We start from the raw sequence: 56746 nt of genomic DNA, 5'->3' as shown, positions 1-56746 counted from the left end.
GCTCGGCCTGGGCCTCCAGCCGTTCGGTCACATCGCGGATGGCGGCGGAGACGAGCAGGCCGTCCTCGGTCTCCAGCGCCGACAGGGAGATCTCGGCCGGGAACTCGCTGCCGTCACGGCGCCGGGCGGCCAGCTGCATCTGGGCGCCCATCGGGCGGGGCCGCGGATCGGCGAAGTACCGGGTGCGATGCGCCGGATGGACGCCCCGCGCCGCCTCCGGGACGAGGATCTCCACCGACTCGCCGAGCAGCTCCTCACGGCTGTAGCCGAACAGCCGCTCGGCCTGGGCGTTGACCAGCGTGATCCGCCCGCTCGGGAGCACCCCGACGATCGCGTCCGGCGCCGAGTCGAGCAGACCGCGGAACTTGGCCTCGGCCCGCTTGCGATCGGTGACGTCACGCACGGCGGCGGTGATGAGCACACCGCCGACGGTCTGGATCGCCGCCAGCGAGATCTCGGCCGGGAACTCGCTGCCGTCGCTGCGCCGCCCGGCCAGCTCCATTCCCAGACCCATCGGCCGTGGCCGCGGCTCGTGCAGATAGCCCGCGCGGTGCCTCGGGTGCAGCGCACGGGCCGACTCGGGGATCAGGATCTCGACCGGCTGACCGAGCAGCTCCTCCCGCGTGTAGCCGAACAACCGCTCGGCCTGGGCGTTGACCAGCGCGATCAGCCCGTCCGCATGCACACCCACGATCGCGTCGGGCGCCGCGTCCAGCAGGCCACTGGCGAAGCCATCTCTACCGTCTTCCAGCTCAACCACCCCACAGGGTGAACATCGTGCTACAGAAGGACAGATGGTAACGCCGATCCGGCCAAGGATCAGCGCTACGAGACAACTCGCCGCCGCATCGTCGTCGCCAGACCCTGGTCGGTCAGGACCGCCTCGGCCGCCCGCCGCCCGGAGAACAGCGCCCCCTGGATGGACGGCGTGTCCCGATGATCACCGCAGACGTACACCCCGGACGGGGTGCGCACCGGCCGGCGCAGCACGTGCGGGCTGGTCAGCGTGGGCAGCGCCCGGGCCACCGGGTAGCGGGCGAGCAGCGTCCAGCCGGCCGTGTCGGTGCCGTACAGGCTGCTCAGATGCCGGCGCACAGCCGCCTCGTCGGCGTCCGCCCCGCCCACCGCGTCGGCGGGCGGGCCCGGCACGGACGCGTCGCCGTCGTCGGGAACACCGAGTACGGACGCGGCGATCAGCGCCGCACCGCTCGGCGCGTAGGACGGCGCCACCTCGCTGAGCACCACCGTGTTGATCACCGGGCCGGACCGGCCCGGGCGCACCGGTCGACGCGGGTCGGTGGACCCCTCGACGACAAGGACCCCGCGCCGCAGCGGGGAGGCGTCCGCCCGGAAGTAGTAGGTGGTCACCCCGTGCCAGCTGGGCTCGGCGATGCCGGGGACCAGCCGGGCCGCCGTCGTCCCGTCGGTGGCGACGATGACCGCCCGTGCGACCAGCGACTCGCCGTCGCGGGAACGCACCCCGGTGCGGGTCACGATGTCGGCCGGGCAGTTCAGGCGCACCGTGCCCGGCTGCAACCGGGCCGCGAGCTGCTGGGGTAGCGCGCCCATGCCCCCCTCCGGTAGCACCGGCGGGCGGGCGGCGAAGCTGCGCCACACGAGATGGAAGAACCGCGCCGAGGTGGCCAGGTCGTCCTCGAGGAAGATGCCGCGCAGCAGCGGTGCGAGCACACCGTCGACAGCCTGCGCGGACAGCCCGCGGGCCCGCAGGTCGGCCCGGGTGGACCGGTCGGGGCCGGCGACCAGGTCAGCGGGGCGGGTGAACCGGTCCCGCGCGGTCAGGGCGGCCAGCCGGGCGAGGTCCGCGGCCCGCAGCGCCCGTCCTGGCACCAGACCGGCCAGCGCCGACACGCCACCGCTGGGATCTCCCAGCGACACCGACCGGACCCCGTCGCGCACCAGCAGCCCCCGCACGAACGGACGGGCCCGCAGCGCCGGCAGGTCGATCTGCCGGGCGACCTCCGGGTAGGCCGGCAGCAGCACCTGGAACCCGCGGTCGAGCAGGAACCCGTCCACCTGGTCGGTGCGCACCCGGCCGCCCACGTCGTCGGCGGCCTCCCAGACCGCCACGGACAGCCCCTGCGCGGCCAGCAGGGTCGCGGCGGACAGACCCGCAAGCCCGGCTCCCACGACCGCCACGTCGACCGTCTGCATCGCCACCACCCCACGCTCGCCGCACCCGTGCCGTCACCGCTGTTCGTACCGCAGCGGGCGCCTGGATGGGATCAGGTGACACCGACGGGCGGCCACGTGGTGGAGCGGCGGGGTGGCTCAGCGGTGGCGTTCGGGGCGCAGGATGACAGTCGTGTCCGGAAAGCGGCGGGTGTAGCGGACGGCGGCACGCCGCGGGGAGCCGGCGGACCACTCCAGCGTCCACTCGACGCCGACGAGGTCGAGCAGCGAACGCAGCCGGCCCTCGAAGTCGTCGTGGGCCTCCTGCTCGGCGATCCGCGCCGCGCACATGACCGTCTCCACCCCGAAGGCGCAGTACACGCCGGCCGTCCAGCGAGCCCACCGGGCCCAGCGCTCCATCGTCGCGATCATCACGAGGCGGGCGCCGAGGCGAGCGGCGAGATCGGCGGCGACCAGCACATCGGCCAGGTCCGCCACGTCGCCGGCCCGCAGGCTGACCACCACATGGCGATCAGTGCGCGCCGGAGGCCGTGCCGTCGTGTGCTCCACCCGTTCCACGTTTCCTCCTGCGTTGCCTTTCCCGGTACCCGCACGCCTGCCGGTGTGCACGGGATTATCTCGCCTGGGGCCCTGCCGTGTCGGAAGTACGACGCATGGTCCGTACCCCCTCCACCTTCAGATCATCGCTCGGGACTCGATGCGACCGGGATCGGACCGCGGACCATCTGCGCCCCACTCCCGGTTCCGCTCTCCTACCGACCGCTCCTATCAGCCTCTGTTACCGGCTCGCCCCGCCGGGCCCGTCCCGCTCGGCAAGCCGTTTGCACCCGCAACCATTCACCGTTCCTGCCGATTGTGGCGGCCAGGATGGGAAAGGGGAAGGGTTCGCCACATATTGACACTCAGGGGTGCCGCCCCGACCAGGTGACAACACCGGAGCCATCACCAGGACGCCCCGAGCGCCCTCCTCCTGTTTCCCGTTCTTCCTGGTCGGACACCCCCTCGCACCGTCACCACCGGATGTGCCGGCGACCGCCCGGACGTGCCGGCCCGTCCACCTGGCCATGATCGCCATATCATCACGAAAACTCCTGTGCCACTGGGGAAGTAGCACGATCTTCCGGCTGGCGCCGCGTGCGGCCAGCCGCACCCACGACCGTGCCGGTGGCCACGCGGACACCTTTGCCCGTGACGGTGCGGACGACCGCGCCGACCGTCCCGTGCGAACTGCCGGCGCACCCGCCGCACGCCTTGTCCGCGGTCTTGTCGGCGGTCTTGTCGGCGGTCTTGTCGGCAAATCTGACGCTGACGTCGCCGTCGGACCCCAGGTCGCATCGGTGCTGGTTCCGATACGGCTGGTACGAGAAGTCCCGTACCAGCAGTCAATGCAGCGTCCGGACAGGCCCCACGAAACCTTCCGTGTGCGGCAGATCTGACGCCGATCCGCGCCCGTTCCGCCGCACACGCCCACCACGACAATGCCGGCCGCACCGCGCGCAGGGAGACTCGAACATATTGCTCGCTAAGTAATGCGAGCGGCTGATCCCGGATCGGGGTCGATCCGGGTCAGTTCTCCAGCGGCGCCAGTTCGGCCACGAAGGAATCCAGGAAGGCGGGCCATCCACCCGGTTCGATGGCCGGATGAACAACGAACTTGGTGACGCCCACGGCGATGTACTCGGCGATCGCCGCCCGCGCCGCCGCCCAGCCCACCGGCAGCAGCCGGGCCGGGTCGGCCCGCGGGTCACGGCGGCGCACCGCCGCCAGCGTCTCGGCATCCGGCGGGGTGAAGGCCAGCCGCAGGCTCAGCCCATAGTGATCATCATCGATGTGCCGCCCAGCGTCCGCCGCGCTCGCCCGGATCTCGGCGATACCGGCGGCCGCCCGCTCGGGACTGACCAGGCTCGCCAACCACCCGTCCCCGAGCCGGCCGATCCTACGCAGCGCGGCCGGAGCCGCACCGCCAAGCCAGAGGTCCAGTGGCCGCGCGGGCCGCTCTCCGAGACCGATCTCGTCAAGGTCGAAGAACTCGCCGTGGAAGGTCACCCGCGGCTCGCTCAGCAACAGCCGCACCACGGTCAGCGCCTCGTCGAAGACCGCCGCCCGCCGACCCGCCGGCACCGGGTAGGCCGAACGGTCCGCGTCCCGCCCCGGAGCGAGGCCGAACACGGGCAGCACCCGACGCGGCGCCAGGCTCGCGAGCGAGGCGAGTTCCTTGGCGACCAGCACCGGGTTGCGCCCCGGCAGGATGGTCACCCCCGTGCCCACCTTGAGCCGGCTGGTCCGCCCGAGGGCGAACCCCAGCCCGGCGAACGGGGCGACGGCCGGCTGGGAGAGCTGCTCGGAGAGCCACAACGAGTCGATCTCGAGCTTCTCGAGCCGATCCACGAGCGCGACGAACTCGCCGGGGGCCACCCCGCCGAACCCACCGAACCCGATCCCGATGCGGACCTTCATGAGCCCTCCGTCCCGGACTGGATGCATCCGCCCGGATCCGGGATCCGGCCTCCAGGTGCACCCCTCCATAGTGCGGGACGAACGTGCGAGATGCGTCACTTCCCCCGGGCGGCGCTGGGCGGGGGCCCGAAAATCAGCTAACCGCGAACGTCGGGGACTCGGCGGCGGCGAGGTCGGCGCGCAGGTCCGCGACGATCTGGCCGAGCAGCGGCTCGCGCAGGGCGAGCCGGTGGTCGCCGGGGATGCGTCGGATCGTGCCCGGTCCGGTCAGGACCCCGCGCCACCCCTCGATCTCGTCATGATCGTCCGCCAGCCAGACGGCGGTGGGGCCGGCGTACGTGCGCGGGCGGTAGGTCATCGTCAGAACCCGCCCCTGGTTGTGGAAGGCCTCGTAGCGGTGGGCGCCGCGGAAGCGGACCAGCCCGGCCAGCGGCAGTTCGACGAGCTGGCGCAGCCGATCGGCCACGACCCGCGGGCCAAGCCCCGGCCCCTCCCCCGCCGCGAGCGTCCCGCGCCCCTGGTGATCCGGGACCGCCTCGGGCCGATCGGGATGACATCCCTCCAGCTGGCTGGTCGGGATGATCGCGCCGGACCGGGTGAGTCGGGCGGTGCCCGGCAGGTAGGTGTCGATCAGCGCCAGCAGCGCCACCTCATGCCCGGCCGCCCGCAGCAACCGGGCGGTCTCGAGCGCGATCAGACCGCCGAACGAATGCCCGACCAGCAGGTACGGCCCGTTCGGCTGGAGCAGCCGGATATCCGCCACATGCCGGCGCGCCGCCGCGGGCACCGACCAGTCGGGCAGGCCGCGGCGCTCCAGGCCATGCGCCTGCAGCGCGTGGACGCGTCGCTGCCCGGCGAAGTGCCGCGCCAACGGCAGCAGCGCGATCGCCGGAGCCCCCGCCTCCGGAAAGCAGAACAGCGGCGTCCCGCTCGCCGGCCCGGTCAGCGACACCACCCGCGGATGGCGTTCGGCGTCGCCGTGCCGCTCGGCCAGCAGATCCGCGAGCCCCGCCGGTGTCGACACCGCACGGACATCGCGCTCGGGCACCACCAGGCCGAGCTCGTCGCGCAGAATCCCCACCAGCGCGCCCGCCGGGTCCGCGGCGTTGCCCGCATGACCGAGCGCCCGCGCCCACAGCAGCCGCGCGGCGACCTCATAGGGGTCGTCCCCCACCGGCGCCCCTCCCGCTGGATCGATCTGGTGCGCCGACGCCGCCGCACCTTCGACGGCCTCGACGCCAGCCCCCCTGGCCGCGGCCTCGTCGCCCGCGGGCGCCGGTGCGGGCACGGAAACGGAGAGCTGGTCAGCCGCAGACGATCCCAGCACCACAATCACCTCTTATAGCTATGTGAAGGTCATATTGAACACCACGACCTCGCTAGCCCCCACGTCCCCCTCACCACCCTTGACAAGCCGACGCCAACAACACCCGATCATGCCGCCCGGCCGCCGCCCCCACCCGAATTACCCCTCTGACCAGTGGTTTCACCGAACCGAGTCCGTCCGGCTCGGTATTGGCGAAGCCCATCCCCCGGTCAACTACAGACATGGACGAACAGGCGCGAACCGGCCATTGACGGAACGCCGTCCGACGCCGACCGTGGACGGATGGGTGACGTGGGCAAGCCCGAACGGATAGTCGAGGACGAGCCACTGAGCTTTCCCGACGCCGAACCGTTGACCATCCCGGCCACACCAGCCACACCGATCACCGCACCCGAGGCGGAGCCGGTGCCCGGGTGAGCCTGCTCGGCTGGCGGCAGTGGGCCGTCGACCGTGACGGTCAGCTACGACCCGCCTGGACGCCCTGGTCGCCGTTTCCGCCCGGCATGCTCCTGTGGCGCCCCGACGCCATCACCGAGGCCCGCTGCCTGCGTACCACCACCCACCCGGAGGAGCCCTCCCGCGCTGACGCTCCCGCCGTCGCGCACGAGCGCATCCCCGACGAGCACTGTCTGTGCGGCCTGTACGCCTGGCGCACCCCGGAGCTGCTCGCCGCCGCCCGCCGCCCCACCTGGACGTCGCTACCCTGCGTGGTCGGAGTCGTCCGTCTCGGCGGCCGTATCATCATCGGCGAACGCGGCTACCGTGCCGAGCGCGGCTATCCCGTGGCCCTTTTCGACAGGCACGGCGTCGTCTCCCCCGACTACGCGGTGGCGCGCTACCGCACCTTCGCCGCCCTCACCGCGGAATGGTTCGACGAGCCCACCACCACGACCTCCGGGCCACCTCAGTCCGAGCCACCTCAGTCCGAGCCACCTCAGTCCGAGCCACCTCAGTCCGAGCCCTCCGACGGCGGTGGCCCCGGGCGCTGAGCCCACCCGTCGCTCGACCGATGTTCACCGAGACACGCGATGCGGCCTCACGGAGGTCGGACGGCGGATCGACCCATCCACCGCGCCGAAATATCACCTGAAGTAGATAGATAAGAACTTTGGGTACATCGGCGGGGTGCGTGGAACACGGCCTCGCCCGGTGCGCCTCCGCCGGGACGGCGAGGCCTCGTGGAGCGGGGGCGGCCCGGGTACGACCCAGGTGGCACCTTCCGGCCGGATAGTCACGCTCCGTCTTCCAGATCATGCTGCGCATCCGACTGGCCGGAAAGTGTGCCGATCGGGCCATGGCTGGAACTATCGTCTGAAATGTCCTGCACGGCGGCTGTTCCATCGCCCCACTGCCACGCCGTGATCGTGGGACGTGCGAGGGGGGTCTCGTGACCAGCTCCGGTATCAACCTGCCCAGTGTCGATCCACCCGGTGACACTCCGTCCGATACCAGGTCGTCCTCCGGCGCTGATCACGGTGGCACGAGAGCGGCCGCGGATGGTGACCGGCGACAGCACCGATGGGGGATCAGGCGGGTGCCGGCCTGGCTGGCGGTGGGAGTCGGGTACCTGGTCCTGGCGGGGTGGATCCTCCGGGCGGGCTGGCTGCATCCCGGTGCGGTGACCTACGGGGGAAACGACGGCTATCTGTACACGTGGTTTCTGCGGTGGACGCCGTACGCCGTCGCGCACGGGCTTGATCCCTTCGTCACCCACCAGATCAACGCGCCGGACGGGGCGAACGTGCTGTGGAGCACCCCGGTGGTGCTGCTCGCGCTGATCGCGACACCCATCACCATGATCGGTGGACCGGTGTTCGCCCTGACGGTGCTGTTGACGCTCGCGCCGGTGGTCAGCGCGCTCGCGCTGTACGGGCTGCTGCGTCGGTTCGTCCGGGTGGGGCCGGCGACGCTCGGTGGGCTGTTCTACGGGTTCGGGCCGTACCTGATCGGCAGTTCGTACGGGCATCTGCATCTGGCGTTCATGCCGTTTCCGCCCCTGCTCGCCCTGTTGCTGATCGACCTTCTGGTGCCAGACCCACACTTCCAGCGGCAGGGACAGCGGCAGGGACAGCGGCAGCGGTCGCCGGGACGGACCGGCGTGCTGCTCGGGCTCGCGGTCGCCGCGCAGGCGCTGATCGGCGAGGAGGTGCTCGCATCGTCGGCGCTGGCGGCGACGGTCGGGGTGGTGGCGTTGGGTGCGTGGCATCGGGGGCTGGTGCGGGCGCGGATCGGGCCGGCGGTGCGGGGGCTCGCGGTGGCGGGCGTGACGGCGGGGGCGCTGCTCGCCTGGCCGCTGTCGGTGCAGTTCTTCGGCGCCGGCCGCGTGCACGGGTCGATCCAGCCCTCCGGCATCGCGGTGAGTGACCTGTGGACGTTCGTCACCCCGACGCCGATGCAGGAGTTCGGCCCGGACGCGGCCGTGCGGCACAGTCTGCGTTTCACCGGCAACGCCGTGGAGGTCGGTGGCTATCTGGGCGTTCCGCTGGTGCTGCTGGCGATCGGTGCGGCGGTGGTGGCGCGGCGGCATCCGCTGGTGCGGGTACTCGTCCCGGTCGGGATCGTGATGGCGGTGCTGTCACTGGGCGATCATCTGCATGTGAGTGGTCACGCGACCGGGATCAGGCTGCCCTGGCTGCTCGGCGAGCGGGTGCCGGTGCTGCGCAACGCCCTGCCGTCCCGGTTCGCCGGGTATGTGATGTTGTGCGCGGCGGCGGTCACCGCGGTCGGCCTCGACCAGTTGCCGGGGGGCTCTCGGACACCGGATCGGCATCCGTTGTCGCTGCGGGTGATGTCCCCACGGCCGGGGTTCCTGCGGGGGACGTCCCCGCGGGGCGTGCTGGCGTGGACGGGCGCGGGCGTCCTCACCGTGGCCGCGCTGGTGGCGCTCGTGCCGGCGCAGCTGCTGACCACGTCGGCGCGGACCCCGGCGTTCTTCACCGGGGACGGCGTGCGGCGGCTCCCGGCGGGCGCGACCACGCTGGTCGTGCCCTATCCGCATCCGCAGCAGGCGGAGGCGATGCTGTGGCAGGCGCGGGCCGACTTCCGGTTCGTCATGCCCGGCTGTTACTGCACTGTCGCGGACGCCTCGGGCCACGCGGCGTTCCACGGGCCGAGTGACGCGCTGACCTCCGCCCTGATCGACGTCGACAACGGCACCGTTTCGGGGGCGCGCATGGCAGGCTCGGCGCAGGTCCGGGCCGCCTATGCTGATCTGTCCCCGGATGCGGTGGTGCTCGGCCCGGCCCGGCGCACGGGTGAGCTGCGGACTCTGCTGGTGGGGCTGGTCGGTCAGGCCCCGGACCGGGTCGGCGGTGTCGATCTGTGGTTGCCTGGCCGGTCGGGTGGACGCAGGTCGTGACATTCCCCGCTCACCTGAAAAGCTGGCCTGCGAGAATGGACGAAGCCGAGGGGGTGTCGTGGCTGCCGGTCCGGTAGGCGACCGCGTGGTGGCGGGTCGATATCGCCTTCTCGCGCGCCTTGGTGCGGGCGCGATGGGCACGGTCTGGCGCGCGTTCGACTGTGTGCTCGAGACCGAGGCCGCGCTGAAGGAGATCGAACTCGCGGGTGGGGTCGCCGGGTCGGAGCGCGCCGACCGGGTGGAGCGGGCGATGCGGGAGGCCCGGCACGCGGCCAAGCTGCGCGGCCACCCGCATGTCGTGACGATCCTGGACGTCGTCCTGGAGAACGGGCTGCCCTGGATCGTGATGGAGCTGGTGCCGTCCCGGTCGCTGTTCGAGGTGGTGCGCGATGACGGGCCGCTGCCGCCCGCGCAGGTCGCCCGGGTCGGGCTCGCCGTGCTGGACGCACTGGTCGCCGCGCGTGACCATGGCATCGTCCATCGGGATGTGAAACCGTCCAATGTGCTGATCGGGACGGACGGTCGGACCGTGCTGACCGACTTCGGCATCGCCACCGGCGACGGCGATCCCACCCTGACCGTCACCGGAGTGCTCGGCACCCCGCTCTACATGGCGCCGGAGCGGCTCAACAACTTCCCGGCGACCTTCGACGCCGACCTGTTCAGCCTGGGTGGCACGCTGTACTTCGCTGTCGAGGGGCGGCCCCCGTTCGAACGGGACAGTTTCGGCGCGATGCTCGCCGCGATCGTGCTGCACCCGCCGGCGCCGGCGCCGCACGCCGGCCCGCTGGCCGAGGTGCTCGACGGCCTGCTGGAGAAGGATCCGCAGCGACGGATCACCCCCCGGCGGGCCCGTGACCTGCTGCTGGCCGCCACCCAGCGCCCCTGGACCGACACCCGCCCCTTCGGCGCCACCGGCTCCCACACCACCGGCGGACACCTGCGGGAGGGCGATCCGACCCGGCTGGCACCGAGCACCCGGGGCATTCCGCCGACACGGTCGGCCTACCAGAGCGACCCGGGCGCCGAACCGGACGAACCAGCCAGCCCAGCCGGGTCAGCCAACCCAGCCCACCCGGAGGGCCCCGCCGACCCGGGCGCCGCCCACCCGGGCGACCAGGCGAACCAGCCGGGCGACGCGGGCGGGGCCGCCGCGGGCGTGCCGGCGGCGCCGACGGACCTGATCGGGGTGGCGCAGGACGGCGCGGTGCTGCTGCGCTGGGAGCCCTCGGTCACCCCGGGGGTGTCCTACCGCGTGTCCCGGGTGCTCGCCGACGTGTCCGCGCCGGGGGGACGACGCGAGCGCGGGCTGGGGATCACGGCCGCCACCGAGCTCTCGGACGCCGGGGTGCCGCGCGGGGTGGAGTACTGGCACGAGGTGGTCGCGGTGCTGGCGGGGGCGTCCGGGCGGCTGCGTTCGACGGCGGCGCGGACACCGTCGCGGGTGCTGGCACCAGCGGTGACGGTGCTGCGGGCGACCATGTCGGGGGATGCGGTGGAGCTGTCGTGGCGACCGATGCCCGATCATGACGAGGTGGTCATCGAGCGGACGTTCGCCGAGTCGTCGGCGTTGTCGGGCGCCAAGCGGCGTTTTCGGGGGGCCGGCGGGCACTTCGTGGACGCGGACGTCTCCCCGGGCGCGGTCTACCGCTACCGGGTGTGGGTCGTCGGGCCCGACGGGTCGGACGCGCTGGCCCCGGTGGATGCCAGCCAGGTCGTGATCCGCGCGGTCGCCCGGCCACGGGCGGTGCTGGACCTGGAGGCCCGCGCCACCCTCGGCGGCACGGTGCTGCGCTGGACGACCGTGCCGGGCACCGTCGTACGGGTCTACGCCACCGAGAACCCCACCCAGGCCGGTCTGGCCGGGACGGGCCCGTTCGGCCCGGCGGACCGTGAGGTGAGCCTGCGTTCGCTGGAGGGCCGGGCCCGGCTGGTCGGGGAGAGCCGGCGTGGCCGGCTCGTCGACCGGCAGACCGGCCTTCCCGTCGTCTACACCCCGATCACCGTCGCCGAGGACCGGGCCGTGATCGGTACCGCTGTCAACCATGAGGGCACCCTGTGAGCAACCCGCCGGCCTACGGCTACGTCGACATCGACGCCGACACCGCTCGCCACGCCAGCCGGATCTACTGGGACGACACCGCGGCCGACTACCAGGCCGAACACGGCGAGTTCCTGGGCGACAGCGACTTCTGCTGGAGCCCGGAGGGGCTGCGTGAGTCCGAGCTGCGTCTGCTCGGCGACGTGACCGGACGGACCGTGCTCGAGATCGGCTGCGGCGGCGCGCAGTGCGCCCGCTGGCTGCGGACCCAGGGGGCGCGGGTGGTCGGGATGGACCTGTCCGCCGGCCAGCTGGCCCAGGCCCGCGCGCTCGGGGCACGCACCGGTATCGAGGTGCCGCTGGTGCAGGGCGACGCGGTGGCGCTGCCGTTGGCCGACGAAAGCGTCGACCTGGCCTGCTCGGCGTTCGGGGCCGTCCCGTTCGTGGCCGATTCGGCCGCGTTGATGCGCGAGGTGGCCCGGGTGCTGCGTCCCGGTGGGCGCTGGGTGTTCTCCACCACCCACCCGTTCGTGTGGTGTCTGCCGGACGAACCGGATGAGGACACCGGCCTGCGGATCTACCACAGCTACTTCGACCGCCGGGCCTACACCGAGCATGACGAGGCCGGCCGGGCCGTCTACACCGAGACGCACCGGACCGTCGGTGATCGCGTCCGGGAGATCGTCGGGGCCGGGCTCACCCTGGTTGACCTGCTGGAACCCGAGTGGCCGGCGGGTCTGACCGCGACCTGGGGGCAGTGGGGGCCGGAGCGTGGCGCCTATGTGCCCTCGACCTCGATATTCGTGACGAGGCGACCCCGGACCCCAACAAAGGACCGGTACACCCCACTACGTGCACAACACCCCCGGGTGTCCTGAGCTGACCCGAACGGCCCCGTTATGGTAGGCCCCGCATTCGCCGTTGGGGGCAGACCGTGGACCACGCTCACTGCGCACCCGGAGATGCCACGCCCAGTCGCGGCAGTCCGGCCGTCCGCCCATGCCCGACTTCGGGTACCCGAATGTGTGTGGGTGTCGCGCTCGCACTGACGGTGGGGCTGGCCGCCACCGGATGTGGATCAGGCAGCGGTGGGGCGTCGTTCGTCGCGGCCCCGCACGCGACCCGGTCCGCCCCGGCGGTCGCCGCCGACCCGTTGCCACCGCTGAGCAAGTTCGTCACCCAGCCAGACGGAAGCCAGGTGACGACGGTCAGTTCCGACTACCTGTTCGACTCGAACAGCAGCACGCTGATGCCACAGGCGGTGACGGCACTGGAGCAGATCCTGCCCGCGGTGCGTGAGCATCCCGGCCGGATATCGGTGATCGGCTACAGCGACGGCCTCGGCCGTAACGAGGACAACCAGGAACTGTCCCTCGACCGTGCCAAGGCGGTCGAGGCGTGGCTGGCCACACAGAACATTCCCAGCTCAGTGCTGGACGTCGAGGGCCGGGGCGAGCAGGGCGCGCGGGACGGCGTCCCCGATGCGAGCCGACGCCGAGTGGAGATCGTGCTTCGATGACGCACCGCCTGTCCCTGCGCAGGGCCCTGCGGCCACCGCGCGGGGCCGCTCTGGTCCGCCGGCTCGCACCCCTGATCGCGGTGTCGCTGCTGGCCGTGCCCGCGTTGACCGCCTGCGATCCGGGCGGCCTGCTGGGCACGGCGAAGGCGTCCGGGCCGCTGGACTGCAAGATCTACCAGGAGAAGACCCCCAAGGACGGGGCGCCGCTGCTGCTGGTGCTGCTGGATGTCACCGACAACTCGGCGGCCACCGCGACCCGGGTGGCCAGCCGTGTCCAGCCCTACCTGGACGCGGCGCTGCGCGACGGCTCCTACATCCGCCTCGTCGCCACCGCCGGCGGCCCGATGATCTACTCCGACTGCTTCCACGGCGATCGGATGTTCCAGGTGAAACGGCGTAACAGCGCCCGGGAGGAGAAGGACCGTGCCGCCGCCTCGAAGGCGCTCGGCACCGAGATCAGCCAGGTCGTCCAGTCCACGAAGGTCGGCCCGACCGGCAGCGCCACACCGCTGCTCGCCGGTATCAACGACGAGGTCGCCACGGTGCGCGCCACTCCCGGGGTGAAGGCGACCGCGGTGACCGCGCTGGTCTGGTCCGATCTGCTCGGCACCGGCGGGCAGGCCGACTGCCTGAACGTCGACGGCAAGACCGCGTCGGTCACCATCGCCGAGGCCGTGGTGAAACGGTGCTTCGAGACCGGGCAGATCCGCTCGGCCGGGGCGACCAGGGTCCGCTTCATCGGCGTCAACGAGGGCAGCGCGGACCGCCCGCAGCAGGAGCTCGCCCGCTACCTCAAGGGTGAGTTGTGCCGACGGATCAGCAGTGACTGTGACTAGCCCGCTGCCCCCCGCCTCCGCAGGACCGCCGCCCGAGGACAACCCCTACCCGACGGATGCCTCGATCGCATCACCCGCTGTACCCCCACCGTCGAGGTCCGTTCCGGGCCGGGTGGGACCCAAGCCGAGGAGGCGACCGATGGGCATCCTGCACGAACCGGAGGACCAGCACTTCAGCCCCGCGCTCATGCGCTCGACCGTGGTCATCCTCACCTGCCTGGGGCTGTTGGCGGTGTTGGAGCTGTGGGTGTGGCTCACCCTGTCCTCGCCGTTCGCACGCGTGTCGGTGACCGGCTCGATGATCGTGACCGCGGTGAGCTTCTTCATCGCCGGCAACACCTTCCGACTGCGCGACATCCGCCGCCGCGTCGGTAACCAGGCCCGTGCCGGTCGGATCGCCCCGATCGACGCGCTGTCCCAGCTGCCGCCGCGGGAGACCATCCAGCGCCGGTTCCTGCTCGGCGTGGTCGGCGCTGTCGTCGGCGTCGGCACCCTGGTGCTGACCATGGTGTTCTCCGGGGACGAGCAGCAGGGCGCCCGGGAGGCCATGGTCGCCTCGGTCCTGGGCATCGTCTGCGCGATGCTCTGCTTCGTCGGCGGCACCTTCGCCCGCCCGATCGACTGATGCCCGCGCGGATGCCACTCATGACGGAAACAGGAGCCTGAAACGGTGCTGCGCAGGGGAAACCAGCCAGGACGTCTGGCCAAGCAGCTCATCCGCCGCGTCGGAGATGCCGACGTCGCGCTCGCCGGCGCGGAGACCCGGCCCAAGGTGCTCAAAAGCCTCGAGGAGGCCGAGGTCCAGGAGGTCCGTGCCTCCGTGCGCTCCGACGGCCGCACGCTGGAGGAGCTGATCGCCGAGCTGCGGATGGAGATCGACTCCCGGGCCGAACGCCGGGAGCGCCGCAGTGAACTGATCAAGAACAAGGTCGAGCAGGGCCGGTTGTGGCGCAGCGTCGGCGTCCAGGAGCGCATCCCGCAGATGGCCCTGGCCGAGGCCGCCCGCAAGGTCGTCCTGAGCGTGCTGGCCGCCCTGGACTTCTACGTCTTCGCCCAGTCGTACGCGGTGCTCGCGGATGTCGGTGGCTACGGGCCGGAGTGGTGGCTCGGTGGCCTGCTCGGGGTCGCGGTGTTCATCGCCGGTGTGGCGCTCGCACACGGCATCAAGGCGTCCATCCTGGCTGGGGCGCAGAAGCAGATGCTCGCCGACGCCGACGCCGGACGGCTCAAGATGGACCCGGACGTCCGCGAGCAGCTCGTCGAGTCCCGCTCGTCCGCGCTGGCACTGAGCCTGACCGCCGCGATCTTCCTGCTGCTGTCGGTCGCCGGTGTGCTGGTGCGCAGCCAGGGCACCGCCGGGGAGACCACCGGCGGTGCGGTCATCCTGTTCCAGGCGCTGATCCCGCTGGTCGCCGTCGCCGTCGAGCTCTACCTGCACGACCCGACCGAGCGCGACGAGCCGATGCCGAACCTGGTCGACCGCCGCCTCGAACGGCGCCTGGCCAAGGCCGAACGCCGGCTGCGCATCGTCGCCGCGCAGGTCGAGGCGAAGGTCGCCAAGATCGAGAAGCTCTACCGGGTCGAAGAGGCCATCCTGGACGTCGAGCAGAAGGACATGGGGCTGCGGCACACCACCGACCTGGTCCTCGGCGGCGGGCACATCCCCACCGTCCCGACCAACGGCCGGGTCGCCGAGGTCGACCGCACCGAACTCGAGAAGACCATCAAGATGGCCCGACGTTCCTGACCTCCGGCTCACCCGGCTCGACCCGCTCGACCCGCTCGACCCGCTCGACAGGCCGTTCGGTGGCACGCTGGGTGTCGATCCAGGCGTTGACCACCGCCCAGTGCATGGTCAGCCACTGGGTGCGTCCGGTCGCCGACGGCGGGACCTCGGCCGCCGGCACCCACCACCAGCGCAGCACCAGGGGTGCGCCGAAGGGCACCGCCCGCCACACGTCGGCGGGGGTGGCGAGCTCGTCCAGCCCGGCATGCGCCACGATCATCGTGGCGGCGACCGTGCCGGCCGCGAGGGCGGCGAGCACCCCGGCCGGTCGCGGCGGCAGGACCGCGTCGAGATCCTCGGCGACCGCGGCGCGTTCCCACTGGCCGCGGGCCCGCAGCCGGGCGATCAGCCGCCGTCGGCGTCCCGGGGTGAAGTTCGCCCCTTCCGGGAAGATCACCAGCGCCTCGCCGCGACGTAGCCGTCCGGCCAGGGCGCCGATGCGCTGGGCGGCGTCCTGCTGCGAGCCGTCGTTGCGCAGGAAGCACGCGCCGAGCCGGTTGAGCAGCAGGTCGATCGCCGGGTCCAGCTGCAACGAGTCCAACAGCACCACCCGGGGCAGCAGCTGGTGGCGGCTGAGCAACAGGTGAACGAGCACGAACGAGTCCCCCGGCCCGGCATGGCGCCCGAGCACCAGCACCGGGCCGTCCGGGACCGGACCGCGCGGCGGCTCGTGGATCTCCAGCTCGAGCCGGACGAGTCGGTGGGCCGCCCCGACGAGCAGACCCACCCCGCGGCGCAGCACGAGCACATGCGCCCGCTCGTAGCGGTCCCGTCCCAGCGCCGGCCGCGCCAGCCACAGCGCCCCGGCGCTGACCAGGACGACGACCTCCATCGCCAGGTAGAGCGCGACCAGCGTCGCGACCCGGGCCACCCGCAGCCGGCGGTCCAGCAGCGGCGCGACCACCAGGCCGAGCCCGGCGACACCGAGGGCGAGCAGCGCCCCCGCCGCCGCGACCGGCACGAACACCGGATCGATCACGAACCGGCGGACCGCCCACGGCGGAACATCCACGGCCGGCGCCCCGTCAGCCGACGTCGACCGGGCGCACCCGGCCGGCGGCGGCATCCTCGAGGTAGGCCGCGGTCGCCTGTTCCGCCTGCCGAATCCGCCGGACCAGCCCGCCCGTCGAGCGATAACGCAGTGGCACCAGCGGCGCGCTCCGATCCTCACCCACCGGCAGGACGTGCACGGCCACCCCGGCCGGCAGCCGGGCCATCGCCTCGGTGAACCCACGGCGCCGCGCGATCTCGAACGCGACCAGACCCGCCTCCCACGGCCATCGCGGCGGCCGCAGCGGCCGTTCGATCCGTCCCACATGCAGGACGTAGACCGTCCGCGCGCCGAGTTCCACCGCCCGTCCCACCGGGTTCGAATCGACGATGCCACCGTCGATGAAATGCTCGTCGCCGATGCGCACCGGTGGCAGCAGCGCCGGAACGGCACAGGATGCCAGCACCGCCTCGACCAGCGGACCCCGGTCGAACCAGTGCGCCGCCGCCCGTTCGATGCTCGCCGCCACGCACTGGAAGCGCACCGGCAGCTCCTCGATCGACGTGTCCGGCAGGTGGCTGCGCAGCAGGGCCCGCAACGGCAGGTTGGAATGCAGATGTCCGTGCCGCATCACCGTCGCCACCCGCTTCGCCGGCCCACCGGTGAACACGTCCGACACTCCCAGCCCCGACCACAGCCGCGTCAGCTGCCCGATGGTCGTCGCTGACGGCTCCGCCGCGATCGCCGCCCCGTTGATCGCCCCGACGGACGTCCCCACCACCAGGTCCGGGCGGACACCCGCGTCCAGCAGCGCGGCGAGCATCCCCACCTCACTCGCCCCCAGCACCCCGCCTCCGCCCAGCACGAACGCCACCGCGTGACGTCCTCCTTCGTGCACGCCCACACCCTCGCCCGCGCCCTCGTCCGCCATCCGGCCCTCCCGCCGCTGCCGGCCAGGGAAGCGGCCGGCGGTCGATCGACTACTTCCCCGCCGGACCGGCGCCGACGCGTACCACCGGACCGGCGCGGGGGCACCGTTGCGGCGCGTCGTGCGACCGCCACAATGACGGGCATGATTACCGACGAGGACGTCGAAGAGATCGTGTACCAGGCCGCCGGCGACAGCGACCACCGCGGCGCCGCCACCAGGCTCGAAGCCCTCGCCGACCGGACCACCGAACACAGTGCCCCGGTGACCCGGGCCTCCCTGTTCGTGGATGCCGGCAGCCAGTGGGGTCTCGCCGACGACTGGTCGGAGGCGATCCGCTGTTACCGGGCCGCCGTCGCCGACGGCAGCGACTGTTCGCCCGACCCCCGGGTGTGGCTGCACGACGCGTTGCTGCGCGACGGCCAGCCCGAGGAGGCCGCGCGGCTGCGGCTGGAGCTGCGGTCCGCGCGCTCGAACGATCCGGGCGTCTACGAGGCTGTCGCCGAGTCCCTGGAGCACGTCGACGCCCTGACCGAGGCGCACACCTGGTTCACCATGGGTTACCACCGCTGCGAGAACGCCCCCGTCCCCGACTTCCTGCTCGATCTTCTGCTCGTCGGCCGACGCCGCGTCCGCACCCGCCTTGGTCATCCCTCCGACGATCTCGACCGCATCGCCGAGGAGTACCTCAACTCCACCGCCATCGACTGACACCTCCCCGCGCCACCACTGTCCGCGGCCACCCGCCCGAAGCATGTCCGTCTCGTCCCATGGATGTCTCGGGGCGGTGGGACGGTGGAGCCGGCCCGGGCCGGTGGGGCGGGAAGAGAGGCGGCGGGGGCGGTGTTGCACCGTGGCGTGTCTTTGACTCGGCGGGTACCACTGTCAGTTCTGGATCTTGTTCCGGTCGGTTCCGGAGTGCCGGTGGGCGAGGCGTTGCAGGGGTCGCTGGAACTGGCCCGACAGGCGGAACGGCTGGGGTACGCCAGGTACTGGCTGGCGGAGCATCATGGGATGCCGGGGATCGCGAGCTCGGCGACGGCGGTTCTGATCGGTCAGATCGCGGCGGCGACCAGCACCATTCGGGTGGGGTCGGGTGGGGTGATGCTGCCCAACCACGCGCCGCTGGCGGTGGCCGAGGCGTTCGGCACCCTCGGCACGTTGTTCCCGGGGCGCATCGATCTGGGCCTCGGGCGGGCGCCGGGCACGGATCCGGCGACCGCGCGGGCGCTGCGGCGCACGGCGGGGCCCCTGGCGGTGGACGACTTTCCCCAGCAGCTCTCGGAACTGACGACCTTCCTCGCTGGCGGGGAGTTCCCCGAGGGGCATCCGATGCGGGGGGTGTACGCGTTTCCGCAGGCACCGGTGCCGCCGATCTGGTTGCTCGGGTCCAGCGGTTACAGCGCCCAGGCCGCCGGGATGCTCGGGCTTCCGTTCGCGTTCGCGCATCATTTCAGTTCGGCGAACACCATCCCGGCGTTGGAGCTCTACCGGCGGTCGTTCCAGCCGTCGCCGGGACGGGAACGGCCGTACGCGATCGTCGCGGCCGCGGTGCTGTGCGCCGACGACGACGAGCGGGCCGAGTGGCTGCACAACTCGGTCCGGCTGGCGATGCTGCGCCTGCGCGGTGGGCGTCCGGTGGCGTTCCCGTCGCCGCGGGAGGCCGCCGACCACCCGTGGACGCCGCAGGAGCGGGCGGCCGCCGACAACCTCACCGCGTCGCACATCGTCGGCTCGCCGCTGACCGTCGGCGCCGGTCTGGACGCGCTGCTCGACGCCACCGGAGCTGACGAGATCATGGTGGTGACGAACACGCAGGAGCCCTCCGACCGCATCCGCTGCCTCGAACTCGTCGCCGACCTGGGCGGCCTCACCCCAGCCGGCACCGCCACCCCAGCCGGCACCGCCACCCCAGCCGCTGCCCGCTGACAGGGACCCTGACGGCGGCGCCTCGGCCACGGTGATCGATCCCGCGGCCGAGGAGCGCCGATCCGGAGGCGTCCCGGGCGACGGTGCGCGGGTACCCGGATGTCGGTGCCCACCGGTGGGGTGACTCAGCTGGCGGTGCGGCGGCCGAGGAGACGGCGGGAGCGCGGGGCCCGTGCCGAGCGGACCATCGCCATCGAGCCACGGCGCAGCACCCGTTCGGTGACCTGGGCGACGAACCCGCGTGGCAGCAGCCGGGAGGCGTTGGACGTGAGGTAGTTGAGCCGTCCGTCGATCACATAGGCCTGCCCTCGATCCAGGGCGCGGAACGCGGCGGCGACCACCTCGTCGGTGGTGCGCACCCGGCCACCGGCGGACATCCGGGAGCCGAGCGCCTCGAAGAAGCCCGTGTCCGTGGGCCCCGGGCACAACGCGAGCACCCGCACACCGTGGCGGCGGTACTCCGCCCACAGTGCGATCGAGAAGTGCAGCACGAACGCCTTCGAACCGCCGTACACCGCCATGTACGGGACGGCCTGGAAGCCCGACGTCGACGACGTGTTGATGATGGTTCCGCCGCCCCGGGCGACCATGCCGGGCAGGAACAGGTGGGCGATCCGCTCCACCGCGACCACGTTGAGCATGACCTGCCGGTGATCGCGTTCGGCGGCGATCTCGTGGTACGGGCCGCGGCTCCCGAACCCGGCGTTGTTGACCAGGATGTCGATGTCCAGGCCGATCTCGGCAACGGCCTTCGCCAGCGTGTCCGGACCGCTTTCCTCGGCCAGGTCGACGGCGACGGTGCGCACGTCGACGCCGTGTTCCCGGCGCAGCCGCTCGGCGACCTCGCGCAGCCGGGGTTCGCCGGGCGCGGCGAGGACGAGCCGTGCTCCCCGCGCCGCGTAGGCCTCGGCGAAGGCCGCCCCGATTCCCGACGACGCCCCGGTGATCAGGGCGGTACTCATCTGCAGCTCCGCGTGTGCGGCCATGGTCCTCCCTGCTTGACCGCGCGCGCGACCATGCCGGTGCGCAGCAGCGCTCTGGCACCTCGGTCGAGCGCACGATCCGCGACATGTCCGAAATATCAATTATCCGGATTTTCTGGACAGGACGGATACTGACTGTTGAACCGCCGATACCGCAAGGTGCAGGCCCGAGGGTGCCGACCGGGCGAAGGTAGCCAGAAGGTCGCACCCCCTGGCACCCGCCCCCCACCGGCGACCCCCGTCCGGGGCCGCCCGTCGTCGGTGCTTTCAGGCGCGGGCAAGCAGCGATCGCTGTTGGACGGTCTCGGCCGACAGGGTGCGGTAACCGGCGCCGTCGAACAGCACGGTGACCTGGTCACCCTCCACCCGCACCACCTGCCCGTCCCCGAAGGCCACGTGCCGCACCGCGCAGCCCGCTGGAAACGGCTGCTCCTGGGCCGCCGTCTCCGCCTCGCCGTTGACACCCTCGCCGTTGGCGCCGTTGGCGCCGTTGGCACCCCCGCTGTTGGCGCCGTTGCCCGGTGGATCGACGGCCCGTCCCTCGATCGCGGAGGCGGTTCGTCCACCGGGCCGGTCGGCGCCGCAGATGTCGCAGTTCCCACACGGACCGGCCGACTCGCCGAAGTAGGCAAGCAGGAAGGAACGCCGGCAGGTGCGGGTCTCGGCGTAGGCGCGGATCATCTCGACCCGTGAGCGGTCGATCTCGGCCCGGCTCTCGGCGACGGCGAGCGCACGCCGGGCCGCCTCCCGCGGTTCGGGGGCAGCCGGGTGGGCGGCGATCCGTCCGTCATCGTGGACGACGACCGCCTCGGCATCCACGAGCAGGTCCACCAGACGGCTCAGCGTCGGGGCGCGCAGCTGGGCGGCCTGCGCGAGTTCACGTGCCGTCACCGCCGCCTCGGCGTGGCCGAGCAGGACGGCCACGCGCCGCAGCGCGGTCTCGTCGACCTGGCCGGACGCCTGGAAACGGCGCAGCCCGAGGTCCTGCGGTCGGTAGAACAGGCAGGCCAGCGCCGGCTGCCCGTCCCGGCCGGCCCGTCCGATCTCCTGGTAGTAGGAATCGAGCGAATCGGCGACCTCGGCGTGAATGACCGTCCGGACGTTCGGCTTGTCGATTCCCATCCCGAACGCCGTGGTCGCGATGACCACGTCACACCGATCACCGATGAACGCCGCCTCGATCTCTCGGCGCCGCGCCGCCCGCAGGCCGGCATGGTAGGCGTGGGCGGTCAGGCCGAGCGCGCTGACCTCCGCGGCCAGTTCCTCGGTGGCCCTCCGGGTGGCGGCGTAGACCAGGGCCGGCTTCGCCTCGGCGGCGATCCGTTCGATGAGGCTCGCCCGTTTGTCCTCCTCGCTGGTGAACGACACCACCGACAGGCTGATCTCGGGCCGGTCGAACCCGCTCACCACCTCGGCGCACTCCCGCATCCGCAGCCGTTCACGGATCTCCCGGCGCACCGGTGGTGCGGCGGTCGCCGTCAGCGCCACCACCGTCGGATGCCCCAGCTCCTCGATCACCTGCCCAAGGCGCAGGTAGTCCGGCCGAAACCCATGCCCCCAGGACGCCACGCAGTGCGCCTCGTCCACGACGAACAGGGACGGTTTCGCCTCGCGCAGCGCCGCCCGAACATCGGGGCGCGCCAGCTGTTCGGGTGCCAGGAACAGGAACTCGGTCCGCCCCTGCCGAACCGCGTCGAACGCCGCCCGGCGCGCCGCCGCGCCCGCGTCCGAGTTCGCCACCACCGCCGCGGCCGACGTGGGCTCCGTCGGGCCGATCAGCGTGGACATCCGCTCGGTGATCCGTCGCACCTGGTCCCGTTGCAGGGCGATCAGCGGCGAGACGACCACCGCCGGCCCCGCCAGCACCAGCGCCGGGATCTGGTAGACCGCCGACTTTCCCCCACCGGTCGGCAGCACGCACAGCGTGTCCCGCCCCGCGAGCACCGCCCGCATCGCCTCCAGCTGCCCATCCCGCAGCCCGTCGAAGCCGAACCCCTCCTGGGCCACCATCCGAATCAGGTCACCGACCTCGTCCTGCCCGCCCCCCGCATCCCCTTCATCGGCGAAGGCCCCACCGCCAGCGACGTCCTGCCCGCTGTCAGCGCGTTCTCCAGCACCGCGGTCCGCTCCACCGGGAGCGTGCTCCCCGTCGGTGACATGGTCAGCCGGGTTGTCGACGGCGGCCTCGCCGCCATGCTCGGACGCGCGCGGGCCGCCACGGCGCCGGATGCGAAGCCAGGTGGCCAGGAGTCTCGTAGTGCGATCACGACGGTTCATGGTGCCGCCGGACGTACCCCCTGATCACCGAATACCACCCTCGGATAACCACGAAGGTGACAACGGTGACACAACACGGTCGGCTCGACGTGACCCTCCGGCAACCCCACCCCGCGACGGGGACGACACGGCGACACGCCGTCCCCGTCGGACCATCCCGCCCATACGGCTCCGCAAAGTATCGGATCAGTTACTGTCTCGCCACATAGGAAGGTCGTCACGAGAGGAAATGTTTCGATGCGTAGCCGGAGGTTTCGACATCTGGCGGTACCCCTCATCGCGCTGCTGGCGGTAACAGCCGTCGCGGTCGTGCTCGTCGGTCATCTGACGGGCGGGCCTGGTGGCGACAAGCGCGCGTCGGAACACGGGATGACCGGCCTTCCCGCCGCGACCGACGCCCAGCGGGAGGCCCTCTCGGACAGTATTCGCCCGGTACCGGCCACACCGGCGGGAAAGCTCCGGTTCGGGCTGGGCCCAGGCCTCGACAGCGCCCAGTCCTCGCCGCTGGCCGGCGATCTCGACTTCTACAGCACCTGGTTCAACGGCCCGAACGACCTCGGCTTCCTGCGCAGGTGGAAGCTCGATCTGATCCCCCAGGTGTACCGCTCGGGCCACGGTGTTCATCTCATCGTCTGGCTGGACGGCACCGGCTCGACCGGCACCTTCTCCACCGCGCACGGCCAGGCCTGCGGCCGCGAGTACCCGTTGTCGAGCGCCTTCCTCTCGGACGCCCGCGAACTCGCCTCGATCTTCGCCGGCACCGCGAACGGTCCGGCCCTGTACGTCACGCTGTTCACCGAGTTCCAGACCTACCCCTGCCAGACCAACTCCTGGGCGGCCAGCGCCGAGACGACCAACTACTACCTGACTCTCAAGGACCAGTACCTCGCCGCCATGCAGATCTTTCACGCCGGGGCGCCGAACGCCCGGGTGTCGCTGGGCTGGGGTGGTTGGCAGGAGCGCTGGGACGACCCGCTCATCGGCGGCGGCAAATCCCTGCTGCCCTATTTCGCCGACGTGATGCGGGCCTCGGACTTCCAGAGCTTCCAGGCGATGGGTGGCGATCCCAGCGCCCCCGACGTCCAGAGCATGACCGCCGCCCTCGGCAGGTTCGGCCCCGTCATGCTGGCCCACTACAAGTCCGAGTCGCAGAGCGCCTGGCAGTCCGACATGCAGGCGCTGCTGACCGGTGACGAGGTCCGCCAGCTCAGCGCCGCCGGCCTGTTCGCCTTCAGTTTCATGGACCAGGACAACATCGGCTCCTCACCCGCCGCCCTCGCCCTCACCCGCGGCGCCCTGCAGAGTCACGGCATCCGCTCTCCCCTGTGACCAGCCGGATGGACGCGCTCAGCCACCCTCGGATCAGGCCGACATCAGGCGAGAAACGGCAGTCCTGATGTCAGCCTCGAGCGCACGCCATGACGGCAGCTCACGCACCGGCCCATCGATGTCGAGCCGTTCAAGAAGAACTTTCCGGTACGCACTGAAGGCCGCGTCTGTAGACGCCTTCTGACGTCGACGACCCGAGGTTTCTCCAGCCTCCACCAGCGCGCGCCGAAGGATGGTCTTGCAGTCTTTCTCTTCTGTTTCCCGCAGGCTGGGCAAAGACAGCGGAACCGACCCCCTGGGCCGCCCGACAGCGCGGCGGATCTCGCCTTCGCTCAGCAGTAGCCAAGCCTCCAGGTGCCGGACAGGAATGACGGGAACAACCGGTTCCAGCACACTTTTCTCCGCTGCGGCCACTGCTATTTTGGTGCGGCGCGCGGCGGGGCCTTCTCGGTCCGTGTCACGGTGAACAAAGATCATGTTCGGTCGGTCAGCCTCTGCCGCTACCGCCGCGAGCTGGCGAGTCACGGGCGGACGCTCAGGGCGAACCGTTCCTTGTGCCTCAGGTGCACCGGCGCGCACTAGAAGATCACGCAGATGAGGGAGAATTCCTTCGTCCGAAGTGCCTTCACGGAAGAAGACGAAATTTATTGTGCTCAGCCCTGACATCAGCCGACCCGATCAAGATCAAGTGTGAGCTGGCCGTTGGGCCGCGGCTCCAGGTACTCGGCGATCGCACCTCTACCGACCGAGGGAATTCCGCTACGAGCTCGCCATGAATCAGCCAGCGGTACGAGCCGTACGGTCAGGGCGGGACGCTTGTCTCGCAGCAGGGAGGCCGGAACCGCAAGAATGATGTCGTCATCGTTCTGGTACTGCACATAGAATGGTGAGTGAGTATTAACGACAACCTGCCTGAGGGGATTTTCGTCACCTGGCTGGAAGAAGGGGTCGACCGCCAGGTCTCGCACCAGGTTGACCATCGCTTCCACCCTACCGGGATGGATGCCGTTCTCCGGCTCCTCCATGCACAGGAGCCCCGAGAAGGATGGATCCTGCGCGATGATACAGAGTGCCAAAAAACGCAGAGTTCCATCCGAAAGGGCCCGGGCGGGTAGCAGTGGCCCCGATCCGAGCTGGGCATTCAGCGTCAGTAGCTCACGGCGCGGATCAAAGTCGACCACGACGTCTCGAACGTCGGTGAGTGCCGCCGCGGCAGAGGCGACTGAGGCATAGACGTTGTCCGAGTTGTGCGCCGCAAGCCGATTAAGCGCGGAGGCGAGATGGGCACCATTCGCCAGAATATGCGAAGAATCGGTCAGCAGATCTGGCGAGCGCATGGCGGAAGGCTCTAGCGCCAGCATTCGCCACTGCTGCATCTCACGGCGCGCGGCGAGTATCGTGGGATGATCGCTGGTAGTTGTGGTACTCACGATCGTCCGCGGCGCCCTGGCCACAGGGGAGGTGCGTGGCTGGCCACGACTGCCACCGTCCGCGTGGACCTTGACCGTACCCACTCCATCGACCATCTCGGTCGAGATATAGGCAGATCCGGAACGTCGCCCAAATACCGTACGATCACGAAAGTTCTTCTTGCTGTGCGGCCAGCGTAGCCTTTGGGCAGCGTCGCCGAGCTTGATATGCCGCAGCTCCTCGCGTACCAGCGATATTCCACCCGAGCTTGTTCGACCATTTTCTGTCGGCCGATAGGAGAGCTCAACCTCGTATCGAAGAAAAGATGTGGTCGGTGACTCAGATTGGCCAAAATCGTCTTCTATATTCTGTGGAACAATCATCTCCACGGCAATTTTCATTGCCGCAGATTCGCCGACTCCCAGGTTCCAGAAAAGAGACCTCGGGTCGCCGCCATGCGACCCGACCGATCGCAGTCTTTGCGCAGCCTCGAGAAACTGATGATCAGCCAGGAGCGAAAGAAATTCGATGGCATCAAAGATGTTCGACTTTCCGACCGCATTCGGGCCAACGATACAGGTGTACGGCCCAAAATCGACCGTCAGGCCCAGAAGGTTCTTGAACCCGTCTACCTCGAGCCTGGTCAGCACCCACTCATCCTATCCTTGGTCAGCGGCCTGCGATCCACGGACCACGACAGAACCATCTTGTTGCCCGAGCCACCGGACCGGCAGCATGCCCGCTCACGACATCAAGGCCACCTCGACGTTGAGGCCACCACGACGTTGAGGCCGTACAGTCCAACGTCCTCGCGGGACGGCGCACCCACTGCTTCCGGACACCGCGGCATCTCTGTGGAGCTATGCGGGCACCGGACCGGCGTCGGGAGAACGGGCGGCGGCGACCAGGGCGGCGAGGACGGCGGACAGATGCGGGGCCTGCTGGGAACCGCGGCGGACGGCTGCGAAGATCGGCCGGATCGGTGTCGCACCCGCGAGGGGACGCAGCACCACCTGCGGGGTGGAGGACAGCCCGGCAAGCCGCGGAACAAGGCTGATCCCGCACCCCGCGGCAATCAGGGTAAGGACGGCGACGAAGTCGTCCGCATTATGTCGAACTCGCGGGACGAAACCGGCCGCCGCGCAGGCGGCGTGCGCCACCTCCCGACACGCGGTACCCGGACGACTGACAACGAACTCATCCGCCCGCAGCGCTTCCAGGGGAACCTCCGGTGCCGACGCATACGGATGCCCCACCGGCAGGGCCACCTCGAGTGGATCGTCCAGCAGCGGAATCTGCAACAACCGTGTATCCAGCGACCGGGCCCCGGCGTGAGTGATGCCGATGGCCACATCCAGCTCACCGTCGAGCAGCTGATCGAAACAGTCCGGCTCGGGCACATCCGTCACCGACAGTCGCAGCCGCGGCCGGCTTTCCCGCAGCGCGAGCAGCGCCGGCGCGACGATCCCGGAGATCGCCGTCGTGAAGGCCGAAATCGCCACCGACCCCACCCGGCCCTCGTCGAACGCCGCGAGATCAGCCTCGGCCCGCTCGAGCTGCGCGAACAGAATGTCGGCATGTTCCAGCAGCACCTGCGCCGCCGGTGTGAGTCGCACCCGCCGCCCCGCCGGATCGAGCAGCCGCACCCCCGTCTCCTTCGCGAGCGCCGCCAGCTGCTGGCTGACCGCTGACGGGGTCAGATGCAACGCCTGCGCGGTCGCGACAATCGTCCCCCGGTTGTCGAGCTCCCGCAGCAGCCGCAGCCGCCGAACATCGATCATGTAGTTCAGCTTAACGGTCTATCCCACAAAAAACAGATGGACTGCACGTCCGCCGATCCTGATCCTCAGGACCATGACCTACGCGATCCTCGCCCTGCTCACCGCCCTGACCGTCGCCGGGATCCGCTTCGGCACCGACTCCCGCGACGGCCGTGACTGGACCCCGGCCGCCACCCCCACTGCCACTGCCACTGCCACCACCAGCACCGGCACCACGGCTGTGGCCACCCGTCCGATCCGGGCGATCCGACCTTCGCCGCGGGGGCGTCAGGGGGTGGGAGTGAGGTCCTCGCCCAGGTAGGCCTGGCGAACACGGTCGTCGGAGAGCAGGCTGGCGGAGGTGCCGGAGAGGACGACCTCGCCGGTTTCCAGGACGTAGCCGCGTCCGGCGATACGCAGGGCCGAGGCGGCGTTCTGTTCGACGAGCAGGACGGCTACGCCGTCGCGGTTGATCTCGGCGATGACCTCGAAGATGGTCTGGACGACCATGGGGGCGAGGCCCATCGACGGTTCGTCGAGCAGGACCAGACGTGGGCGGCTCATCAGGGCGCGGCCGATCGCGAGCATCTGCTGCTCGCCACCGGACAGGGTGCCGCCGGCCTGGCCGATGCGTTCGGACAGACGCGGAAACAGCGCGAACACCCGGTCGAGGTCCTCGCGGGTGTGCCGACGGTCGCGGTAGGCGCCCATCAGCAGGTTCTCCCGCACGCTCATGCTGGGGAAGACCCGGCGTCCTTCGGGGACGTGGCTGACGCCGAGTGCCACCAGGTCGTGCGCGGGGATGGTCGACAGGGGACGGCCGTCCAGGCGGAGCTCGCCGGCGCGGGGACGCAGCAGACCGGAGATGGTGCGCAGGGTGGTGGTCTTGCCGGCGCCGTTCGCGCCCAGCAGGGTGACGATCTCGCCCTCGTCCACCTCGAGGCTCAGGCCGCGCAGGGCGGTGACCGCCCCGTAGGCGACCTCGACGTCGGTCAGCGACAGCAGCATCAGCCCAGCTCCTTGCGATTGCCGGCGCCACCGGCACCCGGGCCGGGACCGGGACCGGGACCGGGACCGGTGCCCGAGTCGGCGCCGAGATAGGCCTCGATCACCGCCGGGTCGCGTTGCACCTCGGACGGCGAGCCGTAGGCGATCATCCGGCCGAAGTTGAGCACGGCCACGGTGGTGGCCAGCGACATCACCAGGCCCATGTCGTGTTCGATCAACAGGACGGAGACGCCGGTCGCGGCGATGCGGGTGACAAGGGCGGCGAGGTCGCGCTTCTCCACCGGGTTGGTGCCGGCGGCGGGTTCGTCCAGCAGGAGCAGGCGCGGGTCGGTGCCGAGCGCGCGGGCGATCTCGAGGCGGCGCTGCTCGCCGTAGGGCAGGGAGGCGGCCTGTTCGTGGGTGCGGTGGGCCAGGCCGACGAGGTCGAGCAGGTCCGCGGCCCGGCGGACACCGTCGCGTTCGGCTCGCCGGGCGTGTGGAAGGCCGAGCACGACGGACAACGGGCCGTACTTCTGGCGCACCTCGGTGCCGATCTGCACGTTCTCCAACGCGGACAGCGCGGGAAACAGGCGGATGTTCTGGAAGGTGCGGGCGACCCCGAGCCGGGTGATGGCATGCGGGCGACGGCCGAGGAGTTCGGTGCTCTGCCCGGGCCGCGGCCAGAAGGTCACCGAGCCCTCCTGCGGCCGGTACGCGCCGGTCAGGCAGTTGAACAGGGAGGTCTTACCGGCTCCGTTCGGCCCGATGACGGCGAGGATCTCCCCGCGCCGCTGGCGCAGGGAGACGCCGTCCAGGCTGGTCACGCCGCCGAAGCGCAGCGACAGGTCGCGGGCCTCGACGACGAGGTCCCCCGGATCGCCACCCACGTTCTCCATCATGGACGGCTGCCGCGCCCCGGGTACAGCCGCGGCCCCGCCGCCGCGCGCGCTGGCGCGGTGCGAACCGGCGCGGCGGCTCATGGCCGGGCTCCGGTCGGCGCGGCGCCGAGGGCATCGGCGGCGCCGACCCCGGCCTCGGACAGTTCGATCTCGCGGCGACGGCGCCGGGACGGCACCAACCCCTGCGGACGAAAGATCATCATGGTCACGATGACAGCCCCGAAGTAGATGTAACGGTCCGCGGGCGCCACCAGGTCCCGCAGGTAGAAGGCGAGCCCCTGGAGCACGACCGCGCCGACGACCACGCCCAGGCGTGAACCCATCCCGCCGAAGATGACCACCGCGACGATGAAGAAGGAGGCCTGCAGGCTGAAGCTCTGCGGATTGAAGAACTGTTTGGACGCGAACAGCACCCCGGCGAACCCCGACACCGACGCGCCGATGGCGAAGGCGAGCAGTTTCAGCCGCAGCGTCGCCACACCGGTCGCCTCGGCGGCGATCTCGTCCTCGCGGATGGCCGCCCATGATCGGCCGATCCGGGAGCGTTCCAACCGGCCGAAGGCGATCATCACGATCACGATGATGGCCAGCAGCAGGTAGTAGTACGGCAGCGGATCGATACCCCAGGTGTAGTCGATCCCGAGCAGGTGGATCGACAGATGCGGGACACCGAACGCGCCACGGGCACCGTTGGTGACGCCATCGGCGTTGTTCGCGACCAGATGGATGATCTCACCGAAGCCGAGTGTGACGATCGCGAGATAGTCACCGCGCAGCCGCAGTGTCGGCGCGCCGAGAACGACGCCGGCGAGCGCGGCGAGCAGGAGCGCGATCGGGAAGACGAAGAACGGGTTGAGCGTGAACGGGGCATGCCAGGGCATCGCGGTCTGCGAGGTGAAATAGGCCGTGGTGTACGCGCCGATCGCGAAGAAGGCGATGTAGCCGAGGTCGAGCAGGCCGGCGTAGCCGACGACGACGTTCAGGCCGAGCGCGAGCAGCGCGTAGATGCCGACGCCGTCGACCATCCACTGCTGGGCCGCGGTGGAGAACAGCATCGGGGCGATGATCGCGACAGCGAGCAGGGCGAGGTTCAGCGCGATCGGCCCGCCGCGGCGGCCGTAGGCGGCGCCCACCGGCTCGCGCACCGGCGTCGCCCACCCCACGGCCAGCGTCCGCAGCTGCCCGCCAAGCGCCACGACCAGCCACACCACGACGGCGATCACGAGGAACAGGACGATCCGCGGGTCGGCGATCGAATCCCAGGCGGCCCGCAGTGGATGGTCGGAGTTGCCGGTCGGCCCGGTCACGACCGCGGCGAGCAGCCCGAGCAGCACCAGAACGCCAAGTTGACGCAGTCGTGCCGGCGAACGCAACCCCGCCGGATGCCACGACGGCCGCACCCGCCGCGGCCCGCCCGATCCCTCCCGCCCCTCCCGCGTGGACGTGGACGAGGACGAGCGCGGCGCTGGCTGGCCGGGCACGTTCGGGCCGGTCATGCCGCCCGTCCCAGGCGCTCGCCGAGCAGACCGGACGGCCGGATCATCAGGATCGCCACCAGCACGAGAAAGGCGATGACGTCCTTGTACGACGCCTGGAACAGGTAACCACCGTAGCTTTCGACCAGGCCGAGCAGCAGACCGCCGAGCATCGCACCGCGGACGTTGCCGATCCCACCGAGAACGGCGGCGGTGAACGCCTTCACCCCGGGGACGAAGCCCATGCTGTACGACGCGTTGAACGTCATCGCGTAGAGAAAACCGCCGGCGCCGGCGAGGAGTCCGCCGACGACGAAGGTGACGATGATGATGCGCTCGACGTTGACGCCCATCAGCACGGCGGTGTCGGCGTCCTGGGCGACGGCCCGGATGCCCTGGCCGAGGCGGGTGCCGGCGACGAGTCGGTCGAGGCCGACGAGCATCGCGATGGCGACCGCGAAGATGACCAGCGACTGGGTGGAGACATCGGCGCCGAAGAGCGTGAAGACGGTGTCGTTGTGGAACAGGTCGGGCAGGTCGACGTTCTGGCGGCCGAACTCCTTGCCGGCGAGGTTCACCGCGAACAGGGACGCGCCGATCGCACTGATCAGATAGGCGAGCCGGGGTGCCGAACGGCGCCGCAACGGCCGGTAGGCGACCCGTTCGAGGGTGAAGGCGGCCAGCGCCCCGCACAACGCGCCGACGGCGAGCCCGACCGCGACCAGGTACACCGACTGGAAGCCGCCCGGCACCCCGCCGTCGGGCAGCAGTGCCCGGGCGGCGAACAGCCCGCCGAAGGAACCGAGCATGAACACCTCGCTGTGGGCGAAGTTGATCAGCTGAAGCACGCCGTACACCAGCGTGTAGCCGAGCGCGATGACCGCGTACAGCGATCCGACCATCAGACCGTCAATGGTCAGTTGCCAGAACTGGTCGAAGAAACCCATGCGTTACGCCTCGTTCGTCGCGTCTCGATCCGGCACATCTCGATCCGGCACGTCTCGGTAGGGCATGTAACCCGACGGTGGCCCGGGACGCCAGCGGGCGCCCGGGCCACCGTCGGGATCGGAACCGAATCAGGCCCTGATCAGATCCGCGATGTTGCCGAGGACCGTGATCGCGCCGTTCTTCACCTGGTACACGTACACGTTCGAGCCCTTGACCTCGCCGTTGGACTCGAAGGAGACGGTCTTGGTGATGCCCTCGTAGTTGACCCCGGGGAAGGCCTTCAGGACCGACTCGCGGTTCACATCGTCGCCGAGCTGCTTGAAGACCGTGGCCAGGGCCTTCGTCGCGTCGTACGCCTCACCGGAGTAGGTGCCCGGCTTCGCGCCGTTGTTGACCTTCTTGAAGGACTCGACGAACGCCGCCGCCTTCGGGTCGGAGTTCGCGTCGCCACAGGGGCAGGTCAGGTAGACGCCCTCGGCCGCGGTGGCGCCGGCCTGCGCGACGTACTGCGGGTCGTTCGAACCGTCACCGCTGGCGATCTTGCCGGTGAAGCCCTTGTCCTTGAGCGCCTTGGTGAGCAGGGCGAGCTCGGCGTAGTAGCCGGAGTAGTACAGGACGTCCGGCCCGGCCGCGATGATCTTGGTGGCCTCGGACTGGTAGTCCTTGGTCGGGTTGATGCCGTCGTGGATGACCTCGATGCCCTTGGCCTTGAGCTCGGGCTCGAGCGCGCCCGACAGACCGGTGCCGTACTCGCTCTTGTCGTCGAGCGAGTAGACCTTCTTGGCCTTCAGCACATCGGCGAGGTAGTCCGCGGCGGCCTTGCCCTGCACGGTGTCCGGTGCGATGACCCGGTAGAACGACGTGAAACCGAGCGTCGTCAGTGCCGGGTTGGTCGCCGACGGGCTCACCGACAGCAGACCGGCCTGCGAATAGGCCGGCTCGCTGGCCTTGGTCGCGCCGGAGAACATCGGCCCGACCACCGCGACGACCTTCTTGTCGTCGATCAGCTTCTGGGCCGCCGTCGGGCCCTGGTCGGGCGAACCGGCGTCGTCGGACTCGACCAGCTTCAACTCGAACGGGTAGCTCGCGTCGGCGTTGACCTCCGCGATCGCCGTCTTGACCCCGTACAGCGCGTTCAGACCAAGCTGCTGGTTGTCGCCCGAAAGCACGCCCTGGAAGCCGATGGTGATCGTCTTCTTGCCACTCGAGGACGTGTCGTCCCCGCTACTCCCACAGGCCGCGGCGGACAGTGTCACCGCTGTGGCCAGGGCGATCGCTCCCAGAATCGGGCGCCTACCCATGCATATCCTCCTCCGGTACATCGGTTGCGACTCCGCTGCCGCCCCCGTCACGCTGCCAGCTACCCCCGGCGCGACCGGTGCTCGGCACCGGGACACGCCACCATCCCTACGGCGGCGGCGCCCGGTTACCTGCACCGCATCGCACGGGAACGCCGCCCGACCCAACCCTGTCGACCGACCGTCGCGAACGCTCCGCCCGAGATGGCGGCAACCTAGTCCTCCGGGTGGATCCCCCGAAAGTAGCCCAGCAGGTTGTTACACCGAGTACACAATCGCGCCACCTAGGCGCGCCGCTGTTCATCTTGCGAGCTATTTCACAACTCAATGATTCCTACGAATCAATGCGATGAAATCGCCCCGACGCACACGTCTGGACGGCGGCAAAACCTCGACCCAGCCGCATCCAGCACCGACTCGGACCGCGGCTGCCCCTCAGTGGCGCAGGGACCAGGTCGGCGCGCTGGTGCCGAGCCGGGCGGGTGGACGGGTCCACCGCGGCGCGACCCCGGCGACCGTGCCCGGCGGACGGATGTAGGTCAGCTCGCCGAACTCGCTCATGTAGGTGTCCTGGTACGGCTCGAGGTCGGCCGCGGCCAGGGGTGGCACCGCCCGCGTGTCATGGTGACCGAGGTCGGTCAGCATCCGTCCGGTACGGGCCAGCGACACCCGCACATGCCAGCTGCCGCCCTCGCGGGCCCGGCGGGCGAGCGCGTCAAGGATGCCGTACGCCGTGAGATAGCCCGCCCCGTGATCAAGTGCCTGCACGGGCAGCGGCACCGGGTCCGGCTCGTCCCGCCCGGCCGCGCCGGCCAGCACCATCCCGGACGCGGTCTGCACCAGACTGTCGAAGCCCCGCAGCCCACTCCACGGACCCGTGTGCCCGTAGGCGCTGATCGTCGCGTACACGATGCCGGGACGCAGCCGTGCGACGGCGGCCGGGCCGAAACCGAGCCGGTCCAGCGCCCGCGGCCGGTAGGCCTGGATCAGCACGTCCGCCGAGGCGATCAGTTCCCGCAGCCGTCGGGCGTCCGCGGCCACCCGGAGGTTGAGGAAGGTGTTGCGCTTGCCGAACCCGGTGTCGACCAGCAGCGTCTGCACCTCCGGCAGGTGCGCGGCGCCGACACGCAGCACATCCGCACCATGGGCGGCGAGCGTGCGCCCCGCGACCGGCCCGGCGATGACCCGGGTGAGGTCAAGCACCCGCAACCCGGCCGCCGGCGTCTCGGTCGGGGCCAGCGGCTGCGGCGCGCTGTCGTCGAGGCGTTCGACCGCCAGCACCGGCTGGGTCGCGGTCGCCTTGGCCTGCGGATGGCACGACCATTCGGCCTCCGTCCGGGCCATCGTCGCGCACAGGCCCATGGCCTGTAGCTCCGTCTCGAGCGAGGCGGCGTCGATCCGACGGATCACCCGGGCGACCGCGTCCCGCTCGTTCGGGACACCGAGCAGGTCCAGCACACCGTCGCGATGATGCGAGAAATTGCAGTGCAGCTGAATCCACCGGTCATCGCTGGTCTGGTAGTACCCGGAGATCGGCTCCCACACCGACGCCGCGGGCCGTCCGTCCAGCCGCAGATGCCGCTCGCTGCCGAACGCCGCCGCGGCATGCCGGGTGTCGACCACGACCGGCGGAGGTCCCTCGCCGGTGCGGGCCGACAGCAGCCGCCCGGCGCCGACCGCCGCCGCCGCCACCGTCGTGGCCGCGAACGTCGTCACCTCGTACACGCTCGGGAGCACGTCCGCCGGCCCGGTCACCGTCAGCCGGTCAGTGACGTCCTCCCCTACCAGCGACCCCACCCGATCGACGATCTCCGTGGCCCGCCCCATCGTCCCCATCCCATGATTGCCGTCGGACGGTCTCCCGCCGACGCAGCCGCCCTCGCGCCGCGCGGTACGTCATACCGCAAAGTGCGCGGGGCATCACCTTAAGCGCCGAAGCCGCGGATCGCCATGCCTGACCGCTCGGAGTGCATCGACCCGTTTGCCGGGTCGATGCAGCTTCGACCGTCCGCTCATACTGTGGAGGTGGGTCGCGTCCGCGCAGCCACACCGCGTGAGATCCGCGGGGCTCCACCGGCGGACGGCCAGGGAGGCGCCGCATGGCCGCGCAACCGTCACTCTACGAGGTGCTGGGGGTCGCACCCAGTGCCAGCACCGAGCAGATCCGTCATGCCTACCGCGCCGCGGCACGCCGTACCCATCCCGATGCCGGCGGCCAGCCCGCGGCCTTCGCCCAGGTCCGGATCGCCTACGACATCCTGGCCGACCCCGACCGCCGCCGCCGCTACGACCTGCGGCTCGCCACCGGACCCCGGGCACCCGCCCCCGGCCCCTGGTCCCCCCGTCCCAGACCAGGCGCGCCGGGAACATCAGCAGCACCGGGGGGATCGCCGGGAACCGCCGCTTCGGGGACGTCGACCCCGCGGGCGTCCGGGGCGTCCGGGATGGCCGCGCCGCCGGCTGGTGCGCTGTTGGCCGGGGCCGATCCGGTCGTGCGACGGCGCTACCTGATCCTGATGGGAATCGCCCTGACCCTGTTCGTCACCGGGGGCGCGTTCGTCCGCCTGTACTCGGTGCCGGCCGCCATGGCCATGCTGGCGGTGGCCGCGATCATCCCGCCGATCGCCGTCACCGTCGCCGGGCGGCCGCGCCACCGTCCTGACCAGTCAGCCGGCCCGAGGCCGTCCCAGCCGCCACCCCGACGCCGATCCTGACGGCGAGGCGGCCGGCTCCGACTGTGGGGCCGGCCGAGCCGCGGGGCCGCGGTCAGGCGGGCAGGCGCACGCGTAGGGAGCCGACGGGCTGGCCGCCGCCCAGGACGGTCGGGGCGCCGAGGACGGCCAGTTGCGCGAGGTCGATGGAGGGGGCACCGGGGGTGTTCGCGGCGGGCAGCGCGCCCAGTCGCCCGAGCGCGGCCAGCGCCACCGGGACGCCCGCCCGGCCCGCACCGTCGGCGATCTTGACCGCCACGGTGTGACCACTCGCCGTCGCGGCGATGGTGACGCCCTCGGCGCCGTTCTTCGCCAGCAGGCCGGGAACGGCGCGCATCAGGTCGGTGTCGGTGGAGCCGGAACCGCCGATCAGCTCGGGGTAGGCCCGCATCGCGTCGATGACTCGGCGTTGTGGCGAGCCGGGCTCGGCGAGAACCATCGTCTGCAGGCCGCGGGCGAGACCGGTGAGGGAGATCGCGAACAGGGGGGCACCGCAACCATCGACCGTGGCGCCGGTGATCGGCTCCTCGATCAGTTCCTCCACCGTCTCCCGGATGATCCGTTGCAGGGGATGATCCGGATCGGTGTAGTCGTCGATCGACCAGCCCGCGGCCACGCAGCACGCGATCATCCCGGCGTGTTTGCCGGAGCAGTTCATCAGGATGGGCTCGGCGCCGCCCCCGGAACGCAGATGGGCCCGCATCGCCGCCTCCCCCAACGGCAGGTCAGGCGGGCAGCGCAGCGCGTCGACCGGGACCCCGGCCACCGAGAGGATCTCCAGAACCCGCACGAGATGAGCGCCCTGCCCGCTGTGCGAACTCGACACGATGGCCAGCAGGTCATCCGGAATGTTGCGGCTGAGGAACATGCCGTCGAGCCCCGCCCGCAGCATCGCCACCGCTTGAAGTGGCTTGACGGCGGAGCGCGGGAACATCGGCTCACCGGGCTCACCGACACGCAGCGCGACCGAGCCGTCGCGTGCCAGCCCCACCACCGTGCCGCGATGCACGCTCTCGACGAACGGCTCGCCTCCGCGCAGCCCACGCACTATCTCGGCGACCACCCGCGGCCCCACCGGCGGCTCCATAGCCAGCAGGGTACGACGACCGTGCCCGTCGCGCGGGCATCCCGCCAAGCTGTGCCCGGATGGAAACAAAGACGACGATCTCCCCGCTGATTCGGGCGGTGCGCGGGCATCCGGGCCGCGCACCCCATACCCTGAGAACGTGCCTGCCTACGACTACCGCTGCCGGGAGTGCGACACCTCGTTCGAGGTCCGTCGGAGCATGACCGAACCCGCGCCGGACGGTGTGCTCTGCCCCGCCGGTCACACGCAGACGTCCCGCGTCTTCTCCGCCGTCGCGGTCGGTCGTGGCGCGTCGGCGTCCTCGTCGGCCTCCGCCGCCGCGATGGCGGCCGCGCCGTCATCCGGCGGCTCCTGCTGCGGAGGCGGCTGCTGCGGCTGACCGACGCCGCAGCGCCCGGTCACTGACCGCTGGGAGTGCCGCCGCGCGCTACCCGGCTCCGCGGGCCGACGTCGACCTGACGATCCCGCTGCCCACCGGTCGCCGCCGCCCGATCCTCCGCCAGACGCCGACGCAGGAGCTGTAGCGTCTCGTCCTGCTCTTCCTGCGACAGGCCGGACACCAGCGTCCGCAGCAGGGCATCCGAACCAGGCCACTGCTCGTCATCGCTACGTCCTGGCCTGCCCACGACCTGCTCCTACCCCACATCGCAGCAGGTCACGCCCCTAAGACCCGGCCTTCTCCGAGGCCCGGGAAGCCCTGCCGTCTCCCGCGCCGCGGACGGTCAGCGGCGTCCCAGCGTCCAGCCATCCAGGGCGGTGCGGGCACGCTGAACCAGAACGCGCCGCTGCGGCACGGTGGCCACGGTCGGCGGACCGAACACGATGATCCATCCCACCGCGAGTGCCCACAGCGCGGCGATCGCCCCGAACGCCAACGCGCCGAAGCCACCCACCAGCGAGAACAACAGCAGCAGCACCGCGCTCACCGCCAGTCCCCAGCTCAGCAGCCGGCGCAGGCTGATCGGCTCCGCCGGCTGCGTGCCCGCCCCGACCTCGGGATACGGCTGAACACGCGTGGTGTCCTCGGCCGCGCGCGCCCTGCCCGACGATCCCCGGCGGCCGCCCGGCGCCGGACGCCCGATCGCGCCGGGAGCCCGGTTGGCGGCGGGAGCGGCCGACTGAGCGGGCCGGTCAGCAGGAGCATCCGGTCGCGACGGGACGCCGCGACCCGCAGCGGTGCGTGACTGTCGATCCAGCACGGTGTGTCCCATGGCTGGTTCGTGCCCCATCAGTGCCACGGTCATGCCACCAGTTTCATGACCCCGCCCACAGCCTCACCGACGACCCGATAGCGCTGCCGCACAGGCGCTTCACAGGATGATCTCCGCCGCGGGACGGATCCGGCGCGGCACCGCACAGGCCACCACCCGACTCGATTCCCCCGTTCAGGTTCCCAACCGTTCGCTACCCACGGTGAGAGCCAACCGCCCCCCACGCACCACCGCCACCGCCACCGCCACTGCCACTGCCACTGCCACCGAAATGATCATTTGGTGCGGCCGTGGGACCCGAACGGGCCATGCGGACGGTGATCGTCGAGCGCGGCCGGGTCACCTCCAATCGGGTGGCCCCGTAGCGTCGACGGCGGCCCATCCGGGCGGCCCGTTCGAGCCGCCATCGATCATGACCTGGTCCATCACGGCCATGCCGTACCCCCCGGACGGGTCACACGATGCCCCCTCTGCCAGACCCCCCCGATCGGGGTATCGGGACATCGTTCGTCCGGAGTTGTCGCCACCTTCCGCATACGTCCGCTCGGCCATTGATGGTTTCGGCGAACGTTACGACAGTGCGCGGGAGTCCGCCTCGACGGCCGGAACACGGAACGGCGGGGGCGTCTGTGGATCCTGGTCGGCGCGCCCGCCATGAGCGATCTCGTATCGGGCAACGGATTTACCGATCACCGGTCTCGCCACATTACGGACGGGTACTCCGCCCGCCGTCGAACCACGTTCGGATCCGGCATGTGCGTGACCGTGCAGGGCGAGGTCCGCGCCAGCGGCGTCGATGACCTCGGCGAGATGGTAGCTCCCCAGAAAGGGATAGATCTCCGCCCGCTCCCCGATCAACGTGTCCGGGATCGGGGCGTAATGGGTCAAGGCCACCCGGATATCGCAGGTCAGGTCTCCGAAGGCCGCCCCCAGGCCGGCGGCCACCTCTCTGCTGTGGCGCACAAAGGCCTTCATCAACGGCTCGCCGAACTCCGAGCAGCTGGCGCCGGCAAACCCGCCACCGAATCCCTTGACGCCGGCGACCCCGAGGCGGGTGCCGGCGATATCGAGAACGGTGCCGGCGCCTTCAAGCACGATCACGCCGGCATCGACGAGAATGCGGGTGATCTCTTCCTCGGCGTCGTCGTGGTAGTCGTGATTGCCCAGTACGGCGACCACGGGGAGCTCCGCCGCCGCGACCTCCGCGGCCACCACCCGGGCCTCGGCGACCCGGCCGTGCTGGGTCAGGTCGCCGGCCAGCAGCAGCACATCGGCCTGTCCCGCCAGCTCACGCACCACCGGCGCGAAGGTCCCGCCGCTGTCCGTACCAAGATGAATGTCGCCGACGGCGGCGATCCGAATCATGAGATGATCTCCGCGGTCTCGGCGCCGGTCGCGTCCGGCCCCGTGCCCGCACCCGATGGGGCGGCCTGGGTTCGGCTGTCGGTCACGGTGACCTCGTTGCGCACCGGGCGGCCCGCGGCCGCCTCGCGCAGCACCTCGGTGACCGCGCGCCGACGAGCTTCGGTGGCGACCTCGCCGGCCACCAGAATCGCCCCTTCCCAGACGGACACCTCAAGCCCGAGTTCCGCGACCCGGGGATCCTCGGCGAGCAGTTCGTGGAGCTCGCCGGCCAGGTACTCGTCGGCGTCGTCCACGTGTGCTGCGGCGACAACAACGGAGGTCTGCGACCCCAGGCCGTCCCGCTGTCCCAGGCCATCCCGCTGTCCCAGGCCATCCGCCTGACCCGAGGTGGCCGACCGGTCCGAGGTGGCCGACCGGTCCGGCTGGGTGGGGTGCTCCGTCCGCGCCGACCACAACGGCGATCTCCCGGGGGGCACCGCGGTATTGCCGGTGGTGTCCGCGGGAATGAGGTTGAGGCGGGTGGCCACAAGCAGGGCGGCCTCCGCGAACGGGGAAGCCGCGGTGGATCGGCGTACCTGGTCCCAGTCGACCTGTTCACGCATCGCCCGGATCATTGGAAGTACCCGGGCAAGGTCGCAGTAGCGCTCCTCGAGCGCGAGCAGGGTCATCTCGAACCAGTCCGTGGCATCCAGGACGGGCATGCGCACCGAGTCGACCGACATCTCCCGGGAGCGTTCCAGCATCGCGGTGGTGACCGCGCGACCGACCGGATGATGGATCAGATCGACGAGCACCTCTCCGTCGAACACCTTGGTCAGCCAGTCCTCCGGCGGATCCACCGAACGAAGTCCTGAAGCGGCCAGTACCTCGACCGCTCGCGGGGCATCTTCTTCCCGCAGCATGAAATCGACATCGTGAACCGGTTCGGGCCCGCCGCGCGCCCAACACGCGTAGCTCCCACCAAGGGCGAACGGGATGTTCGCCTCCTTGAGGGTCACAGCAACCCGTTTCAGACTCTCCCGCAGACCTCTGGGCGCATCCTCCATACGGCAGCCACTACCCGCATCCGCGTGACGATGCACCTCGATCACTCGGGCCGGTGTGGGCCCACGTGGGCCAGTGGCGGCGGGGGCGCACGGTCGCCCGCGCGACATCCCCGAATGGCTACCCCGAAGCGGTGACGAGCGTACTACGCAGACACGCGGATGTCCGGTTATCCGTAGTTATAATTTCACCACCCGCCACGACGCATACGACGTCGGCGCCGGTGCGCCACTGATTCTGACAGCATGGCGACAACGAGCGTCGACATGAGCGATGATGACCTTTGCGGCGAACTCGTCGGCCGCCCACTTCGACACCGGATTGGAAGCGAACCCTGAACGCGCGCACACGATCCGACCAGTTGCCCAGGGGTGTCGCCGATGACACCAGCGCGCTGGAACATTCCGGCGAGCGCCTACCCGGGCAACGCGCCACCGAGCCGGCCACCGTGCCCTCGCAGCCGGCCGAGCCACCCAGCACCAGCGGCGTGGTGGACATGTCCTGCCATCCGGGCCAGTTGGCCCGGCGGCTGCAGCAGGTGACCTACCAGCTGTGGACGACGACCGTCTCCACCGAGACGACGCCGCCGCAGTTCGTGGTGCTCAACAGCCTGCTCGCCGATCCCGACATCGATCAGCGCACGCTCGGGGAACGGGCGTCGCTCGACCGCTCCACGGTCGCCGATGTGGTGGCACGGCTTGTCCAGCGAGGTCTCATCCGCCGGGTTCGCGACCCACGAGACGGTCGGCGCAACGTCCTTCGGCTGACCAAGCGTGGGGAGTCGACCCACGGGCAGGTGGCCGATCGCATCGACCAGATGAACGACAAGCTTCTCGCACCCCTGTCCGAGGAGGAGCAGGGTGCCCTGTTGTCCATGCTGACGCGAATCGTCGATCAGGACGGCCCGCGCTGACGCACGCCCGCGCTGGCACCGGTACCACCCATCAGCGATGTCTGGTGCGGCCCGGACACCAGGACGGTCCGGCCCACACCGCGACGATGGCACGGCCGAGTCAGCGCGGCGCGGCGGCGTCCCCGTCGGACGAACGAGATCGACGCTGATTTCACCGTCAGCGAACGGACGACCATAGATCACAATCATTGCAATTAGCGTGTCTTCTCTGCGAACCCGCTACTGTCGGCGCTGCGACATCGGCACGCCGGCCGCCGCCACGATCCGCTGGGGCCCGGTTCGAGGAGGACACGTGACATCGCCTGACACCGCGGCCCTGGTACTCCGGATCATCGTGGGCCTCACCCTGATCGCGCACGGCTACAACCACATCTTCGGCGGCGGTGGGATCAAGGGCACCGCGGGCTGGTTCCAGAGCATGGGCCTTCGCCCCGGGATCGTGCACGCGTGGATGTCCGGGCTGGTCGAGCTCGCCGCCGGCGCCGGACTGATCGTCGGCTTCCTCACCCCGTTCGCCGCGGGCGCCATCATCGGCACCATGGTCGTCGCCGGGATCACCGCGCACCGCACCAACGGCTTCTTCATCTTCCGTCCCGGCCAGGGCTACGAGTACGTCCTGTTCATCGCGGTCGTCTGCGCCGCGATCGGCATCCTCGGCCCAGGCAAGGCCTCGCTCGACCATGCCATCGACATCGAGCTCGACGGCTGGGTGGGCGCCGCGATCACCCTCATCCTCGGCGTCGGCGGTGCCGCCCTGCTGCTGGCGACCGCCTGGCGCCCCGAGCGCAAGCCGGCCGACACCACCAAGGCCTGACCGACCCTCGCGGCACCACCCGAGGGTGGCTGGGGTGAAGATGGTGGCATGGAGCTGTCCGTCATCGACAATCCCGAACGGCACCGGTACGAGGCGCGGACGTCCGACGGCCAGGTCGCCGGATTCGTGCAGTACCAGCGCCGCGGGGACCGGATCACCCTCGTGCACACCGAGGTCGCGGCGGAGTTCGAGGGCAGGGGAGTGGGCTCCGCCCTGGCCGCCGGTTCCCTCGATGATGTGCGCGCCCAGGGGCTGAGCGTGGTGCCGCAGTGCCCCTACATCCGCCGGTACATCGACCGTCACCCCTCGTACGCGGATCTGGTGGCCGTGGAGCCCTAGCCCACCGGTGGCCGAGCGGCAGTCCGTTGGTCGGCGAGAACACCGCTGGTCAGCGAGAACACCGCCGCGACGACAGCTGAAACGGAAGAACAACGGCCGACCCCGGCATGCGCATATTCGCTGTCCCGCGATCCGGCGCTGGCACCGTGGAAGAGTCGTCAGCCGACGAGGTGGCGGCGAGATCTCACGGTGGGTGCACCGTCCCGTCCTGACACACACTGTCGCGACGGGGCGGTGGCGTAGCCCGGAGGAAGGATTTCGTGTGTCCGGCGCCCGGCACAGGTCGCGAGGCCGCTCTGCCGCACCCGGCGATCCGGCCACGCGACAGCATCCTCAGACCACCATCAATCCTCAGAGCATCATCAATCCTCAGAGCATCATCGGCGTACACCCGACGCCGGAACCCAAGGCGCCGTTGAGCGTACAGGCCGCACCGGAACCCAGGCCACTGTTCGGCGCGCAGCCCACCCCGGAACCCAGAGGCGTCTTCGGTGTTCGGACAGCGTTCGGTGAGCCCGCTCCGCTTGGCGATCAGGATGCGCTGCGGCGGCAGGGGCCGCCGTCGCGACGGCGGCGTGCGGCGGTCAACGGTCTGCTGATCCTGGTGCCGACGGCGCTGATGATCACTGGTGCCACCTTCGCCGTGGCGTCCATCCTCGGCGGTAGTGATCCTTCTACCTGCGCGGACGGCACTCCACGCACCGATCTGACGATCACCACCGCACCCTCGCTGGCCGTGCCGGTGCGCGCTCTGGCCGCCGCCTACGAGCGGGCCCATGGTGATCAGAACGGTCCCTGCCCGACCATCCGCGTGCAGGCGGCGCCCTCCGACCGGACCCTGGACGCGGTGGCCCGCGCCAGTCCGTCCGCGGCGAGCATCCCGGACGTGTGGATTCCCGAGTCCAGTGACTGGCTGGCACTCGGGCAGGAGTCGGCCTCGGCCGCGCCGAAACTCCCGCTGCGGGCGACGACGATCGCCGCGTCCCCGGTGGTGATCGCGATGCCCCGCGAGATGGCGCAGCATCTGGGCTGGCCGGAACACCACCTGACCTGGGCGGAACTCGCCGCCGACGCGGGCGTCCCGGGGTTCTGGGCGACGCGGGGCCAGCCGGCCTGGGGCGACTTCCGCTTCGACATGGCGAACCCGGACTCGTCCGCGGCGGGACTGCGGGCGGTGATCGGTGTCGTCAGCGCGGCCCGCGGTATCGCCCCGGCGGACATGTCCACCGGCACCTTCGACCAGGACCGGACCGCGCAGGCCACGACCGTCCGCCTCGAACGCCTGGCGACCTGGCTGCCGACGTACGACAGCCTGCTGTTCGACGCCGAGCGCACCACCTCCGTTCCCGGCGGTGGACGGCCCCCGTCCGCCTTCCCCGCACTCGAATCGGACGTGATCGCCTACAACCGTAGCCTGACCGCTTCCACGAACCAGGCGAGCCGCGGCAGCACCCTCGTCGCCCAGTATCCGTCCGACGGGACGTTCACCGCGAGCGTCCCGTACATCGTGCTGACCCACACGTCCGAGACGGATGCCAAACGCACGGTCGCCGCGTCCTTCCTCGACTACCTCGGCACCGACACCGGACGCCAGGCCCTCTCGGACGCCGGCCTGCGCACCCCCGCCGAACTCGCCGGCCGCGACGACCCGGCCGGCCTCGCCGACAAGCTCACGATCACCGATGGGATCCGCACCACCGCGCCCAAGGTCGCCGGCGTCGACGCCTCCGACAGTGTGCTGGGCACCGCCCGCCGGTTCTTCCGGCACGCCCGACAGCGCGGCGCCGCGATCGCCGTCCTCGACACCTCCGCCTCGATGCGTCTGCCGCTCACCGACCAGCCCGGCCGGACCCGCCTTCAGGCCGCGTCCGACACCGCCGTGGCCGGCCTCCAGGTGATCGGCCCGACCAGCGACCTCGAGGTCTGGCAGTCCGCCGGCGCCCTGCCCGAGGGCCATCGGGTCCTCTCGCCGATGGCGAGTCTTGCCGCCCCCGCCTCGACCGGAGCGGGTACGCACCTCGACGAGCTGACCTCCCTCGCCCGGTCACTACGCACCGGTGGCGCCACCACCCTTTACTCGACGGTCCTCGCCGCCGTCCACGACCGCCAGCGGCGCTTCACCCCGGGCCGGCTCAACGAGGTCATCGTGATCACCGACGGCATCCTCGACGACTCCACCGGCGGCCCGACCGGTTCCGGTGGGACGGTCGGCTCCGGCGGTGCGGGCCGGGACGCTTCCGACATCCTGGCCTCGGGCGAGCCGACCCTCGAGCAGACCGTCGAGCGGCTGCGCGCCGGCTACGACGCGGCGCACCCCGTCCGCCTGGTCATCATCGGCTGCGATCCGGCGGCCAACGCCACCACCCTGCAACGTCTGGCCGCCGCGACCGGCGGACGGGCCTACGTCGCACCCGATGCCACCGCACTGTTCGGCATCTACGCCGACACCCTCACCACCGCCCACTGACCAGCCCCGCCCGGCCACGCGCCATGACCCGGCCGGGCGTCACCCGGCGGTCTCTCGCCGGCCGGCCGTGGGTCAGACTCCGGCCGCTCGTCGTCGGCCGGCGCGGGTGCGTAGCGGGTCGGGGCTGGCCGCGTCGGGGAACCGGCGCAGGTACTCCTGCTCAAGCTCGAGCATGCGCGCGGTGTGGGTCTCGAACGCGTCCTCGCTGCCGGTGAGGAATGCGTCATGGCGGGTTCGGTGCAGATGCTGCAGCTCGCGTGTCAGGTCGCCGTCGGCGAGTGCGGGAGCCGGGATGCCTTCGGGTCGATGCGTCATTTCTTCGGTGTACCCGCCGTCGGTTTGATGTAGCTCACCAGAACCGGCACCCACCCAAAGACCACACCTATGGCCTCACCCGGCTGACCCACCCGGCCCAGGCCAGGCCGTCCGCGAGCGCCAAGCCGTCCGGCGTGGATCGAGGCGGATACCCGGTCGCGGTTGCCCGCCCTACAGGGCGAGGACGGGAACCGGGACGGGGCCAGGGCCGGGCGGGATCGGATCGGGGCCGGGACCAGGCGGGACGGGGTCGGGGTCAGGGGCGGGGGGAACCGGGTCGGGTCCCGGACCGGGGGGAACGGGATCGGTTCCGGGGCCGGGCGGGACCGGATCGGGCACGGGAACCGGCGGCACCGGATCGGGTGTGCCGGGGCCGGGGCCGGGCGGCGGAAGGACGTCGGTGGTGTCTGCGATGGTGGTCATGATGTGGCCGTGCCCACCGGTCGACGGCGGCACACCGCCGTGTCCTCGAAGGCCACATCCAACGTGTGCGGTTCGGTGGTGCGGGGGTCGGCCAGGATCGTGGCCGGACCCGTCCCTCGAGGGCGCTGGGCCTGGCCGCGAGGAGCGGGAAATGGAATGAGTCGGTTGCGGGGGGTGGCAGAGATCGGGGTGGCTCACTACCGTTGCGAGCTATGACCGGGTTGGTCGTGTCGGCGGGACCGTCCCGCATGGTCGTGGTGCGCACCGAGCAGCGCCTGGCGCGGATGGTGGGGTACGCGCGGGCGGCCTGCGCGTCGTTCGTGCTCATACCGCTTTTCGGCTGGTCGGATCTGCGCCATGCCTCGATCGCCGTGGTGATCGCGGTGGCGGCGCTCGCGGAGGCGGCCTGGTTCGCCTGGCGGGCCTGGCACCGGGTGGGGCGGTTGTCGCAGCGGCTGGTGCTGGCGGACGTCGCGTTCTGCGTGGCGCTGATGGCCGTCGGCTCGCGGGCGGCCTGGCCGCACGAGCGCAACAGGATCATGACGGAGCTGGTCCCGTTCAGCCTGGTCTCGTCCGCGGGGGTCGGTATCGCGGTCGGGCTCGGGTCCGCCGGGGTGCTCCTGGTGGTGGCGCTGATGGCGACCTGGAGCATCGCCGTCCTGCCGGACGTCACCCTCAAACTCGGCTCCGACCTGCTCGGCTTCGCCCTGTGGTACGTCGTCGCGATCCTCATCGCCGGTGAACTGCGCCGGCTGTCGACGGCCACCGCGGACGCCCAGGACGACGCGGCCGCCGCCTCGGCCCGGGCCGCCCAGCAGGAGCTGGAGGCCGAGAGCGCGTTCCAGCGCGAGATCACCCACCGGGAGGTCCACGACTACCTGCTGCCGATCGTCGACCATGTGGCCGGCGGCGGTGCGCTGTCGGCGGCGCTGGTCCGCGAGGCGCGCCGCGGTTCGGCACGCGCCCGCCGCCTCATCATGGATCCGCGTGGCCTCGAACCCCGCGTCCCGCACGACGGCCACACCCCCACCCCGGACCTGCCCCATCCGAGCGCGGCCGTGGGAACAGCCACACCGGCGGGTTCGGTGCCGGTGCTCGATGGCGAGACGAGTACTGAGGCGATGATGTCGGCGGTCGTCGACACCTTCACCGACGAGGGTCTGGCGCTCGTCCCGTTCCTCGGGGTCACCGGCGAGCCGCCCGAGCCCGTCCGCGAGGCGCTGGTGGCCGCGACACGCGAGGCCCTGCGTAACGTGCTGCGGCACGCCGGCCCGGTGGACGAGGTCAGCCTGTTCGTCGAGGGCGATGCCGAGACGATGCTCGTCGTCGTCCGCGACCGCGGTGTCGGCTTCGACCAGGCGACGGTGCGCCCCGGTGGGGGACTCGCCGGCAGCTACCGCGCGCTCGAACGGCACGGTGGGCATGTCACCGTGACAGCCCGCCCCGGCCGCGGTGTCAAGGTCACGATGCGCTGGCCGGCCCACGCCGACAACCACCCCACACCGAGCACGTCGACCACACCGAGCACACTGACCGCACCTGACGTGCTGATCCCACCGCCCGCATCGGACGGGGAGCTCCCTTGACCCTGAGCAGCCAGGATGGTCGCGGCCGTGGCGAGGCCGGCCGGCCGGTGTCCGTGGCCATCGTCGAGGACCATCCGATCACCACCGAGTCGTTGGCCGCTCGGTTCGCCGGCGCCGGTTTCTCGGTGCTCGCGCCCGCCCCGCGTCTCGAGGACCTCGACGTCGCCGCCACCCCGGACGTCGTCGTCTGCGACCTGCATCTGCCCGGCCTGTCCGGTGCGGCCGCGGTCGCGGAGCTGCATCGACGCGGCCTGCTGGTGTTGGCGACCTCCGGCGTCGCCACCCCGGACGAGGTGCTCGAGGCGATCGCCGCGCGCGCCCACGGCTTCGTCGACAAGGCCGCGCCGTCCCACCAGTTCGTGCCGGCGGTCATCGCCATCGCGGCCGGCGGCCACCACATCTCCACCCGACTCGCCGGCTTCCTGCTGGACGACGCACAACGCCGACCGTTGTCCCGGGACGAGATCGACAGCACCGAACGCGATCTTCTGCGTGGTCTCGCCCAGGGGGACCTGATGGACGAGCTGTGCGCCGAGTGGGATCTCTCGCCGCCCACCGCCCGCCGTCATCTCGACCGCATCTTCGACGCCGCCCGCCGCCGCCGCCGACTGCACCGGCCTTCCCCCCGCGAGGCCGAGGTGATGATCCTCATCGGCTGTCGCGGACTGACCTACCGGGAGGCCGCCCGGGAGATGAAGATCCGCGAGAGTGTCGTCGCCGACTACCTGCGCACGGTGCGGACGAAATACCTCGCCAGCCATCCGGAGGCCCCGCCGTCCATCGCGCCGAGCAACGCCGCCGGCCAGTGGGCCCGCGAACTCGGCTTCCACTGACCTTTCGCACCCACCGGCGGCCCACCCCCGTCCGTCCGGCCCCCTTACTTCTGCGGGATTGCGGACGGGCATCGCGCCCCACACCCTCGTCACAATGGGAACCGGGGGGCGGGGAAAGGACGGTCGCAGCAGGTCCGACCGGCGGCTCGCCGCCTTCTTCGCCTCGTTCCTGAGCACCGCCGCACTGCCCGTGAACATGACCCGCATCCGCGCCCCCGACCTGACAGCCGCCGGCCCGGCCCCGGGGGCTCAACCCGGTAGCGGCATCGCGGGCGCCCGAAGCTACGGCCACGCCATCTGGCTTGGGCCACCAGATGCCCGCCTCTACCGCGTCGACGACGAACGTTGGCTGCTGGCCTCCGCCACACTCGCCGCCAAGCTGGCCGCCACCCTCCCCCGTGCCCTGGACGTCACGCCCGCCTCCGCGGACCCGTCCCACCGTCCGCCCGACCTCATCGCCGGCGGCCTGGCCTCGGGCGTCACGCGCGTCTTCCACCGTGGCATGGCCGTCGCACGACTACGCCTCTCCCCCGGGGATGACGCCACGTTGCCCGCCGACCAGGTGGCCGAGCTCAGCCACCTGGTCGCAGACCAGCTCGCACTCCTCGCCCGGACCGCCGACTCCCTGCGCCCACCCCCCTGGCATCCCACCCGCTGGCGCCATCCCCGCCAGCTCGCGTGGATCTTCGACCGTTCCCGGCCACATGGCCGTCAGGCCGCACCCGGCGACCGCGATTTCCCCCGATGAATGGGGGATAGCGTCCGGCGGCACGGGACCACAGGATGGAACCAGGGGATCACACCGGTGCGGCGGTGATCGGGCTGCCTCGTCGGGGGAAACGTGGGGTGGCTCGGAGTCGTACGGGGGCGCACCGGTGTGGTTCCTCGGGCCGCCGGTCCTACGGGGGAGACCGGCGGCCCGCCGACACTCGACGGCGACGGCGACAGCGACGGCGACAGCGACGGCGATGGCGATCCTGGATTGACGTTCGGGACGACCGGCCCGGCCCGGCCGGGATCGAGGGTCCCGAGGGGCGGCCGATGTTGACGGTTGCTCACCAGCGGCGACCGGTGTCGAACGAAGCGTCCCGTTGTCGGCGAGTTTGGTGAGGGTGCCGACGTCGTGTCGGTGGTCGCCGCTACGATCTGCCCACCGGAAAACGTGGACAGGGGGTGCCGTGGGCGAGCCGATCCTCGCGATCGACTACGGCACCTGCAGTGCCAGGGCCGCGCTGGCCATCGAGGGGCGCATCGAGTTGGTGCGTGAGCCGGCCAGCGGGTCGGCGAACTGGCCGGCGTCGGTCTTCGCCGACGGGGGAAATCTGATCGTCGGCACCCTCGCCGAGCGACGCAAACGGATCTGGCCGGCGGCCTACCGCGGCGAGATCAAACGCGATCTGGCGCGGGATGCCGCGGTCGGGCTGGATGGGCGCGGGTATCCGCCGCGCGCCCTGGTCACAGCGGTCATCAGCACGCTGAAGGCCGAGGCGGAGCTCCAGCTCAACGGCGGTGGTAGCAGCGGTGGCGGTAGTAACGGTGCTGGCGGGGCGAGTGCCGGGGGCGGCGGCGGAGAGCGGCTGACCAGGGCGGTCGTCACCGTACCGGCCAGTTACGATCCGTCCGGGCCACTGCGGCGGATCATGATCGCGGCAGCGGAGGCGGCGGGGTTCGTCGACGTCGACCTGCTGGCCGAACCGTTGGCGGCGGCCTGGTCGCCGCTGGATGGCACCCAGCCCGAGCCGGGCACGCTGATGCTCGTCTACGACCTTGGCGGCGGCACGTTCGAAGGCGCGTTGATCGAGGTCGGCGCCGACGGTCGGCACGAGATGCTCAGTCATTCCGCGCTGCACGACTGCGGCGGGCGTGATCTCGATCAGATCCTGTTCGACGAGATCCTCGGCCTGTACGGCCCGGGGCTCGAGCCGCTGCTGAACCCGCCGGGCAGCGGCGAGATGTACCAGACGACGGCCAGCCGCACCCGCCACGAGCTGCTCGACTTCGCCCGCGCGGTCAAGCACCAGCTCAGCGACATCGCCTCGGTCGAGGATGTGTTCAGCCCGGCGGGCCTGCTGGTCAGCATGCGCCGCGATCGGTTCACCCAGCTCGCCTCGCCGACACTCGCCCGCACCATGGCCTGCTGCCAGCATCTGCTGGAGGCCGGCGGGTACGGGCCGGAGAAGCTCGGCGGGGTGCTGTCGGTGGGCGGCAGCGCGCATATCCCGGTGGTCACCGACATTCTCACCGGGCGGCTCGGGGTCGGCACCGCGTGGCCGACCACCCAGATCTACACCCCGGTCGATCCGGAACTCGCCGTGGTGCTCGGCGCGGCGGCGTGGGCGTCGTCGGTGTCGACCCGGCGGACCACGGCGGCACGGCCGAACCCGGTGCTCGTCCCGGCCCGGTGGGATATCCCCGGTGCCCGGGCGACGATGGTGCGCTGGCTGGTCGAACCCGGCGAGCGCTACGACGCCGGCGCCGTGCTCGCCCGGGTCCGGCTGACCGACGGTTCCCTGTTCGACCTGGCGATGGACGCCCCCGGCAGCCTCCTGCACACCCACGCCGAACCCGGCACGCCGGTGCGCGACGCCGACTGGCTGGCCACCACGCTCCCGTCCGGCCCGGCCCCGCTGCTCGGTGCCACCGGCGCCGGTAGCGGGGCGGATCTGCGCGGTTTCGAACGCAGCACCCGCCCGTCCCATCAGGTGGAGGTCACCGCCCGCGCGACGCTGAAGGGCCACGAGCGCGACGTCACCTCGGCCGCGTTCTCCCCCGACGGCCACTGGCTCGCCACCACCAGCAAGGACGGCACCCGGCTGTGGGATGTCGCCACCGGCCGCACCGCCCTCACGCTCAGCGGCCGCAAGAGCATCCTCATCCACGACTGCGCGTTCTCCCCCGACGGCCGGCTGCTCGCCACCACCGGCAGTGACAAGACCGCCCGCGTGTGGGATGTCGCCACCGGCCGCCAGGCGGTGACACTGACCGGCCACCGCGGCCCCGTCTACGGCTGCGCGTTCTCCCCCGACGGCAGCCTCGTCGCGACCACCGGCACCGACCGCACCGTCCGGCTGTGGGGCGCGGTGTCCGGCAAGAACATCGCCACCCTCGACGGTCACCGTGGCACCGTCTACGGCTGCGCGTTCTCCCCCGACGGGCGCCTGCTGGTCAGTGCCGGCGCCGAATCCACCCTGCTGTGGGACGTCTCCGTCGGCGAGATCATCATGAGCCTGCCCGGCCACACCAACTTCACCGGTGGCTGCGCCTTCTCCCCCGACGGCGCCCTGCTCGCGACCGCCGGTAACGAGGGCACCCGGCTGACCGACACGTCCAACGGCTCCACCGTCGCCACCCTGCCCGGCTCGGCGCAGAGCTGCGCCTTCTCCCCCGACGGCAAACTGCTGGCCACCGCCAGCACCGACGACACCGCCCTGTTGTGGGATGTCGCCACCGGCTCCGCGGTCGCCACCCTCGCCGGCCACTCCAGCACCGTCATAAGCTGCGCCTTCGCGCCGTTCGGTCTGCTGCTCGCCACCACCAGCACCGACATGACCGCCCGCCTGTGGGACATCATCTACCGTCCCTGACAGCCAGGCGGCCAGGCCGGTCACCGCGGCTCAGCCCGGCTCAGCGCGACACGCCCGCTCAGCGTGGGAGTTCGCGGGCGAACAACGCGGTGATCCTCTGCCAGTGCAGCTCGGCGGCGGCCGGGTCGTAGGGGGCGGTGTGGTCGGGGACGGCGAACCCGTGGGCGGCGTCGTAACGATCGAGCTCGTAGCGGACACCGGCCTTGTCCAGCGCCGTGGTCAGCAGCTCCTGCTGCTCGAGGGTGCAGTGCGGATCGTCGGTGGCGACAGCGAAGTAGAGCGCCCCCTGGATCTGGTCGGCGTTGAGATGCGGGCTGTTCGGCGCGTCGGTGGCGATGCTCCCGCCGTGGATCGACGCGGCGACCGCGACCCGCCGCGGCACCGCCCCGGCGAGGGTGAACGCCAGGTTGCCGCCCCGGCAGTACCCCACCACGCCCACCCGGTCCGCCCGCACATCGCCGCGCGTGGCCAGGGCGTCGAGCAGCAGCGCGGTGTCCCGCGCGACCAGCGCGCCATCGGCGCCCGCCAGCGCGGCCATGATCCGCGTCCGTGCGTCCGGGTCGGCGAACGTGCTGTTCAGATCGAACGAGACCTTGCCCTGCCGGTAGTAGTAGTTCACCACCGCCACCGCGTATCCCTCGTCGGCCAGCCGCTGGGCCATCTGGTGCATGGTGTCCCGGACCCCACCCGCGTCCGGGTAGAAGACCACCACCGGCAGCGGGGACGCGCTGGCCGCCGCGCCGTCCGGGGTGTGCAGGTAGGCGTCCAGCACGCCGTCGGGGGTCTGGACGTCAAGCTCGGTGACTGGCACGTTGCTTACCTCTCGCTGCTGTGTCCCACGACGTGCGGCGGGACGTTATGTGACGGGAGCACGTGTCCCCCGTCGTCCGCCATCGCCCCGGTAGTACCGCCAGGGGCGGCGGCGACGCTTGACAGCGCAAGTATCTCGCATGCTCGGACCACACGCGTTGACGCCCCGCGGCGCAGGAAGCGCGGCGGGGCGTCGGTGTCTGTGCGTGCCTGTACGTATCTGTGCGTGCCTCGGCGTCGACCATCCGCGATCAGGTGCTCGATGCTCGGGGATGGCTACGCGGCGGCGGCGCCCTCCGTCGCGCTGTCGTCCTCCGCGCCCGGGGGCGGGCATGCGAGGCCGAAGTCGTCGAGGACCGCCGTCGGCGCGACACCACAGCCGACCTCGTAGGTTCCGAGCTGGACGAGCTGCCAGCCACCGGAGGTGCGGTGCAGGACACCCTCCGCACGGTCGTAGTCCTGGACGGTCGGATGTAGTTCGGTGTAGGCCCACGTCGGGTCGCTGGCGGCGAGGAGCGTGCCGGTCACCTCGTAGTCAGCCGCGGGGACGGCCGAGGTGTACTCGCTGCTCTTCACCGCCTGGGCGATGGCGGACGCATCCGTCGACGACGGCGCGAGCGTGTCCGCCGCGCGCACGGAGCTCGCGACGATCGCACCGGACTTGACCAGCCCGGACGGACGCGCAGCCGCACCGGTGGTGGAGCCGGTACAGGCGAAGGCCGTGCCGACAGTGACGATCCCCGCGGTGACGAAGGTGGCCGTGGGCAGCACGATCCGGCGCGCCGCGCGACGGCGCGCTCGGTGGCGGGCGGACTGAGGACGACGACGTCGAACCATGCGTTGCACGTACCCATTTTGGCCGGATGAACCCTCACTTGGGGGGCAGTTTGGTGGTCACCCTCGCGACAGATCACACCGTGATCCTGGGCAGTTCGTCCTGTGACCCAGGTACCGCCAGGCCCAGCCCATGGTCACCCATCCACGACAGGATCGATACATCCCGCACTTTTTCCCACCTTCTGGCCCGGTCGGGCCCCACCCCCAGGCCCGCCCCCACCGGGACCATGGTCATGACGAGCCAGAAAACTTCGAGAGACCCACACCCAGATCCCCCACCAACACCCCCCGAACTCGCCCCCCACCCACCCCTGGGCCCGACAGATCACCCCTCCCCCGAGCCCCGACGCCCAGGGCACGCCCGCGACCGCGCCAAACCATCCCGTCCGTCGCGGCGGACGGTGAGCGAGGCGAGCAAGACCCTAACCGTCGTCGCCCGGCTCCGCATCGCCCCGTTCAGTCTCGCTATCGACTGGAATCGGCGCTCGGGAAGGATCATGCTGGGACGCCCCCGCACGCCAGACCACGTCGCCGCTCTGGGCCTTGCGCCAATAACCGGCGGCGCTCAGGTACTCGACGGCCTCTCGCTCCCTGTAGAGGATCGCGTAGCCGGGTAGCGCGGTGGTCTGCCATCCCGCGGGGAGTACCCGCATGATCTCTTCGATCACTGCCCGGAAGGTCGTCGCCGCGGGAGAGACCGCGACGCTCGCGGCTTTCATGATTGCCTTCCCCTGAGTGCTGGTGTCATATCGGAAGATGAAGGGCAGCGTCTTCTTCAAATCCCGGAGCGCGGTCCAGACGGGCACTTCAGCGGCCGAAAGGATGACGGGGGTCTCCAGATCGATGGAGTACTCGACGTCGAAATGATTGATCTTCACCAGACTGTGATCACGTCGACGACCCGGATCCTTGTTACCGAACCCGTTACTGTTCCATGGGACGCCGCCCCTGGAGCCATACCTGGCGATGAGCATCCGTTCGGGCGCGATGGAGTCCATGTCCTTGTCGACGTAGACACAGACGAAGCCCATCCGATCCAGCGACAGGCCCGAGCGACCGGAGACCTTCCTGAGATGCTGCTCGAGCCTGCCGGGTAGCGCCTTCTCGGCCTTGCCGACGTAGACCCGGCGGCCATCCAGGAAGAGGACGTACACGCCCGGCCGCTCCTCGAGATCGTCGAGGTTCCGCGAGGTGAGCGGGCACGGAGCCAACGAGTCCAAGGCCTCGGCCAGCTGATCCGCCAGCGCCTTGGTGATGCTCAGCGTGAACTCGGCGACCGAGTCCGGCGTCATCCGGCCTCCCCTCGACGCAGCACGGTCCGGATCATGCCGATCAGCGTAAAGCCCCGATCGTCGATGACCGCAGGGGCCCCTCCAACCTACGCCCACGAACCATGACCCCTGCTTCAAGATCGACCACTCCGCGGTACGCTTTTCGGATGGCGCCCACCGAGAACTCGCAGGTCACAGCACAGACCCCGAGGAGCGTCGAACTGTTCGCCGGCGGCGGGGGCCTGGCCATGGCGATCAAGCACGCGGGGTTTCGCCCCCTCCTGCTCAATGAGTTCGCGAAGTACGCCTGCGAGACCTTGGTGAACAACAAGGACATGGCCCACCGACACGAACTGGACAGCGAGCGACCTCCGCCCATCCCTGGCGAGTTCGAAAAAACGGCACCCCTGGTGGCCGGAGACGTGGCCAAGGTCGAGTTCGACTACCTGCGAGGCAAGGTCGAGCTTCTGTCCGGCGGGCCCCCATGCCAGCCGTTCAGCTTGGGCGGGATCGCCAAGGGCGACGAGGACGGGCGTAATGGGTTCCCGGAGATGTTCCGGGCCATCCGCGAGATGCGACCCAAGGCGGTGATCTGCGAGAACGTCCGGGGGCTACTGCGCCCATCATTCAGGCCGTACTTCGACTACATCAAACGAGAACTATCTTTGCCGTTCGAGAAACGAGCGGATGGCGACTCATGGCGCCATCATGACGATTTCCTACAAGAAATACTTGAGGCTTCAACCACCAAGCTGGATGAACGATATGACGTCGAACACTTCCCCGTGAACGCGGCGGACTACGGCGTCCCACAAATTCGTCAACGCGTGATAATTGTCGCTTTTCGTCGAGACATAGACGCCGATCTCTCCCGCTTTCGAGAGCTAGTACAGCCGCGCTACTCGGAGGCGAGCCTGCACGAGTCGATGCTCGACGGTTCATACTGGAGACGGCATCCCAGCGTCCCCGGCAGCGTTAAAAGGAATGTCATGGACCGGATCGCACGAACACCGGCCGACCTACCTACCGAGGGTAAGCTACTACCTTGGCGCACCTTGCGAGACGCGCTCGCGGGCATCGGCGACCAACCTCCCTTGCCCCCAATCACTAAAGATGATCTAAATAAAATCGCCGTGGGTGGCTTCAGCGACCACATCGGATGGCCCGGCGCTCGAATCTACCCAGGTCATACTCCTAACGAACTCGACCGGCCAGCCAAGACCGTCAAGGCCGGAGTTCACGGCGTACCCGGCGGCGAGTCAGTCATGCTGCTAGACAACGGCGACCACCGTTACATGACGGTTCGCGAGGCCGCTCGAGTCATGACGTTTCCCGATAGCTGGCAGCTAGCCGGGCCTCGTGGCGAGCAAATGCGCCAGCTCGGCAACGCCGTTCCAGTCGCGCTTGGCCGGGTCTTCGCCGACGCTGTTCGGACCATTCTGAGCGAGGCCAAGCAGGAGTGACTAGCCAAGACCCAGCGAAGTCGGGGAGGTGGAAGCCGGGGCTACCGCCGATTCGCGCTTGGAAGGGCAAGCCCGGCCTCGACCGTGCGGCGCGCACCGCCGAACAAGACCGAGCCGCTGGCGGCCAGCGCCGGAGAATCGTCGATCTCGGCGACAGCCGGACGGCCAGAGCATCGGTTGAACTGAAACTCTTCCCCAAAACTCGCCGAATTCGCGCGTATATTCGCTGGTCGGACGGCAGACGCTCACCCGTGCGCTACCTCGGGGAGGTGTCGGAGACCAGCAGGGCACGAAACCTCTCAGTGGCTTGGCGGATGGCGTTCGAGCGTGGGCTCGTCATCCCACCCAACGCCTCGACCAGCTCCTGGGCGAGTTCACCGGCTGTACGCGCGGGGATGAGAGCTAACCGAGGCAGAGACACCAAACCTGAGCTCGCCTTACGATCCGCCGTTCACGGGCTGGGCTTGCGCTACCGTGTCGACGTCGCGCCGCTCCCGGGACTCCGTCGCCGCACTGATCTATCGTTCCCCGGAGTCAAAGTCGCCGTCTTCTCCGATGGCTGTTACTGGCACGGATGTCCAGAGCACTATCGGCCCGCACGCCGGAACAGTGAATTTTGGTCAGCGAAGATCAGCGCGAATCGTGAGCGCGATCGTGATACAGACGCGAAGCTCACTTCGGCCGGCTGGCTGGTGATCCGCGTATGGGAGCACGAGGATCCGACCGAGGCCGCCAGTCGCATCGCGAAAATCATAGGCCAACGGCGCGTCTCCGGACCGGCGCGAGCCACGATGTCCAAGCCTGACGACATCCGCGGCGGCGCGCCGCGGATGTCGCGGTCGCGCACGGACCAGCCCCACACCGAGCGGCGCGTCCCCCATCCACCTCGAACCGGCGCTTAGGGTCCGTTTGGGAAGTCTCTGATCTGTGTTGCTGCTGGTCAGCTGGTGTGATCCAGGCTGGATGATCAGTTGTGTGGCGCGG

The 56746-nt window shown here is 70.7% G+C and carries 53 protein-coding genes (1 of these 53 cut by a window edge); 25 read left to right on the top strand and 28 right to left on the bottom strand.

Translation table 11 applies throughout. The features are described 5' to 3' along the window. From MXD61_RS24005 to MXD61_RS23985, 5 genes are all read right to left on the bottom strand, one after another. Positions 1 to 751, bottom strand: the start of a protein-coding gene (locus MXD61_RS24005; protein WP_251080530.1) for a PAS domain-containing hybrid sensor histidine kinase/response regulator. The gene continues 1217 nt to the left of window position 1, outside the view; 751 of the gene's 1968 nt are visible here — the first part of the coding sequence; it begins with the start codon at positions 749 to 751; its stop codon lies beyond the left edge, outside the window. A gap of 74 nt (positions 752 to 825) precedes the next feature. Continuing rightward, positions 826 to 2172 (bottom strand): NAD(P)/FAD-dependent oxidoreductase, encoded by a 1347-nt coding sequence (locus MXD61_RS24000; protein WP_248815692.1) that lies wholly within the window; start codon positions 2170 to 2172, stop codon positions 826 to 828. A gap of 117 nt (positions 2173 to 2289) precedes the next feature. After that, entirely contained in the window at positions 2290 to 2655 is a 366-nt protein-coding gene (locus tag MXD61_RS23995; protein WP_163548977.1) for a hypothetical protein, read from the bottom strand. Positions 2656 to 3717: 1062 nt separating this feature from the next. Then, entirely contained in the window at positions 3718 to 4608 is an 891-nt protein-coding gene (locus MXD61_RS23990; protein WP_248815685.1) for a TIGR03854 family LLM class F420-dependent oxidoreductase, read from the bottom strand. 133 nt (positions 4609 to 4741) lie between these two features. Next, positions 4742 to 5935 carry a thioesterase domain-containing protein gene (locus MXD61_RS23985; RefSeq protein WP_248815684.1) on the bottom strand — a complete coding sequence of 398 codons (1194 nt, stop codon included), beginning with the start codon at positions 5933 to 5935 and terminating at the stop codon, positions 4742 to 4744. A gap of 282 nt (positions 5936 to 6217) precedes the next feature. On the opposite strand from MXD61_RS23985, the gene MXD61_RS28195 reads away from it, so the two are divergent. From MXD61_RS28195 to MXD61_RS23945, 9 genes are all read left to right on the top strand, one after another. Then, positions 6218 to 6352 carry a hypothetical protein gene (locus MXD61_RS28195; protein WP_285223366.1) on the top strand — a complete coding sequence of 45 codons (135 nt, stop codon included), beginning with the start codon at positions 6218 to 6220 and terminating at the stop codon, positions 6350 to 6352. After that, complete coding sequence (locus tag MXD61_RS23980; RefSeq protein ID WP_248815683.1) at positions 6349 to 6924, top strand: hypothetical protein; 576 nt, start codon at positions 6349 to 6351, stop codon at positions 6922 to 6924. Before MXD61_RS28195 ends, MXD61_RS23980 begins: the two co-directional genes overlap by 4 nt. A 545-nt stretch (positions 6925 to 7469) precedes the next feature. Then, positions 7470 to 9293, top strand: a complete 1824-nt coding sequence (locus MXD61_RS23975) for a hypothetical protein (RefSeq protein ID WP_248815682.1) — start codon at positions 7470 to 7472, stop codon at positions 9291 to 9293. A 58-nt stretch (positions 9294 to 9351) separates the two neighbouring features. Then, the gene (locus MXD61_RS23970) at positions 9352 to 11355 is read left to right on the top strand and encodes a serine/threonine-protein kinase (RefSeq protein WP_248815681.1); all 2004 of its coding nucleotides are present in this window, start codon (positions 9352 to 9354) and stop codon (positions 11353 to 11355) included. After that, entirely contained in the window at positions 11352 to 12212 is an 861-nt protein-coding gene (locus tag MXD61_RS23965; RefSeq protein ID WP_248815680.1) for a class I SAM-dependent methyltransferase, read from the top strand. Before MXD61_RS23970 ends, MXD61_RS23965 begins: the two co-directional genes overlap by 4 nt. A gap of 143 nt (positions 12213 to 12355) precedes the next feature. Further along, the gene (locus MXD61_RS23960) at positions 12356 to 12853 is read left to right on the top strand and encodes an OmpA family protein (RefSeq protein ID WP_248815679.1); all 498 of its coding nucleotides are present in this window, start codon (positions 12356 to 12358) and stop codon (positions 12851 to 12853) included. After that, positions 12850 to 13689, top strand: coding sequence for a hypothetical protein (locus MXD61_RS23955; RefSeq protein ID WP_248815678.1), 840 nt, complete (start codon positions 12850 to 12852; stop codon positions 13687 to 13689). The genes MXD61_RS23960 and MXD61_RS23955 overlap by 4 nt, the downstream gene beginning before the upstream one ends. A gap of 139 nt (positions 13690 to 13828) precedes the next feature. After that, a complete protein-coding gene (locus MXD61_RS23950) occupies positions 13829 to 14314 on the top strand; it encodes a hypothetical protein (protein WP_163550140.1) in 486 nt (161 codons plus the stop codon). 45 nt (positions 14315 to 14359) lie between these two features. Next, positions 14360 to 15436 (top strand): hypothetical protein, encoded by a 1077-nt coding sequence (locus MXD61_RS23945; protein WP_248815677.1) that lies wholly within the window; start codon positions 14360 to 14362, stop codon positions 15434 to 15436. On the opposite strand, the gene MXD61_RS23940 is transcribed toward MXD61_RS23945, so the two are convergent. Together MXD61_RS23940 and MXD61_RS23935 are read right to left on the bottom strand one after the other, a co-directional pair. Next, entirely contained in the window at positions 15414 to 16487 is a 1074-nt protein-coding gene (locus MXD61_RS23940; RefSeq protein ID WP_248815676.1) for a 1-acyl-sn-glycerol-3-phosphate acyltransferase, read from the bottom strand. The two genes, MXD61_RS23945 and MXD61_RS23940, sit on opposite strands and share 23 nt — an antisense overlap. Before the next feature lie 13 nt (positions 16488 to 16500). Then, a complete protein-coding gene (locus MXD61_RS23935) occupies positions 16501 to 17397 on the bottom strand; it encodes a patatin-like phospholipase family protein (protein ID WP_248815675.1) in 897 nt (298 codons plus the stop codon). Between the two features lie 141 nt (positions 17398 to 17538). Here MXD61_RS23935 and MXD61_RS23930 point away from each other — a divergent pair, with 141 nt between their 5' ends. Then, positions 17539 to 18105, top strand: coding sequence for a hypothetical protein (locus MXD61_RS23930; protein WP_248815674.1), 567 nt, complete (start codon positions 17539 to 17541; stop codon positions 18103 to 18105). 147 nt (positions 18106 to 18252) lie between these two features. Continuing rightward, positions 18253 to 19323: an LLM class flavin-dependent oxidoreductase gene (locus tag MXD61_RS23925; RefSeq protein WP_248815673.1), complete on the top strand. Its 1071-nt coding sequence runs from the start codon at positions 18253 to 18255 to the stop codon at positions 19321 to 19323. 125 nt (positions 19324 to 19448) lie between these two features. Here MXD61_RS23925 and MXD61_RS23920 read toward each other — a convergent pair whose 3' ends face one another. Both MXD61_RS23920 and MXD61_RS23915 read right to left on the bottom strand, forming a co-directional pair. Continuing rightward, complete coding sequence (locus tag MXD61_RS23920) at positions 19449 to 20309, bottom strand: SDR family oxidoreductase (protein WP_248815672.1); 861 nt, start codon at positions 20307 to 20309, stop codon at positions 19449 to 19451. A gap of 264 nt (positions 20310 to 20573) precedes the next feature. After that, complete coding sequence (locus MXD61_RS23915; RefSeq protein ID WP_248815671.1) at positions 20574 to 22583, bottom strand: ATP-dependent DNA helicase RecQ; 2010 nt, start codon at positions 22581 to 22583, stop codon at positions 20574 to 20576. Between the two features lie 237 nt (positions 22584 to 22820). Here MXD61_RS23915 and MXD61_RS23910 point away from each other — a divergent pair, with 237 nt between their 5' ends. Next, a complete protein-coding gene (locus tag MXD61_RS23910; RefSeq protein ID WP_248815670.1) occupies positions 22821 to 23912 on the top strand; it encodes a hypothetical protein in 1092 nt (363 codons plus the stop codon). Between the two features lie 33 nt (positions 23913 to 23945). On the opposite strand, the gene MXD61_RS23905 is transcribed toward MXD61_RS23910, so the two are convergent. From MXD61_RS23905 to MXD61_RS23895, 3 genes are all read right to left on the bottom strand, one after another. Then, positions 23946 to 24437 (bottom strand): hypothetical protein, encoded by a 492-nt coding sequence (locus MXD61_RS23905; RefSeq protein ID WP_248815669.1) that lies wholly within the window; start codon positions 24435 to 24437, stop codon positions 23946 to 23948. A gap of 140 nt (positions 24438 to 24577) precedes the next feature. Continuing rightward, complete coding sequence (locus MXD61_RS23900; protein ID WP_248815668.1) at positions 24578 to 25972, bottom strand: AAA family ATPase; 1395 nt, start codon at positions 25970 to 25972, stop codon at positions 24578 to 24580. A 210-nt stretch (positions 25973 to 26182) separates the two neighbouring features. Continuing rightward, entirely contained in the window at positions 26183 to 27103 is a 921-nt protein-coding gene (locus tag MXD61_RS23895) for a LysR family transcriptional regulator (protein WP_248815667.1), read from the bottom strand. Between the two features lie 73 nt (positions 27104 to 27176). Between MXD61_RS23895 and MXD61_RS23890 the strand changes: the two genes are divergently transcribed. Beyond that, positions 27177 to 27404, top strand: coding sequence for a hypothetical protein (locus MXD61_RS23890; protein WP_248815666.1), 228 nt, complete (start codon positions 27177 to 27179; stop codon positions 27402 to 27404). Here the strand turns inward: MXD61_RS23890 and MXD61_RS23885 are convergent. The 6 genes from MXD61_RS23885 to MXD61_RS23860 all read right to left on the bottom strand — a co-directional run bounded on the left by MXD61_RS23885 (position 27371) and on the right by MXD61_RS23860 (position 34516). Continuing rightward, positions 27371 to 28090 carry an ABC transporter ATP-binding protein gene (locus MXD61_RS23885; RefSeq protein WP_248815665.1) on the bottom strand — a complete coding sequence of 240 codons (720 nt, stop codon included), beginning with the start codon at positions 28088 to 28090 and terminating at the stop codon, positions 27371 to 27373. The genes MXD61_RS23890 and MXD61_RS23885 overlap by 34 nt on opposite strands. After that, positions 28090 to 29049 carry an ABC transporter ATP-binding protein gene (locus MXD61_RS23880; protein ID WP_374629479.1) on the bottom strand — a complete coding sequence of 320 codons (960 nt, stop codon included), beginning with the start codon at positions 29047 to 29049 and terminating at the stop codon, positions 28090 to 28092. The genes MXD61_RS23885 and MXD61_RS23880 overlap by 1 nt, the downstream gene beginning before the upstream one ends. Beyond that, positions 29046 to 30464, bottom strand: coding sequence for a branched-chain amino acid ABC transporter permease (locus MXD61_RS23875; RefSeq protein WP_248815664.1), 1419 nt, complete (start codon positions 30462 to 30464; stop codon positions 29046 to 29048). The genes MXD61_RS23880 and MXD61_RS23875 overlap by 4 nt, the downstream gene beginning before the upstream one ends. Continuing rightward, entirely contained in the window at positions 30461 to 31390 is a 930-nt protein-coding gene (locus MXD61_RS23870) for a branched-chain amino acid ABC transporter permease (protein ID WP_163549865.1), read from the bottom strand. The genes MXD61_RS23875 and MXD61_RS23870 overlap by 4 nt, the downstream gene beginning before the upstream one ends. A gap of 129 nt (positions 31391 to 31519) precedes the next feature. Then, entirely contained in the window at positions 31520 to 32692 is a 1173-nt protein-coding gene (locus MXD61_RS23865; RefSeq protein WP_248815663.1) for a branched-chain amino acid ABC transporter substrate-binding protein, read from the bottom strand. Positions 32693 to 33124: 432 nt separating this feature from the next. After that, positions 33125 to 34516 carry a CoA transferase gene (locus tag MXD61_RS23860; RefSeq protein WP_248815662.1) on the bottom strand — a complete coding sequence of 464 codons (1392 nt, stop codon included), beginning with the start codon at positions 34514 to 34516 and terminating at the stop codon, positions 33125 to 33127. Between the two features lie 272 nt (positions 34517 to 34788). On the opposite strand from MXD61_RS23860, the gene MXD61_RS23855 reads away from it, so the two are divergent. Next, positions 34789 to 35403, top strand: coding sequence for a DnaJ domain-containing protein (locus MXD61_RS23855; protein WP_248815661.1), 615 nt, complete (start codon positions 34789 to 34791; stop codon positions 35401 to 35403). Positions 35404 to 35455: 52 nt separating this feature from the next. Here the strand turns inward: MXD61_RS23855 and MXD61_RS23850 are convergent, their stop codons facing one another. Then, a complete protein-coding gene (locus MXD61_RS23850) occupies positions 35456 to 36487 on the bottom strand; it encodes an asparaginase (RefSeq protein WP_248815660.1) in 1032 nt (343 codons plus the stop codon). A gap of 139 nt (positions 36488 to 36626) precedes the next feature. Between MXD61_RS23850 and MXD61_RS23845 the strand changes: the two genes are divergently transcribed. Beyond that, on the top strand, positions 36627 to 36866 hold the full coding sequence (locus tag MXD61_RS23845) for a zinc ribbon domain-containing protein (RefSeq protein WP_248815659.1): 240 nt from the start codon (positions 36627 to 36629) through the stop codon (positions 36864 to 36866). Positions 36867 to 36885: 19 nt separating this feature from the next. Here MXD61_RS23845 and MXD61_RS23840 read toward each other — a convergent pair whose 3' ends face one another. From MXD61_RS23840 to MXD61_RS23825, 4 genes are all read right to left on the bottom strand, one after another. Beyond that, positions 36886 to 37113 carry a hypothetical protein gene (locus MXD61_RS23840; RefSeq protein ID WP_248815658.1) on the bottom strand — a complete coding sequence of 76 codons (228 nt, stop codon included), beginning with the start codon at positions 37111 to 37113 and terminating at the stop codon, positions 36886 to 36888. Between the two features lie 96 nt (positions 37114 to 37209). Beyond that, a complete protein-coding gene (locus MXD61_RS23835) occupies positions 37210 to 37731 on the bottom strand; it encodes a hypothetical protein (RefSeq protein WP_248815657.1) in 522 nt (173 codons plus the stop codon). Between the two features lie 537 nt (positions 37732 to 38268). Further along, positions 38269 to 39063, bottom strand: coding sequence for a metallophosphoesterase (locus MXD61_RS23830; protein ID WP_248815656.1), 795 nt, complete (start codon positions 39061 to 39063; stop codon positions 38269 to 38271). Beyond that, the gene (locus tag MXD61_RS23825) at positions 39060 to 40109 is read right to left on the bottom strand and encodes a BON domain-containing protein (RefSeq protein ID WP_248815655.1); all 1050 of its coding nucleotides are present in this window, start codon (positions 40107 to 40109) and stop codon (positions 39060 to 39062) included. The genes MXD61_RS23830 and MXD61_RS23825 overlap by 4 nt, the downstream gene beginning before the upstream one ends. A 359-nt stretch (positions 40110 to 40468) precedes the next feature. Here MXD61_RS23825 and MXD61_RS23820 point away from each other — a divergent pair, with 359 nt between their 5' ends. The 4 genes from MXD61_RS23820 to MXD61_RS23805 all read left to right on the top strand — a co-directional run bounded on the left by MXD61_RS23820 (position 40469) and on the right by MXD61_RS23805 (position 44640). Beyond that, positions 40469 to 41020, top strand: a complete 552-nt coding sequence (locus MXD61_RS23820; protein WP_372511961.1) for a MarR family winged helix-turn-helix transcriptional regulator — start codon at positions 40469 to 40471, stop codon at positions 41018 to 41020. A gap of 292 nt (positions 41021 to 41312) precedes the next feature. Further along, positions 41313 to 41834, top strand: a complete 522-nt coding sequence (locus tag MXD61_RS23815; RefSeq protein ID WP_248815654.1) for a DoxX family protein — start codon at positions 41313 to 41315, stop codon at positions 41832 to 41834. A gap of 48 nt (positions 41835 to 41882) precedes the next feature. Continuing rightward, complete coding sequence (locus MXD61_RS23810; protein WP_163550506.1) at positions 41883 to 42173, top strand: GNAT family N-acetyltransferase; 291 nt, start codon at positions 41883 to 41885, stop codon at positions 42171 to 42173. A 415-nt stretch (positions 42174 to 42588) separates the two neighbouring features. Beyond that, the gene (locus tag MXD61_RS23805; RefSeq protein ID WP_248815653.1) at positions 42589 to 44640 is read left to right on the top strand and encodes a substrate-binding and VWA domain-containing protein; all 2052 of its coding nucleotides are present in this window, start codon (positions 42589 to 42591) and stop codon (positions 44638 to 44640) included. Between the two features lie 72 nt (positions 44641 to 44712). On the opposite strand, the gene MXD61_RS23800 is transcribed toward MXD61_RS23805, so the two are convergent. Together MXD61_RS23800 and MXD61_RS23795 are read right to left on the bottom strand one after the other, a co-directional pair. Continuing rightward, the gene (locus tag MXD61_RS23800; protein WP_163550678.1) at positions 44713 to 44955 is read right to left on the bottom strand and encodes a DUF6158 family protein; all 243 of its coding nucleotides are present in this window, start codon (positions 44953 to 44955) and stop codon (positions 44713 to 44715) included. Positions 44956 to 45126: 171 nt separating this feature from the next. Continuing rightward, positions 45127 to 45378 carry a hypothetical protein gene (locus MXD61_RS23795; protein WP_248815652.1) on the bottom strand — a complete coding sequence of 84 codons (252 nt, stop codon included), beginning with the start codon at positions 45376 to 45378 and terminating at the stop codon, positions 45127 to 45129. 212 nt (positions 45379 to 45590) lie between these two features. Here MXD61_RS23795 and MXD61_RS23790 point away from each other — a divergent pair, with 212 nt between their 5' ends. From MXD61_RS23790 to MXD61_RS23775, 4 genes are all read left to right on the top strand, one after another. Next, complete coding sequence (locus MXD61_RS23790; protein ID WP_248815651.1) at positions 45591 to 46964, top strand: sensor histidine kinase; 1374 nt, start codon at positions 45591 to 45593, stop codon at positions 46962 to 46964. Further along, entirely contained in the window at positions 46961 to 47797 is an 837-nt protein-coding gene (locus tag MXD61_RS23785) for a response regulator transcription factor (RefSeq protein WP_248815650.1), read from the top strand. The genes MXD61_RS23790 and MXD61_RS23785 overlap by 4 nt, the downstream gene beginning before the upstream one ends. A gap of 94 nt (positions 47798 to 47891) precedes the next feature. Further along, positions 47892 to 48545 (top strand): hypothetical protein, encoded by a 654-nt coding sequence (locus MXD61_RS23780; protein ID WP_248815649.1) that lies wholly within the window; start codon positions 47892 to 47894, stop codon positions 48543 to 48545. Between the two features lie 430 nt (positions 48546 to 48975). Continuing rightward, on the top strand, positions 48976 to 51381 hold the full coding sequence (locus tag MXD61_RS23775) for an Hsp70 family protein (protein WP_248815648.1): 2406 nt from the start codon (positions 48976 to 48978) through the stop codon (positions 51379 to 51381). Positions 51382 to 51439: 58 nt separating this feature from the next. Here MXD61_RS23775 and MXD61_RS23770 read toward each other — a convergent pair whose 3' ends face one another. The 3 genes from MXD61_RS23770 to MXD61_RS23760 form a co-directional block, all read right to left on the bottom strand. Continuing rightward, the gene (locus MXD61_RS23770; protein ID WP_248815647.1) at positions 51440 to 52192 is read right to left on the bottom strand and encodes a dienelactone hydrolase family protein; all 753 of its coding nucleotides are present in this window, start codon (positions 52190 to 52192) and stop codon (positions 51440 to 51442) included. A gap of 275 nt (positions 52193 to 52467) precedes the next feature. Continuing rightward, positions 52468 to 52962: a hypothetical protein gene (locus MXD61_RS23765; protein ID WP_248815646.1), complete on the bottom strand. Its 495-nt coding sequence runs from the start codon at positions 52960 to 52962 to the stop codon at positions 52468 to 52470. 488 nt (positions 52963 to 53450) lie between these two features. Continuing rightward, on the bottom strand, positions 53451 to 54320 hold the full coding sequence (locus tag MXD61_RS23760; RefSeq protein ID WP_248815645.1) for a hypothetical protein: 870 nt from the start codon (positions 54318 to 54320) through the stop codon (positions 53451 to 53453). A 146-nt stretch (positions 54321 to 54466) separates the two neighbouring features. On the opposite strand from MXD61_RS23760, the gene MXD61_RS23755 reads away from it, so the two are divergent. Both MXD61_RS23755 and MXD61_RS23750 read left to right on the top strand, forming a co-directional pair. After that, on the top strand, positions 54467 to 55762 hold the full coding sequence (locus tag MXD61_RS23755) for a DNA cytosine methyltransferase (protein WP_248815644.1): 1296 nt from the start codon (positions 54467 to 54469) through the stop codon (positions 55760 to 55762). A 314-nt stretch (positions 55763 to 56076) separates the two neighbouring features. Then, the gene (locus MXD61_RS23750) at positions 56077 to 56664 is read left to right on the top strand and encodes a very short patch repair endonuclease (RefSeq protein WP_308222832.1); all 588 of its coding nucleotides are present in this window, start codon (positions 56077 to 56079) and stop codon (positions 56662 to 56664) included. Positions 56665 to 56746 lie beyond the last annotated feature (82 nt).

The sequence above is a fragment of the Frankia sp. AgPm24 genome (assembly GCF_023243055.1).
Classification (GTDB): Bacteria; Actinomycetota; Actinomycetes; order Frankiales; family Frankiaceae; genus Frankia; species Frankia umida.
Note: the sequence above shows the minus strand (reverse complement) of the source record. Positions and strands in the feature narration are given on the sequence as shown.

What these genes read in the sequence shown, in the direction of transcription:
- MXD61_RS24000 (WP_248815692.1), bottom strand. Translation starts at nt 2,172, where the DNA reads ATGCAGACGGTCGACGTGGCGGTCGTGGGAGCCGGGCTTGCGGGTCTG.
- MXD61_RS23990 (WP_248815685.1), bottom strand. Translation starts at nt 4,608, where the DNA reads ATGAAGGTCCGCATCGGGATCGGGTTCGGTGGGTTCGGCGGGGTGGCC.
- MXD61_RS28195 (WP_285223366.1), top strand. Translation starts at nt 6,218, where the DNA reads ATGGGTGACGTGGGCAAGCCCGAACGGATAGTCGAGGACGAGCCACTG.
- MXD61_RS23960 (WP_248815679.1), top strand. Translation starts at nt 12,356, where the DNA reads ATGTGTGTGGGTGTCGCGCTCGCACTGACGGTGGGGCTGGCCGCCACC.
- MXD61_RS23955 (WP_248815678.1), top strand. Translation starts at nt 12,850, where the DNA reads ATGACGCACCGCCTGTCCCTGCGCAGGGCCCTGCGGCCACCGCGCGGG.
- MXD61_RS23950 (WP_163550140.1), top strand. Translation starts at nt 13,829, where the DNA reads ATGGGCATCCTGCACGAACCGGAGGACCAGCACTTCAGCCCCGCGCTC.
- MXD61_RS23935 (WP_248815675.1), bottom strand. Translation starts at nt 17,397, where the DNA reads ATGGCGGACGAGGGCGCGGGCGAGGGTGTGGGCGTGCACGAAGGAGGA.
- MXD61_RS23930 (WP_248815674.1), top strand. Translation starts at nt 17,539, where the DNA reads ATGATTACCGACGAGGACGTCGAAGAGATCGTGTACCAGGCCGCCGGC.
- MXD61_RS23920 (WP_248815672.1), bottom strand. Translation starts at nt 20,309, where the DNA reads ATGGCCGCACACGCGGAGCTGCAGATGAGTACCGCCCTGATCACCGGG.
- MXD61_RS23915 (WP_248815671.1), bottom strand. Translation starts at nt 22,583, where the DNA reads ATGAACCGTCGTGATCGCACTACGAGACTCCTGGCCACCTGGCTTCGC.
- MXD61_RS23910 (WP_248815670.1), top strand. Translation starts at nt 22,821, where the DNA reads ATGCGTAGCCGGAGGTTTCGACATCTGGCGGTACCCCTCATCGCGCTG.
- MXD61_RS23895 (WP_248815667.1), bottom strand. Translation starts at nt 27,103, where the DNA reads ATGATCGATGTTCGGCGGCTGCGGCTGCTGCGGGAGCTCGACAACCGG.
- MXD61_RS23890 (WP_248815666.1), top strand. Translation starts at nt 27,177, where the DNA reads ATGACCTACGCGATCCTCGCCCTGCTCACCGCCCTGACCGTCGCCGGG.
- MXD61_RS23885 (WP_248815665.1), bottom strand. Translation starts at nt 28,090, where the DNA reads ATGCTGCTGTCGCTGACCGACGTCGAGGTCGCCTACGGGGCGGTCACC.
- MXD61_RS23880 (WP_374629479.1), bottom strand. Translation starts at nt 29,049, where the DNA reads ATGAGCCGCCGCGCCGGTTCGCACCGCGCCAGCGCGCGCGGCGGCGGG.
- MXD61_RS23875 (WP_248815664.1), bottom strand. Translation starts at nt 30,464, where the DNA reads ATGACCGGCCCGAACGTGCCCGGCCAGCCAGCGCCGCGCTCGTCCTCG.
- MXD61_RS23870 (WP_163549865.1), bottom strand. Translation starts at nt 31,390, where the DNA reads ATGGGTTTCTTCGACCAGTTCTGGCAACTGACCATTGACGGTCTGATG.
- MXD61_RS23865 (WP_248815663.1), bottom strand. Translation starts at nt 32,692, where the DNA reads ATGGGTAGGCGCCCGATTCTGGGAGCGATCGCCCTGGCCACAGCGGTG.
- MXD61_RS23860 (WP_248815662.1), bottom strand. Translation starts at nt 34,516, where the DNA reads ATGGGGCGGGCCACGGAGATCGTCGATCGGGTGGGGTCGCTGGTAGGG.
- MXD61_RS23855 (WP_248815661.1), top strand. Translation starts at nt 34,789, where the DNA reads ATGGCCGCGCAACCGTCACTCTACGAGGTGCTGGGGGTCGCACCCAGT.
- MXD61_RS23850 (WP_248815660.1), bottom strand. Translation starts at nt 36,487, where the DNA reads ATGGAGCCGCCGGTGGGGCCGCGGGTGGTCGCCGAGATAGTGCGTGGG.
- MXD61_RS23835 (WP_248815657.1), bottom strand. Translation starts at nt 37,731, where the DNA reads ATGACCGTGGCACTGATGGGGCACGAACCAGCCATGGGACACACCGTG.
- MXD61_RS23830 (WP_248815656.1), bottom strand. Translation starts at nt 39,063, where the DNA reads ATGATTCGGATCGCCGCCGTCGGCGACATTCATCTTGGTACGGACAGC.
- MXD61_RS23825 (WP_248815655.1), bottom strand. Translation starts at nt 40,109, where the DNA reads ATGGAGGATGCGCCCAGAGGTCTGCGGGAGAGTCTGAAACGGGTTGCT.
- MXD61_RS23810 (WP_163550506.1), top strand. Translation starts at nt 41,883, where the DNA reads ATGGAGCTGTCCGTCATCGACAATCCCGAACGGCACCGGTACGAGGCG.
- MXD61_RS23800 (WP_163550678.1), bottom strand. Translation starts at nt 44,955, where the DNA reads ATGACGCATCGACCCGAAGGCATCCCGGCTCCCGCACTCGCCGACGGC.
- MXD61_RS23795 (WP_248815652.1), bottom strand. Translation starts at nt 45,378, where the DNA reads ATGACCACCATCGCAGACACCACCGACGTCCTTCCGCCGCCCGGCCCC.
- MXD61_RS23790 (WP_248815651.1), top strand. Translation starts at nt 45,591, where the DNA reads ATGACCGGGTTGGTCGTGTCGGCGGGACCGTCCCGCATGGTCGTGGTG.
- MXD61_RS23780 (WP_248815649.1), top strand. Translation starts at nt 47,892, where the DNA reads ATGGGAACCGGGGGGCGGGGAAAGGACGGTCGCAGCAGGTCCGACCGG.
- MXD61_RS23760 (WP_248815645.1), bottom strand. Translation starts at nt 54,320, where the DNA reads ATGACGCCGGACTCGGTCGCCGAGTTCACGCTGAGCATCACCAAGGCG.
- MXD61_RS23755 (WP_248815644.1), top strand. Translation starts at nt 54,467, where the DNA reads ATGGCGCCCACCGAGAACTCGCAGGTCACAGCACAGACCCCGAGGAGC.
- MXD61_RS23750 (WP_308222832.1), top strand. Translation starts at nt 56,077, where the DNA reads ATGGCGTTCGAGCGTGGGCTCGTCATCCCACCCAACGCCTCGACCAGC.